This window comes from uncultured Sphingomonas sp. (genome assembly GCF_934560975.1).
Taxonomy (GTDB): domain Bacteria; phylum Pseudomonadota; class Alphaproteobacteria; order Sphingomonadales; family Sphingomonadaceae; genus Sphingomonas_I.
In genome coordinates this window covers 1-45,520 of sequence record NZ_CAKTFO010000022.1, presented here as the reverse complement: position 1 = coordinate 45,520, position 45,520 = coordinate 1, and the positions used below count along the sequence as shown (strand labels likewise).

Here is a 45,520-nt window from a genome sequence, read left to right as displayed (position 1 = left end):
GGTCAGGCGAGTCGGTGAAGGCGCGCCGCAGCGCCCCGCAGATGGTGGCGGTGCGGCCCATGATGCCGTCCATCACCACCGCCGGGCTGATGCCGCTGGCAAAGATCTCGCGCCCGATCCGCCCGTTCAGCGCGATCCAGTGCTCGTTGACCGGCGTCACGAACTGCGCGCGCATGTGGGCGCCGATCCGGCTGCCCAAATGATCGGCCGGCAGGTTCGATTCGGCAATCACCGTGCCGAATGGCGTGCCGCTGGTGGCCAGGCCGGCGCAATAGTCGGCCACGGTCGCGACGATGATCTCGCCCGCTTTGTCCCACACGAACGCCAGGTCGCGTGCAAAGCCGCCGTCGGGATTGTAGATGGACAGGCGATGCGCGACGTCCGTCGCCGGGAAGGGGATGCGCGCCGCGGCGGGAAGCTCGATCACATGGAAGTCGTCGGTCATCAGGCGCGGCTCTCTCCGGTTCCTCAGCTGTCGCGGCCGACCTAGCGCGGGCAAGGTAAACAGTCGGTTAGTCCGCGGTCCCCGGCGGTTTTGCCGCGTCCAGCGCGTTGCAACGCGGCGTTTCTCGGCTAAAGGGTTCTCCATTCTTTCGATTTGCTTGGGGACAGGCCAGAAACATGGCGCGCAATCCCGGTCGGCCGCTGTCGCCGCACCTGACCATCTGGAAATGGGGCCCGCACATGCTGGTCTCCATCCTCCATCGTGCCACCGGCTCGGCCATGGCGATCGGGGGCGGCATCCTGTTCGTGTGGTGGCTGTCCGCCCTCGCCAGCGGGCAGGAAGCCTATGGCCGCTTCGTGGACATGATGACGTCCGATCGCACCGGCATGCTCAACTGGCTGCCGTTGCTGGTCCTGGTCGGCTTGACCTGGGCCTTCTTCCAGCACCTCTGCTCGGGCGTGCGCCACCTGTTCCTCGACGCGGGCGCCAATTTCGAGCTGAAGCGCAACAAGACCAGCGCCATGGCAACCATGGTCGTGTCGGTCCTCCTCACGCTGGCCGTGTGGGGCAGCATCCTCGGGAACAGTTTCTGATGGGTACGGGAACCAGCATCGGCCGCGTCCGCGGTCTCGGCTCGGCCAAGCACGGCACGCACCATTGGTGGCACCAGCGGCTGACCGCGGGGTCCAACCTGCTGTTGATGACCTGGCTGGTGGTGTCGCTCTTCCGCCTGCCCTTGTGGAACTACAAGGCGCTTGCCATCTGGTTGCAGAGCCCGTGGGCCAGCGTGCCGCTGATCCTGGCGGTGGTGTCGGTCTTCTACCACCTCCGCCTCGGCCTGCAGGTCGTGATCGAGGATTATCAGCATGATTTCAGCCGCGTGGTCGCGCTGGTCCTGCTCAACTTCTATGCGATCGGAGGGGCGGCGATCGCCATCTTCTCCATCCTCAAGGTCGCCTTTGCCGGAGCCCAGCCGTAATGCCCGCCTATCAGATCATCGACCATGTCTATGACGCGGTGGTCGTCGGCGCGGGCGGATCGGGCCTGCGCGCGACCATGGGCTGCGCCGAAAAGGGGCTCAAGACCGCCTGCATCACCAAGGTGTTCCCGACGCGCAGCCACACCGTGGCGGCACAGGGCGGGATCGCGGCGTCCCTGGGCAACAACACGCCCGATCACTGGACCTGGCACATGTACGACACCGTGAAGGGGTCGGACTGGCTGGGCGACCAGGACGCGATCGAATATATGGTGCGCGAGGCGCCGGCGGCGGTGATCGAGCTGGAACATGCCGGCGTGCCGTTCAGCCGCAACCAGGACGGCACCATCTACCAGCGTCCGTTCGGCGGCCACATGCAGAATATGGGCGCGGGCCCGCCCGTGCAGCGCACCTGCGCCGCCGCCGACCGCACCGGCCACGCCATGCTTCACGCGCTGTACCAGCAGAGCCTGAAGTATGACGCCGACTTCTACGTCGAATATTTCGCGCTCGACCTCATCATGGAGAACGGCGAGTGCAAGGGCGTGATCGCGCTCTGCATGGAGGACGGCACCATTCACCGCTTCCGCAGCCATGCGGTGGTGCTGGCGACGGGCGGCTATGGCCGCTGCTATTTCTCCGCGACCTCGGCCCACACCTGCACCGGCGATGGCGGCGGCATGGTGCTGCGCGCCGGTCTGCCGCTCCAGGACATGGAGTTCGTGCAGTTCCACCCGACCGGCATCTACGGCGCGGGCGTGCTGATCACGGAGGGCGCGCGCGGCGAGGGTGGTTACCTCACCAATGCCGAGGGCGAACGCTTCATGGAGCGTTATGCCCCGTCGGCCAAGGATCTCGCCAGCCGCGACGTCGTCTCGCGCTCCATGGCGATGGAGATCCGCGAAGGGCGCGGCGTCGGCGAGCACAAGGACCACATCTTCCTGCACTTGGATCATATCGATCCCAAGGTGCTGGCGGAGCGGCTGCCAGGCATCACCGAAACCGGCAAGATCTTTGCTGGCGTCGACCTGACCCGCAACGCTCTGCCGGTGGTGCCGACCGTTCACTATAATATGGGCGGTATCCCGACCAATTACTGGGGCGAGGTCGTCCACCTCAGGGACGGCAACCCCGATGCGGTCGTCCCCGGCCTGTTCGCGGTGGGCGAGGCGGCGTGCGTCTCGGTGCATGGCGCCAACCGCCTCGGCTCCAACTCGCTGATCGACCTGGTCGTGTTCGGCCGCGCCACCGGCATCCGCATCGGTGAGACGATCAAGCCGCACACCGCGCACGGCGTCATCAACAAGGAAGCGGACGACGCGGCGCTGACCCGCCTCGACCGCTACCGCAACGCCTCCGGCGGCACGTCCACGGCGAAGATCCGGCTCGACATGCAGCGCACGATGCAGTCCGACTGCGCCGTGTTCCGCAATTCGGAAACGCTGCGTGAAGGCATGGGCAAGATCGACACGGTCTATGCCTCCATGCAGGACGTGGCGATCACCGACCATTCGCTGATCTGGAACACCGACCTGATCGAGACGCTGGAGCTGGACAACATGCTGCCGCAGGCGGTGGTGACGATGCACTCGGCCGCCAACCGCAAGGAAAGCCGCGGTGCGCACATGCACGAGGACTTCCCCGAGCGGAACGATGCCGAGTGGATGAAGCACACCCTCGTCTCGTTCGACAAGGGCGCGGTCAGCCTCGATTACCGCCCGGTGCACGATTACACGCTCACCGACGAGGTCGATTATATCAAGCCCAAGGCGCGCGTTTACTGATCGACGGGGAAAGCCGGGCCGCCTGGTCGTACCCGGCTTTCCCGTATGTCACCGGCTCAGCTGAACATCGCGATCAGGATGCGCTGCACGTCTGCCAGTGCGTCCTCATGGATCGTGCCGAGCTGTTTCACGAAACGCCGGCGATCCAGCGTGCGAAGCTGATCGGGCAGGATCAGCCCGTCCTTGCCGCGAAAGGTGACATTTACCCGAAATCGCGCGGGCTGACTGCCGCTGGTCAAGGGCGCGACGATCAGGGTGGACAGGCGCTGGTTGAGATCGTCGGGCGAGACGATCAGGCAGGGCCGCGCCTTGCGAATCTCGTGCCCGACCGTCGGGTCGAGCGTGCACAGCCACACCTCGCCACGCTTCACCAGCGCAACTCGTCATCGCCGTCATTGCCGAAGCCCATCCAGTCGGCCTCTTCCTCGCTCACCGGTAGAGCGGCGACGCGCACGGCATCCTCCGCCCACCCTTCGCGCAAGGTGCGGACGGGATCGCCGACCAGCCGTCCATTCTCCACCCGCAGCTCGATCGCAGTCCCGGCGCTCGCCCCCATTTCGGTGAGCAGGGCCTTGGGCACGATCATGCCGGTCGAATTTCCCATTTTGCGCAATGCCGTCCGCATGGTTCGCCTCCTACTGCGAAGTTACTACATTGTTGCAACATCGGGCAAGCGGGTTGCCGGTGACTTTCCCGTGCCGAGCGCCTAAGCGCGCGACCATGACCATCCATATTCTCGCGACCGGCACCAGCCGGGGCATTGGCCGGGCCATTGCCGATGCGCTGTCCGGGGCCGACGTGCGCGTCGTCGGCCAGGCGACGTCCGCCGCCGACGCCCACACCCTTGCCGCCGATCTCGACCAGCCCGGTGCCGCGAGCGTGCTATGGAACGAGGCGCTGGAGCGGCTGGATGGCCGCATCGACGTGCTCGTCAACAATGCCGGCATCTTTGAGGCCTCCCCGCTCGACAGCCCGGACGACGAATGGCTGGCCGCATGGGAACGCACCATGCGCGTCAACCTGACCGCCTCGGCCGAACTGTGCCGCCATGCCGTGCGGCACTTCCAGCAGCGCGGAGGCGGCGGCCGCATCGTCAACGTCGCGAGTCGCGCGGCCTATCGCGGCGATTCGCCCGCGCATTGGCATTATGCCGCGGCCAAGGCGGGCATGGTCGCCATGACCAAGACGATCGCGCGCGGCTATGCGGCGCAGGAGATCCTCGCCTTTGCCGTCTGCCCGGGCTTCACCATGACCGGCATGGCGGAGGAGTATCTCGCCAGTCGCGGCGGCGACAAGCTGCTGGCCGACATTCCGCTCGGCCGGGTGGCGCAGCCGGAGGAGGTGGCCGCCGCCGTCCGCTTCCTGGCGCTGGAGGCCCCCGCCTCCATGACCGGCGCGGTGATCGACATCAATGGAGCAAGCTATGTCCGCTGAATGGCAAATGCAGTCCGCCGAAAGCTGGAAAGTGACGCTGCCATGTAACCGCGCGGAGGGCGAATTGCTGGCGGTGATCGAGCCGGAACTGGGCATCGACCCCGCACCCGTCCTGATGACGAGCGAGCCGGACCCGTCCCGCCCCGACAATTGGCAGTTCGATGTCTATCTGCCCGCCGAGCCCGGCCCGGATCTGGTCGCGGCGATCCGAGCCCTGGTGCCGAGCGCGGGCGATACGCAGCCGGTGATCGAGCGGCTGGAGGACCAGGATTGGGTCACGGTCAGCCAGCGTTGGCTGCAGCCGATCCGCGCCGGCCGCTTCTATGTCCACACCGCCGCTTTTGCCGAAAACATCCCGGCGGACATGGTCGCCTTCCATATCGAGGCGGGCCGCGCCTTCGGCACCGGGCATCACGAAACCACCGCCGGCTGCCTGGAGATGCTGGACCGCATGGCCGGGGAGGGGCTGCGGTTCGGCGACGTGGCCGACATCGGCACCGGCACCGGCCTGCTCGCCTTCGCCGCGCGGATCTTGTGGCCCGACGCGCGGGTGATCGCGTCGGACATCGATCCGGTCGCAATCGACGTCACCGCCGCCAACATGGCCGCCAACGGCGTGCCCGGCGATGCGATCGCGCTGGTCGCCGCCGATGGAATGGACGGTCCGGCGTTGCGGGCGGCGGCACCCTTTGACCTGCTGATCGCAAACATCCTGGCCGGGCCGCTGATCGCGCTCGCGCCCGGCTTCGGCGCTGCGATTCGGCCCGGCGCGTCGATACTCCTTGCAGGGCTGCTGGCGAGCCAGGCGGACGATGTGCTATCGGCCTATGCCCGGCACGGCATCACGCTCCACGGTCGGATCGACAAGGGCGACTGGTCGATCCTGTGGCTTCGTTCAGCACCGGTAAAGGGCGCTTGAGCCAGGTGAGGTAGTATAGTAATACAGCCGTGCGGTCGGCGTGCCATGGGGTTGGCGCACGCGGACCGCGAGGGGATGGGACGGCGATGAACATGGAAACGAGCATCAGCGGCGATCCGGCGACCCACGGGGCGCTGGATCACGGCCGCCGCAGAAGGCGCGCGCTGATCGTCGGCGGCGTGTTTCTGGTGGTGGCGCTCGCTTTGGCCGCCTTCTTCATGCGCGGTGGGGACAAGCTCGCCGCCCCCGTCGATACGTCGCCGCGCGTCACCGTGATCGTGCCAGGCCGCCAGGCCGTCACCGCCCGGATTTCGGCGGTCGGCAATATCGCCGCGCGGCGCGACATGCCGGTCGGCATTCCCGGTGAAGGGGGCATCGTGCGCCAGGTGCTGGTGGACGCCGGCACCTGGGTCAAGGCGGGGCAGACGCTGGCGGTGGTGGATCGCTCGGTCCAGACGCAGCAGGCGGCCGCCATCTCCGCCCAGATCGACCAGGCTCGCGCCGATGCCCAGCTTGCGCGCCAGAACCTCAATCGCGCCAAGCAGCTGGTTGCCAACGGTTTCGTCTCGCGCGCGGATATCGACACACGGCAGGCCGCGCTGGACGGCGCCAATGCCCGCGTCGCGCTGGCGCAGGCGCAACTTGCGCAGCAGCGCGCGCTGATCGGCCGGCTCGACGTGCGCGCGCCCACCAGCGGCCTGGTGCTGACCCGCGCGGTGGAGGCGGGGCAGGTGGTCGGTCCCGGCAGCACCAGCCTGTTTCGCGTGGCGCAGGACGGCAAGATGGAGCTGCAGGCCCGTCTGGCCGATTCGGAACTGGCGCGGCTGCACGTCGGGTCGCCGGCGACGGTGACGCCGGTCGGCAGCGCGCTCAGGATACCGGGCCAGATCTGGCAGATCTCGCCGGTGATTGATCCCAACACGCGCCAGGGAACGGTGCGGATCGCCTTGCCCTACAATGCGGCGCTGCGCCCCGGCGGCTTCGGCTCGGCGGAGATCGGCGGCGCGGCCGGCAACTTGCCCCTGCTGCCCGAAAGCGCGGTGCTGAGCGACGCCCAGGGCAATTTCGTCTACATCGTCGGGCCCGGCAATGTGATCGCGCGCCGCGACGTGAAGACCGGCGAGGTGGGCGAGCGCGGCGTGACCATCGCCTCCGGTTTGTCCGGCACGGAGCGCGTGGTCGCGTCGGCCGGCGCCTTTCTGAATGCCGGTGACAAGGTGCATCCCGAGCTGCAAGCCGCTTCGCGCTGAGGACGACGTGCGATGAACTTCCGCAACATCTCTGCCTGGGCGATCCGCAATCCGGTGCCGCCGATCGTGCTGTTCATCGCGCTGACGCTGGCGGGACTCGTGTCCTTCATGCGGATGGACGTGAACGCGCAGCCGGAAATCACCTTCCCCGGCGTGATCGTCTATATCGGTCAGCCGGGCGCGGCCCCGACCGAGCTGGAAACGCAGATCACCCAGCGGGTCGAGGCGGCCGTGCGCAACCTGGAAGGGGTGGAGGAAATCACCTCCACCGTGGAGGAAGGCAGTTCGCAGACGGTGGTGCTGTTCACCATCGAGACGCCGGTGGATCGCGCCACCACCGACGTGCGCGACGCCATTTCCCAGATCCGCGGGCAATTGCCGGAAGGCATTCTGGAACCGCAGATCATCCGGGTGAAGGTGAACGGCGGCGCGCTCGCCAACTGGTCGGTGGAAGCGACCGACATGACCATGGAGCAGCTCTCCTGGTATGTGAAGAACATCGTGTCGCGTCGCCTGCTCGCCATTCCCGGCATGCAGAGCGTGGAAACACGCGGCGCGGTGGAGCGCGAGATCCGCGTCATCCTCGATCCCGCCAAGATGCAGGCGCAGGGCGTCACCGCCAGCCAGGTCAATGCGCAGCTGACCGCCATGAACATGAACGCGGCCGGCGGCCGGGCGGAGATTGCCGGCACCGAACAGTCGGTCCGCGTGCTCGGCAACGCGCAGGACGCTTATGCGCTCAGCCAGACGCAGATCCGGCTCGGCATGGGCCGCTCGGTCCGCTTGGCCGACATCGCCACCGTGCGCGACGCCTATGGCGAGCAGCGCAACCTGGCGATCATGAACGGCAAGTCGGTGGTCAGCTTCGGCATCCTGCGCGCGCGCGGCGCGTCCGACGTCACCATCTACGACCAGGCGGTGAAGGTGCTGGCGGAGCTGGAAAAGGACAATCCCAAGATCCACTTCATCCAGCGGTTCAATTCCACCAAGCAGACCAAGGAGGATTACAAGGGCGCGCTCCACGCCATGGTGGAAGGCGCGGTGCTGGCGGTCGCGGTGGTGTTCCTGTTCCTCCGCGACAAGCGAGCCACCGTGATCTCCGCGCTTGCCATTCCGCTGTCGGCCATTCCGACTTTCTGGGTGTTGAGCCTGCTCGGCTTCACGCTCAACTTCATGACCCTGCTCGCGCTCAGCCTGGTGGCGGGCGTGCTGGTCGACGATGCCATCGTGGAGATCGAGAATATCGTCCGCCACATGCGCATGGGCAAGACCGCGTTCCAGGCGTCGATCGACGCGGCGGACGAGATCGGGCTGGCGGTGGTCGGCACCACTTTCTCCATCGTCGCCGTGTTTCTGCCGGTCGCGCTGATGCCGGGCGTCGCCGGCCAGTTCTTCAAGAATTTCGGCCTGACCGTGGTGGTCGCGGTGCTGATGAGCCTGCTGGTCGCACGCCTGATCACGCCGATGATCGCGGCCTATTTCCTGAAAGCGCACGGCGCCGCGTCGCATGGCGAAGGCCCGCTGATGGACCGCTACATGGGCGTGCTGCGCTGGACTTTGGACGACAGCCGGGCGCAGGCAGCGCGTGCGCGGGGTGGCGCGGGTCGCTGGTTCGCCTGGACCCGCGACCATCGCTGGTGGACGATGGGGATCGGCATCGCCGCGTTCCTGGCCACCCTGGTCATGTTCGGAATCCTGCCCAAGACGTTCATGCCGCCGCAGGACAGCGACATGAGCCGCATCAACGTCACCATGCCCCCCGGCACCACGCTGGAGCAGACGCGCGACGTGGCGGAACGCGTCGTCACCCTGGTCAAGAAGCAGCCGGAGGTGCGCACGGCGGTCGACTATGTGGATGTCGGCAGCGCCTATATCGTGATCAACCTGAAGGATGACCGCGCGCGCAAGTCGACCGAGTTCGAACGCGCGCTGACGCCTGCCTTGCAGAGCATCCCCGACGGCCGCATCAATTTCGAAAGCCAGGGCGGCAATGGCGGTCGCGACATTCAGATCATGCTGGCAGGCGACGATCCCGTCCTGCTCAACAGCGCCGCGCTGAAGGTCGTGGACGACATGAAGCGGCTGCACGGCGTTCGCGGCCCCCGTATCGAAGGGGATTTGCCGCGGCCGGAAATCGTGATCAAGCCACGGCTCGACCTTGCCGCCGACGTGGGCGTGACCACCCAGGCGCTGAGCCAGGCGATCCGCATCGCCACCATCGGCGACATCGATCAGAATGCCGCGAAGTTCTCGCTCAGCGATCGCCAGGTGCCGATCCGCGTGATGCTGAACGAAAACAGCCGCCGCGACCTCGGCACGATCCAGAACCTGCCGGTGCCGACCTCGGCCGGCGGCAGCGTGCCGTTGCGGGTGGTGGCGGATATCGGCTTCGGCGCCGGGCCGTCCAAGATCGAACGCTACAACCAGGAACGCCGCACCATCATCAGCGCAGATCTCGCCCCCGGCGCGATCTCGGGGGAGGAGCGAGCCAAGATCATGGAACTGCCCGCGATGAAGGCGCTGCCGGTCGGCGTGCATTATGCCGCCGCCGGCGACGCCAAGTGGCAGGCGGAAATGGTCACCAACTTCCTGATCGCGGTGGTGGCGGGCGTGCTGCTGGTGTTCGCCGTGCTGGTGCTGCTCTACCGCCGGGTGATGCCGCCGTTCGTCAACATGGGCTCGCTGCTGCTGGCGCCGCTAGGCGGGCTGATCGCGCTCAAGGTGGCGGGAATGCCGATCTCCCTGCCGGTCTTCATCGGCCTGCTGATGCTGTTCGGCATCGTCGCCAAGAATTCCATCCTGCTGATCGACTTCGCGATCGAGGAGATGCGGCACGGGCGCACGCTCTACGACGCCATCCTCGATGCCGGGCACAAGCGCGCGCAGCCGATCATCATGACCACCGTCGCGATGGTCGCGGGCATGATGCCGACCGCTCTGTCGATCGGCGCGGACGGATCGTTCAACCAGCCGATGGCGGTGGCGGTGATCGGCGGCCTTATCCTGTCGACCCTGCTCACCCTGCTGATCGTGCCCGCCGGCTTCAGCCTTGCCGACGGCCTGGAAAAGTGGCTCGGCCGGAAGCTTGCGCCGGCCTTGACCAGCAGTGCGTCGCACGCCCCGCCCGGCGAGGCGCAACCGGCCGAGTGAACCATCCGCCGCGCCGTCCATTGTCGGGGCATGATGCCCGGAAAGACAGGATGACGATCACGCAACGGATGGACCCTCGGCGCGGCGGGGTGCGGGGCATGCGGATAGTGGCGGGCGCTTTGCTGGTCGCGATGGCGCTGCTGTTCTTCGTCGCGCGCGCGCTGCAACCGCACCATCCCGGCTGGGGCTTCGTCCGCGCCTTCGCCGAGGCGGCGATGGTCGGCGGGCTGGCCGACTGGTTCGCGGTGACGGCCCTGTTCCGCCACCCGCTCGGCCTGCCCATCCCGCACACCGCGATCATCCCGCGCAACAAGGACCGGATCGGCAACAGCCTGGCGGGTTTCCTGCGCGCCAATTTCCTGGTGCCGGGCGTGATCGCGCGGCGCATGGCGCGGCTGGACGTGGCCGCCGCCGCCGGGCGGGTGCTCGCCGCCCCGCCGCGTGAGGGTCCGCTGAAGGGCGGGGCGGGCAAGATGGCCGCCACCCTGCTGGAAAGCCTGGGCGACGAGCAGCTCGGCAATCTGGTCAAGGGTGCCGCCGCCCAGCGCCTCCGCACGCTGGAGGTGGCGCCGCTCGCCGGTCAGCTGCTCGCCGCCGCCCTGCGCGAGGGGCGGCACCGCCCGGTCATCAACGCCGCCATCCTGTGGGTCGGCAAGACGCTGGACGCCAACGAAAAGATCTTTCGCGACATGATCCACGAACGTGCGGGATCGATCCTGCGCTGGACCGGCCTCGACGAAACCCTCTCCACCAAGATCCTGGACGGCCTGTTCAAGCTGCTGGGCGACATTGCCGAGGATCCCCAGCATCCCCTGCGCCTCAAGGCGGAGGAGGCGCTCGCCGGCCTGGCCGACCGCCTCCAGCATGATCCAGAAATGCAGGCCAAGGTGGCGCAATGGCGCGACTCAGCCATCGCCAATCCCGCCGTCGCCGCCTGGCTCGACGGACTGTGGCAGAGTGCCCGCGCCGCGATGCTGCGCGCCGCGCGGGATCCCGGCTCCGCCCGCGCCGGCAAGCTGGGGGATGTGCTGCGCCAGATGGGCCAGCGCCTGCAGCAGGATGACAAGGTGCGGTTCGCGGTCAACCGCTTCGCCCGTCGCGCCACTGCCGGCTTCGTCAGCGCCTATGGTGACGGCATCGTCACCCTGGTGTCCGAAACCATCCGCGGCTGGGATGCCAAGACCATTACCGGCCGGCTGGAAAATGCGGTCGGCCGCGACCTGCAATATATCCGCGTCAACGGCACCGTGGTGGGCGGGCTGGTCGGCGTGCTGATCCACCTGGTCGACGTGCTCGGCTGAGCGGGGCGGCCGGCGGGCACCGCCTCACGTGCGTTCGATCACGCTGATCTCGCCGTCGCCTTCCATCACCGCCAGCTTCACCTTGGCGATCCCGTCCACGCCCTGCTCGCGCAATTGCTGCTCCAGCTCTTCCCTCGTCATCAGCGCGCGGCGCATGTTGGCGCGGCACATCATGCCGTCCTTCACCAAGGTCGTCGGCGGCGCGGCGGTGAGGAACTTCAGCGCGGGCACGTGGTAGCTCACCCAGTTCAGCGCATAGGCCCAGGCCACCACCGTCAGCACGAAGATCGCGCTTTCCGTGATCGATTGCGCGTCGCCGCTGAACGCCGGCTGCGCCCCATCCACGATCGCCACCACCACCAGCAGGTCGGCGATGTTCACCGTCCCCCCTTCGCGTTTCAGCAGCAGGCGCATGGTCGCGAACAGGAATAGGTACATGATGCTCGCCCGCAGCATGACCTCCCCGATCGAGATGGTTGGGCTGAACATGTTCTGCCAGTCCGGCATGGTCGCTCTCCGTGCTCGCGTCCCGACGGCGGAGTTGCGCGTCCGGAGATGGGTGATCGACATGCGAACGCCCCGGCCGGCTATTCGGATCGGGGTGGCGCGTCCGTACATGCTTCTTGACAAAGCGGAACATAACGAGTACACGTCCGATCGTTCCGTGGCATCGGCCGAGTTGCGGGACGAAGCCTGCCTCATGGCCCCGTGCCATGGGGAACGACCGACGCGGAGCCTGTCCGGCGTGAATCGTCGAAGTGCTTCGCTACAAGACTCCGTCTCTTCCGCAGGCTTCGCGCTGCGGTGAAGAACCTGTCGGATGCCGACCTGGGCCAGCGGGTAGCATCCACGATCCTTGCGATCAGGCAGATAAAGCCCGCGGGTCCACCGTACACCGGGCAGGTGGCGGAACGCGTCGGTCGCAAAGCTTCCTCTTGGGCAAGCCACGTCCTTGCACGTCCTCGCGCCATGCGGGGGCGGCGCGTGGCGTGCCGCCTCTCGACATTCCTTGGCCGGCACGCCATCTCGCGCGGCATGGCGCTCGCCCCCTATGCCGCCGATCCCGCGCACAGCCGCGGCCGGCTCCACCCGCTCTCTTCCGGATCCGCGCGCGGTCAGCGTGACGAATATCAGCGCGACCGCGACCGCATCGTCCACTCGATCGCCTTCCGCCGCCTGCGCCACAAGACGCAGGTGTTCGTGGCGCCCGACGGCGACCATTTCCGCGTCCGCCTGACCCATTCGATCGAGGTGGCGCAGATCGGCCGCACCATCGCCCGCGCGCTCGGCCTGAACGAGGATCTGACGGAGGCTTTGTGCCTCGCCCACGACATCGGCCATCCCCCCTTCGGCCATGCCGGGGAGGATGCGCTGGAGGCGGCGATGGCCGATGCCGGCGGGTTCGATCACAATGCCCATACTTTGCGCACGCTGACCCGGCTGGACTCGCCTTACCCGCATCACCCCGGCCTGAACCTCAGCTGGGAGATGCTGGAGGGGTTGGCCAAGCATAACGGCCCGGTGCTCGATCCGCCCTGGGCCCTGGCGGAGATCGACGCCGAATGGCCGCTCGATCTGGCCGGTCAGCCCAGCCTGGAGGCGCAGGTGGCCGCGCTGGCGGACGACATCGCCTATGACAATCACGATATTGACGACGGCATCCGCGCCGGCCTGCTCGCGATCGACCAGGCGCTGGAGGTGCCGCTGATCGCCGAGGGGTGGGGCATCGCCCGCGCCAAATGGCCGGACAGTCCGCCGCACCTGCTCGCCCGCGAACTGGTCCGCGACCAGATCGGCCGCATGGTGGCGGACCTGCTGGCTGAAAGCCGCCGCCGGCTGGACGGCGTCACCTCAATCGACCAGGTCCGCGCCGCCGGCCGTCCGCTGATCGCCTTCTCGGACGCGATGGCCGAGCAGGAACGCACGCTGAAGCGGTTCATGTACCGCACCCTCTACCACCATCCGCAGCAGATGGCGGTGGCGGAGCAGGCGCGGCGGATCGTCGCCGGCCTGACCGACGCCTATCTGGCCGATCCCGCCCGGCTGCCGCCGTCCTGGGCGGACACGCTGCCCGCCGCCGAGCCGCAGCGCACCCGGCACGTCGGCGACTTCATCGCCGGCATGACCGATCGCTACGCCGTCGCCCGCTATCGCGAAGTGGTCGGCCCCGTGGAGATGCCGGAAGGGGTCTGACGCGCACCGGTGGATCGTGATGGACCTTGGGTGGAGGCATTCCGCACGGGATGGATGTGCGCGACAACGGGACATCCGCACCGCTGATGGACGCACCGCCCCAACAGCCGATCGGCGGCGTCGGGGCGATGGCAGATGATGGATATATCCATTACATGCCACGCCCGATCCGCTAAGGCGCGCGCCTGCCGTCAACATCAGGACCAGACATTGCCCACGCTCCATGCCCGCTTCGCCGCCGACCTGTCCGCCATCCTCGACACGCTTGAGCGCGCGGGATCGCTGCCGGCCGGTCTCGATCGGCGCAACGTCACGGTGGAGCCACCGCGCGACGCGAGCCACGGCGATCTTGCCACCAACGCCGCGATGGTGCTGGCCAAGCCCGCCGGCACCAACCCGCGCGCACTGGCGGGGCTGATCCAGCCCGAACTCGCCGCTCTGCCTTATGTCACCGCCGCCGAGATGGCCGGACCCGGCTTCCTCAACGTCCGCCTGTCCGACGACACCTGGCGGCAGGAATTGTCCAACATCATCATGGGCGCGGGCGATTATGGCCGCTCGACGACGGGGCAGGGGACGACGGTGAACGTCGAATATGTCTCGGCCAACCCGACCGGGCCGATGCACATGGGCCATGCCCGTGGCGCGGTGGTGGGCGATGCGCTGGCCAGCCTGCTGGATTATGCCGGCTATTCGGTCGTCCGCGAATATTACATCAACGATGCCGGCGCGCAGGTGCAGACGCTCGGCCGCTCCGCCCACCTGCGCTACCGCGAGGCGCTGGGCGAGACGATCACGATCCCGGAAGGCCTCTATCCCGGCGACTACCTCGTGCCGGTCGGCCAGGCGCTCGCCGCCGAATTTGGCGATGCCTATGTCGGTCAGCCGGAAGGCGAATGGCTCGACCTGTTCCGCACCAGGGCGGTCGCCGCGATGATGGACATGATCCGCGCCGATCTGGCCATGCTCGGCATCCATCATGACGTGTTCGCGTCGGAGGCGGCGGTGCAGCAGGCCGGCCGCGTCGATGCCGCGTTCGACCGGCTGCGCGCCGACGGCCTGATCTACCAGGGCGTGCTGGAAGCCCCCAAGGGCGAGCTGCCCGACGATTGGGAGCCGACGGAGATGACCCTGTTCCGCTCCACCGCATTCGGCGACGATCAGGATCGCTCGGTGCGCAAGGCGGATGGCGGCCTCACCTATTTCGGCACCGACCTCGCCTATCACGCGCAGAAGGCCGAGGCGGCCGACATGCTGATCGACATCTGGGGCGCGGACCATGCCGGCACGGTGAAGCGCATCCAGGCGGCGGTGAAGGCGCTGACCGCCGGTGAAACCGGGGCCGGCAAGCCGTTCGACATCAAGCTGGTCCAGATGGTCCGCCTGATGCGCGCGGGCGAGCCGGTGAAGATGTCCAAGCGGTCCGGCAAGTTCATCACCATCGCCGACATGGTGGAGGAGGTGGGCAAGGACGTGGTCCGCTTCACCATGCTGGCGCGCAAGGCCGATGCGCAGATGGACTTCGACTTCGCCAAGGTGGTGGAGGCGTCCAAGGACAATCCGGTCTTCTACGTGCAATATGCGCATGCCCGCATCCGCTCGCTCCATCGCCGGCTGGCGGAGGCGGGGCTGGACCTGCCCGCCGCCGACCTCGCGCTGCTCGACGGGGAGGAGCTGGCGCTGGTGAAGCTTGCCGCGCAGTTCCCGCGGATCGTCGAAGCGGCGGCGAACGCGCACGAGCCGCATCGCATCGCTTTCTATCTCTATGATCTTGCGGCCGCTTTCCACGCGCTGTGGCATCGCGGCAATGACGATCCCGAACGCCGTTTCCTGGTCCCTCACAATGCTCCGGTCACCGCTGCCCGTCTGGCGCTGGCGGATGCGATCGGGCAGATCATCCGCAACGGGCTGGGCGTCATGGGTGTCGCCGCAGCCGAGGAGATGTGATCGTCCATGGCGGAAATCCGACGCGGGGTAAGCAACGACGGTCAGGGCAGCCAGCGGCTTCCCTGGCTTGAGCCGGTCGAGGACGAGGATGACTATCCCGAGCCCCGGCGCGGCGGCGACTGGCGCAAGTGGGGGCTGGTGCTGGCGGCGGTCGCCGTCGCGGCGGTCATCCTGGTGCTGATGCTCGGCGGGCGCGGCGAACAGAAGGACGTCGGCACGCTTATCAAGGCCGATTCCGCGCCCTACAAGGTGCGCCCGGCCGATCCCGGCGGGCTGAAGGTCGACAATAATGACCGCATCGCCCAGCGCACCGGCGTCGGCAGCGACATCAACAGTCCGCTCGACCTCGCGGCCCTGCCCGAACAGCCGATCGTCGGGGCGGGCGCGCCCAGGTCCGCCTCCCCGGCCGAGCCCCGGCGCGTGCCCGTCGCCAAGGCACCGGCGGCAAATTCCGCCGCGACCCCGGCCAGCAAGACCGGTCAGCCCGCGCCCAAGCAGACGGTCGCTCCACCGCCGCCCCCACCTCCGCCGCCGCCGCCCGAACCCGTGTCGGTGCCCGGCGGCCACACCGTACAGCTCGGCGCCTTCTCCAGCGAGGGCAAGGCCAAGTCGGCGTGGAAGACCTTGTCCAAGCGGTTCGCCTATCTCGCCCCGCTGACGCCGGTGATCCTGCCGGTGAAGAGCGGCGACTCCACCCTGTACCGCCTGCGCGCGACCGGTGGAGCCGCCGACACGATCTGCGCCAAGATGAAGGTTGCGGGCGAAGCCTGCGCCGTGACGAACTGATCGCATGACCCCGCTCATCCTCGGGCTGGCCGGGCCGGCACTGACGGCGGACGAACGCGCCTTCTTCCGCGACACCGATCCGGCCGGCTACATCCTGTTTCGCCGCAACGTGGTGGATCGCGCGCAGATGAAGGCGTTGACCGACGACCTCCGCGCGCTGGCGGGTCGTGACGATCTGCCGATCCTGATCGACCAGGAAGGCGGGCGGGTCGCGCGGATGCAGCCGCCGGAATGGCCGGCGTTCCCGCCCGGCGCGGCGTTCGACGCGCTGTATGACGTGGCGCCCGTCTCCGCGATCGAGGCGATCCGCGCCAATGCCCATGCGCTGGCACTGATGCTGCGCGAAGTCGGTGTGACCGTGGACTGCCTGCCCCTGCTCGACGTGCGCCAGCCGGGCGCGCACGATATCATCGGCGACCGCGCCTTGGGGGCGGAGCCGATGCGGGTGGCGGCGCTCGGCCGCGCCACGCTGGAGGGATTGAAGGCCGCCGGGGTGGTCGGCGTGGTCAAGCATATGCCCGGCCATGGCCGCGCGCTGGCGGACAGCCATGTCGAACTGCCGGTGGTGGACGTGCCCGCCGACGCTCTCGAGTCCGATCTGCGCTCGTTCACGCAGCTCAACTGGGCGCCGATGGCGATGACCGCGCATGTCGTCTACACCGCCTGGGATGCCGAACGCTGCGCCAGCCTGTCGCCGCATGTGATCGGTAGGGTCATTCGCGACCGGATCGGGTTCGACGGGCTGCTGATGTCGGACGATCTCGGCATGCATGCCCTGACCGGCAGCTTTCGCGAACGCACCGCGAAGGTGATCGCCGCCGGCTGCGACCTGGGCCTGCATTGCTCGGGCGACATGGCGGAGATGCGGTCCTGCGTCGAAGGGCTCGGCGCGATCACGCCCGGCGCGCGCGACCGCCTCGACCGCGCAATGGCGACGATCGCCGGATCGGCCCCGGCCGCCTCGTTCGACCAACTCATCGCCACGCGCGATGCTTTGCTGGCCGAGGGGCGGTCGGCTTAGGCTCCGTCCAGCCGACACCGACCCGCTCTTGTGCTCCTGCGTGCGCAGGAGCACGGTATGAGTCCTCGGCAGGACAGAGGCTAGCACCAACCTGCCCGATGCCGCAACCCGCGCCGGCTTCGGCCGTTGGCGGATCATGGCAGGACGCAAGATGGTCACCGGCTGGCTGCTCGACCGCCAGGATCGCGAACGGTTGCTGGCACAGCTCGCGCCCGCTTACCCCCAGGTGGTGGCGCACCACGTCACCCTCCGCTTCGGCACGGATGACGGCACCCCGCTGCCCGCCGCCATGGCAGGCGAAATAGTGGGCGAAGGCGACGATGGTGCGGGCGTGCAGGCGCTGGTGGTCCGCATCGGCGGCACCACCGATCGCGGCGACGACAGCCATTTCCATATCACGTGGTCGCTGGCTGAGGGCCGTCGCGCCAAGGAGAGCAACGACGTGATCGCCGCTTATGGCTGGCGTGCGATCGCCCCGTCGCTTGCCATCACCCTCACGCCGGCGCGGTTCTGACGATGCAGCTATATCTCGATTGCGACGGCGTCCTGGCCGATTTCGAGCGAGCGGCGTTCGACCTGCTTGGCGCATCCCCGCACGATTATCAGCAAAGGCGTGGGGCCGGCGCCTTCTGGCGGGAGCTTGCGCGCCATCCCGATTTCTACGGCAGCCTGCCCCTGATGCCCGACGCGATGGAATTGTTCGCCGGCGTCCGCCACCTCCATCCCGTGATCCTCACCGGATTGCCGCGTGGGGCATGGGCCGCGCCGCAAAAGGTGCGCTGGGCGGCCGAGCATTTCCCCGGCACCCGCATCATCACCTGCATGGCGGTGGACAAGAGGCGGCACGCGCAGGCGGGCGACATCCTGGTCGACGACACGCTCCGCTACCAGCATCTGTGGGAGGAAGCGGGTGGCACCTTCGTCCACCACCGCACCGCCGCCGAAACTCTGGCCGAACTGCGCCGGATCGCGCCGGATGCGCTGGCGGGCCATTGAACGTGGCTGCCAAGCTCAAGGTCTTTCGCACGCCGATCGGCTTCCACGACGCTTATGTCGCGGGCCCCAGCCAGAAGGCGGCACTGGCGGCATGGGGATCGGATCATGACCTGTTCGCACGCCACGAAGCGGAGCTGGTCACGGATCCGGCCCTGACGGAGCAGCCGCTGGCCGAGCCCGGCGCCGTGATCAGGCGGCTGCGCGGATCGGAGGCGGAGCAGATAGCCGCCCTCGGTGACGGCAAGGTTCCGCCCAAGGCCAAGCCGAACCGCGCGCCCGCCCCCAAACCCAGACCCCGCCCCAAGCGCACCGCTCTTGACCAGGCCGAGCAACGGCTGAGCGCGGCACGGGATCGCCAGCGCGAGGAACAACAGGCACTCGCCGCGCGCGAGGCCGTGCTGGCGGCGGAACGGCGCGCGATGGAAGCACGACAACGCGCCGAAACGCGCGATCTGGAGGCAAAGGTCGATAGCGAACAGGCGAGCTATGACGCCGCCCTGCGCCGCTGGCACGGCTGACCGACGCGCGCTATTCCCGCGGATCAACCCGGATCGGGCTTGGCGAACAATGTGTCCCAGAATGGCGCTTGGAGCAGGAAGTTCAGCGTCGCTGCGTCGCGGCGGTCGTCCGGGCACCCTTCCTCATACGCGACAGTGCGGGCGTAGATTTCATTGTGGACGTCGCGCGCGAAGCCGCCGCCGAGCCGGCGGGTCAGCACCACCAGCATGGCCCGCGCACCTTCCGCGGCCCACAAGGACTGCGGATCGGACACATAGCCTGTTTCTTCATCGGAATCGGAGTCGGCGGGATCTTCGATATCGTCCATCGGGGGGTCGGCGTCGGCCATGGCATGGCTCCTTGGTTGCCGATCCGGTTCAACGCGCGATCGTGCCACAAGGTCCGCTCCGGTCTTATCTCCGCCCGCGATATGCCGGCAGCGAGAGATGGAGGTGGATTGCGGCGGCGCGCAGCAGGAAACCGGCCGTGGCCGCGATCACCGCCGCCGGCATCGTCTCCAGCCCGATCTCCCGCAACGCGATGTAGCTCGCCGAAGCCAGCGCCGCCGCCGTGACATAGAGTTCGGGGCGCATGATGATCGACGGCTCGCCCGCCAGCATGTCGCGGATGATGCCGCCGACGCAGGCGCTCAGCACCCCGATCACCGCCGCCGGCACGGGCGGCACGCCATAGCTGCTCGCCTTGAAGGCGCCGAACACGGCATAGGCGGCCAGCCCAACCGCGTCGATCCAGTCCAGCGCCGCGCCCCGCCACCAGCGTTCGGGCGTGATCCAGATCACCACCGCCATGGCCAGGCACACTGCCGCCGCCCGCGAGTCATGGAGCCAGAAGACCGGCGCGCCGATCAGCAGGTCGCGCACCGTGCCGCCCCCGACGCCGGTTATCAGCGCAAAGAAGCAGAGCGTCACCATGGTCTGCGCGCGCTTGGCCGCCGCCAGCGCGCCGGACGCGGCGAACACCGCAAGCCCGACCAGGTCGAGCCAGGAGGAGGCGGCGGGCAGCATGGGTAATGGGTGGAGCATTGCCGCCCGCCATATCCGCTCGGCCGCGCCAACGCTAACTGCTCGACATCGCGGTTCGCCGGGCTAGGGTCCGCGCGATGGAGGACGAGTTCGATCCCCGGCCGCGCGAGCCGGAGGCGCTGACGATCGCGATCGACGGATGGGAAGGGCCGCTCGATCTGCTGCTCACGCTTGCGCGCACGCAGAAGGTCAATCTCAAGCAGATATCGATCCTGGCTTTGGTCGAACAATATCTCGGCTTCATCAATCAGGCGCGTGCGCTGAAGCTGGAACTCGCGGCGGACTATCTGGTGATGGCGGCGTGGCTGGCCTACCTCAAATCCGGCCTGCTGCTGCCGCGCGATCCGGAGGTGGAGCCGAGCCCGGAGGAACTGGCGCTCCGCCTGCAACTCCGCCTGCAACGGCTGGATGCGATGCGGGAGGCAGGGGCGCGGCTGATGGCGCGCGACCGGATCGGGCGCGACGTGTTCCGCCGCGGCGCCCCCGAAGGCTTGCGGGTGGTGCGCAAGCCGCGCTGGGAAGCGACCCTCTACGACGTGATCGCGGGCTATGGCGGGGTCAAGGCGCGCGCGGTGCCGCCGGTCCACATCGTCTCGCGGCGCAAGGTGATGACGCTGGAGGAGGCGATCGCGCTTCTGTCGCGCATGATCGGCCAGCATCTGCACTGGTCCAGCCTGGAAAGCTTTCTGCCGCGCGGGCTGGAGCCCGACCATCACCGCTCCGCCATCGCCTCCAGCTTCGTCGCCGCGCTGGAACTCGCGCGCCAGGGCCGGCTCCAGCTGACGCAGGAGGACGCTTTCGCGCCGCTGATGGTGCGCGCCGCATGATACCGATGCGGGACGAACTGCGCGCGCTGGAGGCGGCCCTGTTCGCGTCCGAAACCTCCCTGACCCCGGCCGATCTGACCGCCGCCACCGGCATCGCCACCACCCGCGCCCTGCTGGCGGAGTTGCAGGCTTTCTATCGCGGGCGCGGGATCGAACTGGTGGAGCGGGGCGGGCGCTGGCTGTTGCAGACCGCGCCCGACCTTGCCCACATCATCCGCCGCACGCGGGAGGAGCCGCGCAAGCTCAGCCGGGCGGGCACCGAGACGCTGGCGATCATCGCCTACCATGAGCCGGTCAGCCGCGCGGAGATCGAGGCGATTCGCGGCGTGCAGATCAGCAAGGGCACGCTGGACGCGCTGATCGAGGCGGGGTGGATCAGGCCGGCCGGCCGGCGCGAGGTGCCGGGACGCCCGCTCACCTATGCCACGACGCCCACGTTCCTGGAGCATTTCGGGCTGGGCTCGCGTCGCGATCTGCCTGGAATCGAAGACCTTCGTGCCGCGGGGCTGCTCGACCCGCTCGATCTGGCGATGGAGCAGCAGCTATCGGTGGAAAAGAAAGAGGATGACGCCTAGATAGGCCCCATCCTCTTTCCGGAGACCGACCATGGGCCTGTCGCTGCCGCATATCCTGATCCTCGCCGTCGTGGCGGTGCTGCTGCTCGGCGGCGGACGTTTCTCGGCCATGATGGGCGACGTCGCCAAGGGCGTGAAGAACTTCAAGAAGGGCATGTCTGAAGAGGAGGAAGCCTCTTCCACCGCGCGCACCACCCGGCTGCAGAACCAGGCGTCGCTGGACCCCAATCCGGATCGCGACCTGCAACCCGCCAAGGATGATCGTCCGGCCGCCTGACCCATACGATGTTCGACGTCGCGCCCACCGAATTGCTGGTCATCGCCGCCGTCGCGGTGGCCGTGATCCCGTCCAAGGACCTGCCCAAGGCGATGCGCTTTGCCGGCCATTGGATGGGCAAGGCGCGCGGCATGGCGCGTCACTTCCGCTCGGGCGTGGACGAGATGATCCGCCAGTCCGAGCTTGAGGAAATGGAGAAGAAGTGGCGGGAAGAGAATGAGCGGATCATGCGCGAACATCCGCTGCACGACGCCATCGAACATCCCGTGGAGCCGGTGATGACGCCTTTGCCGGCACCGGTGGCCGGAATGGAGCCGCGGGGCGCGGTTCCCGGCCACGCCGTTGCCGATCCGGCAATTGCGGCGCATTCCGCATCGGCCGACGCCGCATCGGTCCCGCCCGCACCGGTGGAGCTTGCCACCTTGCCGCAGCCCGGCACGCCGGACGGGGAGGCCGGTCGCGAACTGCCGCTCGATCCGCCGCCTGCCGAGAAGTCGCACGCATGACCGAAGAACCGGACGAACTCGACGACAGCCGTGCGCCGTTGCTGGAACATCTGGCCGAGCTGCGCAGGCGGCTGATCTGGTCGTTCGCGGCCTTGTTCGCCGCGTTCCTAGTCTGCCTGTATTTCTCGCGCGATATCCTGGCCTTCCTGGTCCACCCGCTGAAGGTCGCGGGGCAGGGGCGGATCATCTACACGGAAATCTTCGAGGCCTTCTTTGTCGAGCTGAAGGTCGCGTTCTTCGCCGGGCTGATGATCTCCTTCCCGGTGATCGCCAACCAATTGTGGCAGTTCGTGGCGCCGGGCCTGTACCGCAAGGAAAAGCGCGCTTTGCTGCCGTTCCTGCTCGCCACGCCGATCCTTTTTCTGATGGGCGCCAGCCTGGCCTATTTCGTCGCCATCCCGCTGGCGCTGCATTATCTGCTCAGCTTTTCCGGCGACCTCGGCGGTCTCAACCAGGAAGCTCTGCCCGCGATCGGCAGCTATCTCAGCTTCGTGATGCAGTTCCTGTTCGGCTTCGGCGCGGCGTTCCTGCTGCCGGTGCTGCTGATGCTGATGGAGCGCGCCGGCATCGTGACGCGCCCGCAGCTGGTCTCGTTCCGCCGCTATGCCATCGTGGTGAATACCGGCATCGCGGCGGTGCTGAGCCCGCCGGACGTCGGCTCCATGCTGCTGATGGCGGTGCCGCTGGTCATCCTCTACGAATTTGCGCTGATCGGCATCTGGTTCACCGAACGCCGCCGCGCCAAGATCGGCGATCCTGCCCAGGCAATCATCCCGCAGGGCTGACGCACGTCGCCCACCGGCCAGCAGCGTGCGAATTTGCCTGCCACCAACCGAACAGGCCGACAGCGCGTCCGCACATGCGGGAGCTCAGGAGGTGGAGCGGCGCTCCCCTGTCGCTTGGGCTCACGCCTTTGCGGAAGCACGCCGGGGTTTGACGCGCAGGGCGAAAGCCAGCGGGTGGGCGGCATGGTGGTGACAGCAAAACACGGAGCCGTGAGGATCAGGCTCGTCACCAGCGAAATCGCCATCAGCCACAGTGCAAACGGCAGCCCGCTCCCCCTTTACCGCGCCAATCCGGCACGCAAACGAAAACGGGCGCCGCTCCGTTGAGGAGGGCGCCCGCTTCCACGTCGATCGAAGTGGGTATTACTTCGACTTTTCAGCCGTGTTGCTGACTGCGTCACCGGCCGACGAGACGTCCTTGCCGGCGCCCGCGACGGTGTTGCACGCGGCCAGCATCAGCGTGCCGGCGATCAGCGTGACGTTCAAGACCTTGCGAACCATGTGAATGCTCCCGTTCCATATCGACGCTTCAGCGCCGACATCGCAGGCTCAATCCCGCATGGTCGGAATGGTTCCGCAAGTGAAGCGATCTGCCCCAGATACGACTAGGGCCCAGAGCGCCACCGGGGGGGGAGGATTGACGCGTCTGGGCCCATTCGTGTTCGGACAGCGAGAGCGGGGGGGCAAAAGGTCGCTATCCGAATGGCATAACGGGCTGTGTTGCGGTCGGTTCCGCCAACCCGTTAAATTATTTGCCGCGGGCCTTCGTCTTCGCGGCGCAGGTCCGGCACGATGCCGATCGTGATGCTGTAGCGGCCCCGTTCGGCATCGAATTCCAGCGACGTGCGCAACTGGCGCGCCAGGCCGGTCACGATCCGCTCGAACCGTTCGCGGTGGCGGTACGTGCTGCACGCATCCCCGGTCAGTCCCCGTGCCTCGACCGACAGCAACGCCCGGTCGGGGGTGGGGCCGCCGACCAGGATCACGGCGACGTGCCCACGGGGATCGCATGCCATGATCAGCTCCACGATCTCCGTCACCAGAAAGGCCACGGGCACCGCCACGTCCTGGCTGACGAAAGCCGGGACCATGTCGAGTGTGATGGTGAGGTGCGCAGCCGCCGGATCGGCCCCGCCACGCAGATTCGCCGCCAGTTCCGCGATGATCGAGCGGAGCGCGACACCGCGATTTTCCTCCAGCTCGGCATAATGGTTGCGGTGAACCACCGCGAGTGCGTCCACCCGCCGCTGGATGGAAGCGTAGGCGCCCGCCACGTCGCCCTGGGTGCCGCGCGAATGCAGGTTGATCAGGCTGGCGACCACCTGGAGGTTGTTCTTCACCCGATGGTGCACTTCGCGAGTCAGGCGCACCTGATGGCTCAGTCCCTGTTCCAGCGCCTCTTCCCGCTGCACCAGTTGCGCCGTGGTTTCGCGGAACGACTCGCCCAGTGCCCTGATCTCCTCGGACGGGGTGGAGATGCGGGGCAGGACCAATGCCTCATGCGCGCCGCCCCAGGCAGCGACGGCGCCCTGCAACCGCGCCAGCGGGCGGAGCAGCAGTTGGTCCACCACCACCCACGCGCTCGCCGCGGCCGCGGCCCACATCAGCAGGGGCAGCAGCACCAGCAGGATCTCGGTCGCGCTGACGGGGTTGGCGACCAGCTCCAGCATCAGCTGCGTCTGCCCGCCGGCGACGGGCACGTCGACCGTGACATGGCGGTCGAACAGACCGGGGCGCGGCGCCTCGGTGATGGTCAACGCCGCTTCTCCGCTGCCGACCTGGATCCCCGGCCGGGTGCCACCGATTGCCAAGACCCGCTGCAACAGATCAAGCGGCAGTTCGGCCACGCCATAGGTACCATCAACGCCGGGCACGGCGAAGCGCAGCCCATGCGGATTGTCTCGCGTGCGCAGTTCCAGCCCTGCATCCTGCGCCGGAGCGGGCTCGTCCGCGACGTCGAAGCCGGGCGTGTTGCACAGCAAGCGGCCGTCCGGGCCGATCAGCGCGACCTGCATGCCACCGTGCAACATGGATTGGGCGCGATCGGCCAGCGCGGAACAGCGCCTGCCATCGGGGATGCGCGCGGTCAGCCCGTTGCGGACCAGGGTTGCGCCGCGCAGCAGCAGGATGTCCACCTGCCGCGCCTCCGCCGTCGCGATGACGCGGGCGTCGGTCTCACGCTGCATCTGCTTGGATCGGGCGGACTGGACGGAGGCGAAGAACGCGATCAGCCCGAGCGGCAGCAACGCCACCGTCAGGATCAGGAGCATCTTCGTGCCGGTCGAAAGTCGGTCCGGAACCAGTCGGGCCAGTCGCGCTGGCGTCCAGGGGCTGTCGGTCATGCCGGTCGCTCGCCGTCAGGCGAGCTTGCCAAGCAGGTCCAGGAATTCCTGGGGAACATTCTCGCTTACAGCTTCCTGATAGGCGCTACGCAGGGCATCGGACACATGCGGATCGTTGCCGCGCGCGCCTCGCTTGCTCGTCCCGGCCTTGGTTCGATCACGCCCAAGCGTCTTGCTTTCCTTATCCGACGTCAACCCGTCGCCCCCCGCAAATGATCATCTTCAATGTCGCACCATGGTCGTGGTCAGAACGCGGATGCGGCGCGGCACACCCTTTTGGGGACGTTCGCGCCGACGATGAAACCAAAACGGGCGTCGATTGTTCCGCCTCCGGGCAAAGAAACATGATGGCCCCGCCTGTGACGTTTGGCGATCGCGGGTTGGACAGGTTGTCGCAATGCCATCAGAATGCGTCTCTCATTCAGGAGCTACCCACGAACATGTCGCTCGGTCAGGATCTCGCACCGCATCTTCCCTTTCTGCGGCGCTACGCCCGCGCGCTCACCGGAACCCAGCAGCATGGCGATGCCTATGTCCGCGCGACGCTGGAGGCAATCGTCGCGGCGCCCGAGGATTTCCCGCGCGACGTGGACGTGCGGCTGGGCCTGTATCGCACCTTTCAGGGCATCTGGTCGTCGGCCAACAGCGACGACGGGGACCGCGACGTGGAGCTGGGCGGCGAGACCAACGTGGCGGACGCCCGGCTGGCGCAGATCACCCCGCGCTCGCGCCAGGCGCTGTTGCTGACTCAGCTGGAGGGCTTCACCACCGACGACACCGGCTACCTGATGGAGCTGGGCACGAGCGAGGTGGAGTCGCTGGTGCAGGAGGCGATTGCCGAGATCGAGCGACAGACGCGCGCCGACGTGCTGATCATCGAGGATGAGCCGATCATCGCGATGGACCTGGAAACCATCGTCCGCGACCTGGGCCACAACGTCACCGGCGTGGCGGTGACCCGCGACGAGGCGGTGGCGCAGGCGCTGGCGCAGCGCCCGGGCCTGGTGCTGGCCGACATCCAGCTGGCGGACGACAGCTCCGGCATCGACGCGGTCAAGGACATCCTGGCCGAGTTCAGCGTGCCGGTGATCTTCATCACCGCCTTCCCCGAGCGCCTGCTGACCGGCGAACGGCCGGAACCGACCTTCCTGATTACCAAGCCATTCCAGCGGTCCACGGTGAAGGCGGCGATCAGCCAGGCCCTGTTCTTCGACGCGGCCACCGTTCCCGCCTGAACCTCATACCCGCCGCCCGCGTGGAACCCGCGCGGGCGGCAACCGTTGGCTGCCTGCAACGATGTGGGCAGGCCAATGGCGGACGATGAACCCCAACTTTCCCGAACCGAGGCACGGGCCGGGTCTTCCACCCATGTCACGCGCTATGTGCTGCCGATCAGCCTTGCGTTGGTGGTAATCCTGTTTGCCGTCATCCTGTTCATCTGGCGCTAATTAATCCAATGCTGGTTGTAGTTTGGGCAGCAAGCGCCCATTTCGACGTGCGGGCCAAAGGCGGCACGCCGCCCACGGAGAATGATATCCGCGATGAGTGATGTGACACAGGAAGCGGATAATGATGTCCCCGCGGAAGAGCATGTTCCGCTGACGGACGAGGCGTTCCGGGAAGAGCTTGCGCGCGTCATCCCGCATCTGCGCGCCTTTGGGCGTTCGCTTTCGGGCAATCGCGACCTGGCCGACGATCTGGTGCAGGAAACGCTGCTGAAGGCGTGGGCCGCGCGCAAGCGTTTCCAGGCCGGCACCAACATGCGTGCCTGGACCTTTATCATCCTGCGCAACCTGTTCCTCAGCCAGATGCGCCGCGCGCGCTTCAAAGGGGAATGGGACGACATCACCGCCAGCAAGATCCTGGCCGCCCCGGCCAGCCAGGAACGGCATGTCGACCTCGGCGATCTCCAGCGCGCGCTGATGCACCTGCCCCAGCCGCAGCGCGAGGCGCTGATCCTGGTCGGCGCGGGCGGCTTCGCTTACGAGGAAGCGGCGGACATTTGCGGTTGTGCGGTGGGCACGATTAAGAGCCGCGTGGCGCGTGGCCGCGTCGCGCTGGAGCAGTTGATGAACACCGGCAAGCTGCCGTCGCGCCGCGATGACGATCCGGTCAGCGAAAGCCCCCTCAACAGCATCATGGGCGAAGTGGACGAACTCAGCCGCGGGCGTTGATCGGTGGCTGGTGCGTCGTGCGGCGGGTGTTCGCAATCGCACCAGCGCCACGTAGGGCAGGGCGCATGGCGGCCTTGCCCGAAGCCATTACGGCTGAATCCTATCCGTCAGCGCAGGCGGTCGAGCAGCCGCGTCAACTCCGTGGGCATGGCGGGGGTGGAGCCGAAACTGCCCAGCAGCGCGCGCTGCACGCCTTCGTACGGCGCGGGCGAGTAGACCAACTGGGCCTCCCGCTTTTCGTCCTGCCACGGCAGGCACTGCGATTGATGCACCGACTCCATGCGCTCGAAACGCCGAATGGCCGCTGGGGTTGCAGGAAATCGCCGGGGGATCTGTCAATAACCTGGATGATCTTGCGGGAATGAGGATGCGATGATCGACCTGCACCGCGCGATCGCACTGGCCGACGCGGAATCGCCGTTCCTGCGCGGGCTGATGCGCAAGCGACCGGAGGTGGTTGAGGCGCTGCACGCACGGGGGTTGGCCGCCACGCTGGCGGCGCTTCCGCCCGCGGACCCTGCCAACCCGGACTTCATGGCGGCGCTGCGCCGGGAGCGGCAGAGCGTGGCGCTCGCCATCGCGCTGGCGGATCTCGGCGGGTTGCCGTTCGAGGCGGCGACGCGCGCGCTCAGCGACTTTGCCGACCACGCGCTCGATCGCGCGATTCGGGCGGCGATGCTGGAACGGATGCCGGACGAGCCGCCGCGCGGCATGGTCGCGCTGGCACTCGGCAAGCAGGGCAGCCATGAGCTGAATTATTCGTCCGATATCGATCCGATCCTGCTGTTCGATCCCGCCACCTTGCCGCACCGCGCGCGCGAGGAGCCGGTGGAGGCCGCCGTCCGCATCGCCCGCCGGGTGGTGGCGCTGCTGCAGGAGCCAACCGCCGACGGCTATGTCCTGCGCGTCGACCTGCGCCTGCGTCCCGCATCCGAGGCGACGCCGCTCGCCGTGCCGATCGACGCGGCGATCCAGCATTATGAATCGAGCGCCCTGCCATGGGAGCGGGCCGCCTTTATCCGGGCGCGCGCGGCGGCCGGCGACCTGCCGCTCGGCCGCCAGTTCCTGGACCATATCCGTCCGTTCGTGTGGCGGCGCGCGCTGGATTACGGCACCATCGCGGAGATACGCGGCCTGTCGCGCCGGATCCGCAGCCATCACACACAGGGGCAGAGGCCTGGGCCCGGTTTCGACGTCAAGCGCGGTCGGGGCGGTATTCGCGAGATCGAATTCTTTGCCCAGATCCACCAGCTGATCCATGGCGGCCGCATGCCCGCGCTGCGCGCACCGGCCACTTTGGATGCGTTGCAGGCGCTGGCGGCGGCGGGGCTGATCCCGCCCGACGAAGCGGAGCGGCTGGGCAACGCCTATCGCTTCCTTCGCACGATCGAGCATCGGTTGCAGATGGTCGGCGATCAGCAGACCCATCGCCTGCCGGTGGAGCCCGCCGCGCGGGATGCCGCCGCCCGGCTGGCAGGCTATGCCGACGGCGACGCGCTGATCGCGGCGATCGCGCCGGTGGTGGAACATGTCGGCGCCCTCTACGACAGCCTCGATCCCGATCCGGCCCCGTCCGGACAGGTGGGAGAGGACCTGTTCGCGGGCTTTGCCGAACCAGCGCGCGCGCGGGCACGGATCGCCGCCTGGCGCGAGGGGCGGGTGCGCACCACCCGCAGTGAGGCGGCGCGCACCGCATTGGAGGCGGTGCTGCCGGCCTTGCTGCGCGCGCTGGCCGTCGCCCCCGCGCCGGACGCAGCGCTGGCCCGGTTCGACGATCTGGTGGAACGCCTGCCCAGCGCCGTGAACCTGTTCCGCCTGCTGGAGGCGCGGCCCGGTTTGCTCGACCAGCTCGCCGCCATCCTCAGCCATGCTCCGGCGCTGGCGGGTGAATTGTCGCGTCGCGCAATGCTGCTCGACGGGTTGATCGACGCCAGCGCGCTGGACCCCGCACCATCGGTCGAGGCGCTATGCCACGCATTCGCGGCGGGCGAGCAGGGGGACGATTATCAGGCGCTGCTGGACCGGGTGCGCGCCCGCGTCAGCGAACGCCGGTTCCAGCTAGGCGTGCAACTGGTCACCGGCTCCGCCGCGCCGCTGGCGGTGGGCGCGGGCTATGGCCGGGTGGCGCAGGCAGCGGTCGAGGTGATGGCCGGGGCCGCCATCGCGGAGTTCGCGGCCGCGCACGGCCGGGTTCCCGGTGGCGAGCTGGTGATCCTGGCTTTGGGGCGGATGGGGGGCGGGGTGCTGACCCACGCCTCCGATCTCGACCTGGTCTATCTGTTCACCGGCGACTTCCTGGCCGAGTCGGATGGGGCGAGGCCGCTCGGCGCGACCACCTATTTCAACCGCCTCGGCCAGCGGGTGACGGCGGCCTTATCGGTGCAGACGGCGTCCGGGCCGCTTTACCCCGTGGACACGCGGCTGCGGCCATCGGGCGGGCAGGGGCTGCTGGCCGTTTCGGTCGACAGTTTCGCGCGCTACCAGGCGGAAAGCGCATGGACGTGGGAGCATATGGCGCTTGCCCGCGCCCGGCCGATCTTCGGCTCGCCCGTGGCACGCGGGGCGGTTCAGGCGGTGATCGACGACGTGCTCGCCCGGCCGCGCGATCACACCGTGCTGGTGGCGGACGCGGTCAAGATGCGGGGCGAGGTCGCGCTTCACAAGCCGCCGGCCGGGCCGCTCGACGTCAAGCTGATCGAAGGCGGGCTGGTGGATGCGGAGTTCGCCATCCACCTGCTGCAACTGGCCCACACGGTCGGCCTGGACCCACGGCTCGACCATGCCGCCACCGCGTTGGAGCAGGCGGGCCTGGTGCGCCCCGGCTTCGGCGCGGCGGTGGACCTGCTCACCGCCATGCTGATCGCGCTGCGGCTGGTTGCACCCGATTCGGCCGAGCCGCCTGTCGCGTCGCAGTCCTTGCTCGCCGAACTGTGCGGTACGGACGGATGGGCGGACCTTCTCGCCCGCTACCAGGCCGCGCGTTCGCTGATCGTGTCGGAGTGGCGCCGGGTCGCCGGCTTGGGCTAAGCGCCGCCGCATCAGCTTGGAGACGATGATGGTGAAGGAAGGCGATCTTGCGCCCGACGTGCAGGTGCAGATGGGCGACGACAGCATGCGGGCCTTGTCCGCATTCGGGCCCGCGTCCGGCCGGCCGCTGGTGCTGTATTTCTACCCCAAGGACGACACGTCCGGCTGCACGGTGGAGGCCAGGGACTTTTCCGAACTGGCGCCCGCATTCGAGGCGGCGGGCGTTGCCGTGCTCGGCCTGTCCAAGAACAGCCCCAAGGATCATGCCAAGTTCACCGCCAAGCACCAGCTGACCGTGCCGCTGGCGACCGATGCCGACGGCAGCGTCTGCGACGCGTTCGGTACCTGGATCGAAAAGAGCATGTATGGCCGCAAATATATGGGCATCGAACGCGCGACCTTTCTGATCGACAGCGAGGGGCGCATCGCCCAGGCGTGGCGCAAGGTGTCGGTGCCGGGCCATGCGGCGGCGGTCTTGGCCGCGGCCCGCGCGCTGACGGAGCCCGTGGCATCCTGACCCTCTCCGCCGCATGCCGGAAGGTGCTGGAGACCGCCGACCCGATGGCCAAGGTCCGGGTCGCGCGGGCGGTAGCGCGCGACTGGCGGCTGGGCCGGCTTGCCTGGGATTTCGACACAGCCATGCCCGATCGGCCGGCGCGGCCCGACCGGCCCGAACTGCTGCCGCCCAACCGCATGACCCGGCGCGGCAAGGGCGGATCGGACGCCAACCGCATCGCCTTGCTCCACGCGCTCGCCCATATCGAGTTCGTGGCGATCGACCTGGCCTTCGATCTGGTCGGCCGCTTTGCCGGGCATTTCCCGCGCGCCTTTTCCGATGACTGGCTGAAGGTCGGTGCCGAGGAGGCGATGCACTTCGCGCTGCTCGCCCGCAGGCTGCGCACCCTGGGCAGCTTCTATGGCGACCTGCCGGCGCATGACGGCCTGTGGGAAGCGGCGGAGGCCACCGCCCGCGACCCGCTGGCGCGGCTGGCGGTGGTGCCGATGGTGCTGGAGGCACGCGGCCTGGACGTGACGCCGCAGACGATCGCGCGGTTCCAGGGCGCGGGCGACGTCCCCTCGGCCCGCATCCTCGCCCGAATTGGGACGGACGAAATACGGCACGTCGCCGCCGGTGTCCGCTGGTTCCATCATGCATGTGCCGCAAGCAGCGAATCGCCGGATGCAGTCTGGCAGCGTTTGGTGGCCGAGCATTTTCGGGGGACGCTGAAACCGCCGTTCAACGACTCGGCGCGCGCCGCTGCCGGTCTGACGATGGATTTTTACAATCCGGTTGCGCCTCACAACGCTTAGCGGCCAACAGGGTTCCTGTCGTCGCGGGAGGGGCATTCTCCAAGGCGACCAGTATTTCGACAGGGTTGGAGCGGGGGCTCCGATGCCGACACAACGCCGGAGAGACGATGTCTGTTCTGACTGCTGCCCGCAATGTTGCGCTGTTCATCGTCTCGGTCAGCCTGCCTCTGGTGTCGGCGCATGCCGGTAGCCTTGCCGCTCCCCAGCGCGGCGACCGGATCGAGGCGGTCGGCGGCCCGGTGGTGGAAGCAAGCAGCGAGACGCCGTTCCACTCCCTGTTCACGTCGTGGAAGAAGCTGGACAGCATTTCGTCGCAAGGCGTGATGTCGGTCCCCTCGGCCAAGCCGGTGGCGGAGGCGACCTATACGTCGGGCTACGGCGTCCGGTCAGACCCGTTCCGGGGCAGCGCCGCGATGCATGCCGGCATCGACCTGGCCGCGCCGATCGGCACGCCGGTCTATGCGACCGCTGACGGCATCGTCTCGCGCTCGGAATGGTCGGGCGGCTACGGCAACCTGGTCGAGATCAACCATGGCAAGGGTTTGCAGACGCGCTTTGGTCACCTGTCACGCGCGCTGGTCCATGCCGGCGACCGGGTGAAGCGCGGCCAGATGATCGCGATGATGGGCTCCACCGGCCGCTCCACCGGCAGCCATCTTCATTACGAGGTGCGGATCGACGGCTATGCCGTCAATCCCGTGCCGTTCCTGCAGTCGGCGGACTATGTCACGGCGATGCAGGCGCGGACCAAGGTGGCGCTCGGCGGGCCCGAGGACGCCAACAACGATCCGGACTGATGCGCGGATCGGCTGACGCGTTGCCGCGCCGCCGCTTCCTTCCTATCTTGCGCGCATGAGCGACTCCGTGATCGACCTTACCAGCCCCGCCGCCGCGCGCGTGGCGGCCATTGCCCAGCGCCAGGGCAAGCCGCCGATCCTGCGGCTGGCGGTCGACGGCGGCGGATGCGCGGGCTTCCAGTACAAGTTCGGCCTGGCCGACGCGGTGGAAGCGGACGACGTCGTTGCCGTGCGCGACGGCGTGTCGCTGGTGGTCGATCCGGTCAGCCTCGACCTCGTCCGCGGCAGTGCGGTGGATTATGTCGAGAATCTCGGCGGCGCGGCCTTTCGCGTGACCAATCCCAACGCCGCGTCGGGCTGCGGCTGCGGGACCAGCTTCTCCATCTGATCCGCCTCGGCTAAGCCGGCGCCATGAAGATCGCCACCTACAATGTGAACGGCATCGGCGCGCGCCTGCCGCGCCTGCTCGAATGGCTGGATGAAACGCAACCGGACGTGGTCTGCCTGCAGGAGCTGAAGGCGCCGGACGAACGCTTCCCGGAGGCGGAGATCGCGGCGCTCGGCTACAATGCGGTGTGGCATGGGCAGAAGAGCTGGAATGGCGTCGCCATCCTCAGCCGCAGCGACGACCTGCACCTCACCCGCAAGGGCCTGCCGGACGATCCCGATCCGGCGCACAGCCGCTATATCGAGGCGGCGGTCGGCGGCGTGATCGTGGGCGGCCTGTACCTGCCCAACGGCAATCCGGTGCCGGGCCCCAAGTTCGACTACAAGATCGCCTGGTTCGAGGCGCTGCTGGACCATGCCCGCACCCTGTTCCTGACGGAGGCGCCGGTGGTGCTGGCGGGCGACTGGAACGTCATTCCGACCGACGGCACCGACGATGTCTTTTCGGCCAAGCGCATGGCCGGGGACGCGCTGACCCAGCCGGAAAGCCGCGCCTGCTTTGCCCGCCTGCTGCATGCCGGCTGGACCGACGCGATCCGCGCGATCCATCCGACCGGACCGGTCTATACCTTTTGGGATTACACCATGAATGCCTGGCCGCGGGACGCCGGGTTTCGCATCGACCATCTGCTGCTCAGCCCCGCCGCCGCCGACCGCCTGCGCGACGCCAATGTCGACAAAACCTATCGCGGGCGGGAGAAGGCCAGCGATCATGCGCCGACCTGGGTAAAGCTGGACGTGTAGATCACGAAATCGTGTCCGTTCAGGAGATGGATTGATATTGCGGGCGGCAGCGCGGATGGAGACGGTTGCGGCAAGGCGTGATCCGGACAGATGCTGGTATATCTTCAAAACGTTATCCTGGAGATGATCGCCCGTGGCGCGGAGCTGCGGGACACGGCCGATCGCCTCTGCCGCGAGATCGAGGCGATCCTGCCGGGCGTGATCTGCTCCATCCTTGGCGTCGACGATCATGGCGTGCTGAACACCATCGCCGCACCCAGCCTGTCCGCCGCATTCTGCGACGCGATCGATGGCGTGCGGATCGGCCCTGCGGTGGGGTCGTGCGGAACCGCGGCCTATCGCCGGCAGCAGGTGTCGGTCGAGGACATCGCGACCAGCCCGCTTTGGACCGGCTACAAGGATGCCGCACTGGCGGAAGGGCTGAACGGCTGCTGGTCGAGCCCGGTGATCGGATCGTCCGGCAACGCCATCGCTACTTTCGCCTTTTATTTCCACGAGGCGCGCGGGCCGACCGCGTTCGAGTGCGAGATCGTGGACAATTGCCTCAAGCTCTGCACCATTGCCTTCGAGCGGGATGCGCGGCTGCGGCTCAACCAGCGGCTGCTGTTTCGCGATCCCCTGACCGGCCTGTCCAACCGCGCCGCGTTCGAGGCGGCGTTCGTCGATCCGGCCGCGATCACCGGCGCGGCGCTGCTGCTGATCGACATCGACGACCTCAAGATCGTCAACGACACGTTCGGCCATCATACCGGCGACAGCCTGATCCGTCAGATTTCGCAGCGCCTCGCCGCTCTGGTCGGGGAAAAACGCGCTTTCCGCATCGGCGGCGACGAACTGGCGGTGCTGGTGCCGGAGGGGGAGGCGGACGGGCTCGCCCGCGATCTGCTGGCCCGCCTGCAACAGCCGGCGGACATTGACGGGCAGACGATCCTGCCAAGCGTCACCGTCGGCATGGCGTTGCGCCGCACCGCCGACGAGGATGGCCGCATCCTGCGGCAGGATGCCGACCTGGCGCTGTATCATGGCAAGGATGGCGGCGGCGGCCGGGTGGTGGTGTATGCGCCCGAGCTGCGGTTGCGGATGAATCAGCGCCGGCAGGCGGTGGCCGCGCTCCGCGCCGCTCTGGCCGACGGGCGGCTGGAGGCGCATTACCAGCCGATCTTTCGCCTCGACACGGGCGCGATCGAACGCGCGGAGGCGCTGGTCCGCATCCGCGACCGCGACGGATGCCTATTGTCCGCCGGCAATTTCCACGAAGGCTTCGACGATGCCCGCAACGCGGTGGAGACGACCGGCTACATGCTGCGGCGGGTGGCGGCCGACCTGCAGGCGTGGCGCGCGGCCGACATTCCCGTGCGGCCGGTCGCGGTCAATCTCACCACCGCCGACTTTGCGCACGGCAGGCTGGTGGAGGAGGTTGCCGCAATCTTCGCCGGGCATGACGTGCCGCTCGCCTTCCTGACGCTGGAAATCACCGAAACCGTCTATCTGGGCCGGCGCGATCGCGGGTTGCAGGACCAGTTGGACGCATTGCGGGCGCTGGGCGTGAAGCTGGCGCTGGATGATTTCGGCACCGGCTATGCGTCGCTCACCCATCTCCTTTCCACACCCGTCGACGTGCTGAAGATCGACAAGTCGTTCGTGGATCACCTGGCGAGCGCACAGGCGCAGGGCGGCGCGGCCGTGATCAACGGGCTGATGCGCATGTCGGAAAAGCTCGCCATCGATGTGGTGGCGGAGGGCGTGGAGACGGAAACCCAACGCCAGCAGCTGATGACGCTGGGGTGCCAGCTCGGCCAGGGGCACCTGTTCGGCAAGGCGGTGCCGGCGGACGAACTGTCGCGTCTGCTGCTCGCCCATGGCGGGCCGGTAGAGCAGGTGGTAAAACTGCGCGAACGCCCGCACTGGCTGACGCCCCGCCAGCTGCGCCGGCCGGGACGCGGGGGCAAGCCGCAGCCGTCCTGAACCGGCGCAGGCGGGTGCCGGAGCGCGGACCACGGCCGGCCGCTCCGATCAGATCGCCTTCTGGTAGATGCGGTAGGTCTTGTTGATCCGGCTGTTGATCGTCTCCGCGATCGAATTCATCCCCTGATTGTCCTCCAGGATCCAGCCGATCTCGCTGCGGGTCGAGCCATAATGGGCAACCGACGCGGTGCGGATATATTCGATCATCATGAAGGCGAGCTGGCTGGCGAGGCGGCTGGCCTGGAGCCGCTTGACCACGCCCATCAGCGGCACGCGCATCGTGTTCACCGTCGGTCGGCCGCTGAACCCGCCATTCAACCGCCACAGCAGCTTGATGAAGTTGAACGGGAACAGGTTGCCGTTCAGGTCCATCTGCAATTCGTTGAGGTTGGGCAGCGTCATCATGAACGCCACCGGCTCGCCGTCATATTCAGCGATGCGGATCAGGTCGTTGAACACGATCGGCTTCATCTTCTTGCCGGCAAAGTCGATCTCGCTTTCCGTGAACGGCACGAACCCCCAATTATCGCTCCACGCATCGTTGAGGATGCCGAGGATAATCGCGGCCTCCGCATCGAAATGCTTCTTGTTGACCTCGCGGATGCGGATGCGCGGGTTCTTCTGGCCCGATTGCACGATCCGCTCGATCAAGGGTGGGAACGGCTTGGTGATGTCCAGGTCCCAGGTATGCAGGTCCTTGGCCTTGGCATAGCCCCAGCTTTCCACCCATGCTTCGTAGCGCGGATCGTCATGGCCCATCATCACCGTGGGCGCATGGTCGTGCCCCCTGATGAGCAGGCCCGGCTCCTCCCAGATCGACATGGAAACGGGACCCAGCGCGCGGCGCACGCCCTGTTCGCGCAGCCAGCCTTCGGCCGCGGCGATCAGCTGGTCGGCGATGCCCTTGTCCTCGGCGTCGAGATAGCCCCAATTGCCGCTATCCTCGCCGCCGCCCTTGTTCGCCGGCATGGCCGTCCACAGCCGGTCGATCGAGGCGGAGATGCGGCCGACCACCGTGCCGCCGCGCTCGGCCAAGAACAGTTGCGCGATCGCATGTTCGAAGAAGGGGTTCTTGCCCGGCGTGATCAGGCCATAGGCCTCGTCCCTGAGCGGCGGGACCCAGGCGGGATCGTTGCGGTAGAGGCGGAAGGGCAGGTCCACGAACGCCTTGCGGTCCGCCTTGGTCGTAACCGCCCGAATAACAACGCCGCTCATATATCCCTCCGCTCTGAAGGAGCGCCTCTGCGTGAGGCGGGGCGGCAGGTAAAGGCAAGAAAAAGGGGCCGCGATCCCTCGCGACCCCCCGATCTGGTGCCGGATCCGCCGCCGGTCGCTTACTTCTGGCGAATACGGCTGGAGGGATGGCCCGTGGCGACGCCGCCGGACAGCTTGGACACCCAGGGATACCGTTCCGCCACTTCCGGCGTGTAGCCCAGGTTGAACACGGTCGCGCTCTTCTTGCGCTGGCTCACCTTTTCGTAGCTGGTGCCGAACAGGCGATCCCAGAAGAAGTTGGTGATGCCGAAATTGCCGGTTTCGTCATGAAAGTGATGCGCCATGTGCCGTTGCTTCATCTTCACCAGCAAAGGATGCCTGGGCGTGTAGGCCAGATGCTGGATGCAATGGCAGAATTCGTAGAAGCAGGTCATCAGCAGCCCCGCCGCGAAGCCCGAAGCCGCACCGCCGACGCCGCCGAACAGATAGCCGATCGGCGCGGTCGCCAGCGCGATGGTCGGCACCGTCGTGTGGAGCGCGCCGAACAGGATCTCCAGCCGGTTGGGGTCCTGATGATGGTCGTAGTGGATCCGCTTCCAGGTGGCGGCGAGCAGGGGCATCTTGTACATCCACTGGCTGTGCAGCACCCAGCGATGCAGCGCATACCAGACCAACGGATACAGGACGATCGCCACCCCGACCGAGGCGATCGTCGCCAATGCGCCAGCCGGGAATGCGAACCACACAGCCGTCGAGAGAGCGGCGAGCAGCAGGTAGGCGATCACCGCCGGATACTGGAAATAAGCGACCACCAGCTGCTTCAGGTTCATCCGGTCGAGATAATGTTCCCGCCGCCAGAAACTGGGCTTGACCGTCATTCCGCTCACACACTGTTCCTTTACCCACCGGCGCGATCCGCGCGCCTGCCAATATGGGGTGCGTCGATGCCCGTGCAATGCGGCCCTTTTCGGGCGATCAGTGGGCAGCCGAGGTATCGACCGCCTTGCGCGGTTTCGGCACCAGCCACACGATCGCGGCGGCGAAGAGCAGCAACACCGTGCCCACCTCGAACAGGTGGGTGGTGGCGATCACCACCGCTTGCTCCTCCACCAACCGTTCCAGCAAGCCGCGCTGCTGATCCGCGCCCATTCCCTGCATCGCCAGGTTGTTGGCGGCGGTGGAGGTGGTGTGGATCAGCCCGCTCAGGTTGGCACGGCTCGCCTGCTCCTGATCGGCCCACATGGTGGTGGCGATCGAGGTGCCCACCGCGCCGGCCAGCGTGCGCACGAAGCTGGACAGACCGGCGGCCGACGCGGTTTCCTTGGGCAGCACGGCGGACAGGGACAGGATGGTGATCGGCACGAAGAAGAATGGCAGGCCCAGGCCGTTCAGCATGTGCGGGATGGCCAGGGTCCAGTAATCGGCCTCGGCGGTCCAGTTGGTCCGCTGGAACAGGGCGAAGGCGAGCCAGATCATGCCCCCGCTGACCAGCAGGCGGGGATCGAACTTGCCCGTCAGCTTGCCGACGATGGGCGACATCACCACCGCGAACGCGCCCTGCCACGCCAGCACATAGCCCGCCCATTGCGCGGTATAGCCCATGAACCCCTGCAACCATTGCGGCGTCACCACCACGCTGGAGAAGAAGGTGCCATAGCAGACCGCCAGCGCCACCACCGCCGCGCTGAAGCCGCGATGCCGGAACACGCGCACGTCCACGATCGGATGGGCATCGGTCAGTTCCCAGATCACGAAGGCGACGAAGCCGATCGCGGCGATCACAGCCTCCGCGACGATCGCGGCCGATCCGAACCAGTCGGCATCGCGACCGGTGTCCAGCATGATCTGGAGCGCGCCGACCCATACCACCAGCAGGACCAGGCCGACCACGTCGACCGGCTGCTTCTCGGTGGGCGTATGGATGTGGCGCAGGAACACCCACACGCCGGCCAGGCAGGCGATGGCGACCGGGATGTTGATGAAGAAAATCCAGTGCCACGACCAATTGTCGCTGATCGTGCCGCCCAGAACGGGGCCGGCAACCGGCGCGACGACGGTCGTCATCGCCCACATCCCCATGGCGGTGCCGCGCTTGTCCGGCGGAAAGATGCGGACCAGCAGGGTCTGCGTCAGCGGGATCAGCGGACCGCCGCAAATGCCCTGGCCGATCCGGGCCGCGACCAGGATGCCGAGGTTGGGCGACAGGCCGCACAGGATCGAGAACAGGGCGAAGCCGATCATGGACGCCACGAACACCCGCACCGCGCCGAAGCGCAGCGCCAGCCAGCCGGTCAGCGGCACGCAGATCGCCTCCGCCACCGAATAACTGGTCACCACCCACGTGCCCTGTTCGGGCGAGATGGCGAGGCTGCCGGCGATGTGCGGCACCGATACGTTGGCGATCGACGTATCGAGCACCACCATGAAGTTGCTGAGCGCCAGCACGACGCCGGCCAGCCACATGCTGGTGCCGGTCAGGGCCTTGGGCTGATCCTCTGCCATCGGATCAATCGTCTAGGTCAATCGTGGCTTCCATCGACAGACCGACGCGCAAGGGGTGCGCGCGCAGCTCCGCCGGATCGAGCAGGATGCGGACGGGCACGCGCTGCACCACCTTGATCCAGTTGCCGGTGGCATTCTGGGCCGGAATGAGTGCGAAGGCCGAGCCGGTGCCGCCCGAAAGCCCGCTCACCGTGCCGTGATAGACCACATCGCCGCCATACAGGTCGGACACCAGCCGGGCCTTCTGGCCGATGCTGACGCGGCGCAGCTGGCCTTCCTTGTAGTTCGCATCGACATACATGCGGTCGATCGGGACGACCGTCATGACGGCGGTGCCGGGTGCTACGCGCTGGCCGACCTGCACGTTGCGCTGGGCGACGACGCCGTCGAACGGCGCCCGGATCACGGTGCGCTGGACATCGAGCCGTGCCGCCTCAAGCCGGGCGCGGGCCGCCGCCACTTCCGGATTGGCGGAAAGCGAGCCGCGCACCAGTTCCTGGTTGGCGTTGTAATTTTCGCGGGCGGCGCTGCGATTGGCTTCGGCCTGCGCGATGGCCGCGCGGGCGACCGCCAGCTGCGCCTGCGCATCGGAGAAGGCCGTGCGCGCCGACGTCAGCTCGTCGCCCGATACCGCGCCCGAGCGGGCGAGCGACTGACGACGCTGAAGGTCCACGCGCGCCTTGTCGAAGCGGGCCTGCGTGGCCTCCGCCTCGGCGCGTGCGCGGGCGATGTCGGTCTGACGCGCCGTCACCTCCGCCTGCAACGCCCCACCGGTCGAGCTGGCGTTGCGGAACTGGCGCTCCGCCTGGAGATAATCGGCCTGCGCGCGGTCGAGCGCGATCCGCGCATCGGCCGGGTCGATCGTGACCAGGATGTCGCCCTTGCGCACGGTCTGCGTGTTGGACACGCGCACGCTCTGCACCGCGCCCGCGACGAGCGGGGTGACCTGCGCCGTGTCCGCGCCGACATAGGCATTGTCGGTGGACACATGCCGTGCGCCGATCAGGAAATGGTAGAGGGTGGCCAGCAGGCCGATCGCCACCACCACCACCACCAGGATGGTCAGCCAGCGGCGGCGGCGCGCGGCCAAAGTGGGGCGGGCGGCAGGCGTGTCGGTCGTCGCCGTCCCCGCCAATTCGTCTGCCTCGGTCCGCAAGTCCGGCTGGTCCGCCATGGGTCGCTCCTGAAGGGTCATGCGACGAACCCGCCGCCAAGCGCACGCACCAGTGTCACGTCCAGCGTGAAGGCGCGCGCGGAAAGATCTGATTCGCGCCGGCGGGCGGCGATCACGCTCTGCTCCGCCGACAGCACGTCGAGAAAGGTGGACAATCCCGCTTTGTAGCGCAGCCGTGCGATTTCATAGGCTTGGCGGCTGTCGGCCAGCGAGGCGCGCGCATCGCTCAACTGCTGGCCCAGCGCGTTGCGGCTGGCGACCGCGTCGGCAACCTCGCGCAGGGCCTGGATCAGCGTGCCGTCATAATCGGCCACCGCCGCATCATAATCGGCGCGCGCGACGCGGTAGTCGCCCGAACGCTGCCCCTGGTCGAAGATCGGCAGCGAGATGGCCGGGCCGACATTGCCGTAGAGCGAGCCCTGCTTTAGCACATTGCCGAAGCCGAGCGCCTGGAAGCCGACCAGCCCCTGCAGGCTGATGTCGGGATAGAAAGCCGCATGGGCGACCTTGATCCGTTCGCCGGCCGCCTCCACCCGGGCGCGGGCGGCGGCGATGTCGGGCCGGCGCGCGACCAGGTCGATCCCGGCGGAGGCCGGCAGGGCGGCGGGGGCCAGCGCGGACAGAAGCGGCCGGGCGATGGCGAGCCCGCGATCGGGACCGGCGCCGATCAGCGCGGCGATGCGATTGCGGGTGGTGGTGATCTGTTCGTCCACCGCGCCAAGGTCGGCGCGGGCGGCGGGCACCTGGCTCTGCGCCTGGCGACGCTGCCCTTCGGTGTCGAGCCCGTTGCGCACCCGCTGCGCCACCAGTTCGGCGGTGTCGCCCTGGATCCGCACCGCTTCCTCGGTCACGTCGCGGGTGCTGTAAAGCCGCGCCAGTTCGGCATACGCCTCGGCGATGGACGCGGCGAGAGTGATACGCGCCTGCTGCGCCTCGATCCGGGCGGCGTCGCGGTCCGCCACGGCGGCGCGCAGGCTGGCGCGATTGCGGCCCCACAGGTCAAGATCGAACCCGCCCTGCACGTTGAGCGTGCCGGTGTCCCTCCACCCCTGCGGCAGGAATTCGCGGGGGAAGCCGTTATTGTAGCTCTGCTTGACCTTGCCGGCGCTGCCCTCCGCAACCAGGCTGGGGCCGAGCCGCCCGCCGGCACTGCGCACCACGCCTTCCGCCCGGGCCAGCCGCGCGGCGGCGGCGGACAGGTCCGGCGCGCCGGCGAGGCCTTCCTCGATCAGTTGGCTGAGTTGCGGATCGCCATAACGCTGCCACCAGCCGTCGCCCGGCCACGCGCCCGCCTCGTTCGGCAGGCTGCGCGTGGCGGCAAGGCTGGCGGCGGAACGTGGCTGCGGTGTGTCGCCGAGATTCGGCGCGCAGGCCGCCAGCGGCAGCACTGCACCGATCACCAGAAGGCGAGCCGAGCGAGAGAACATGTTGTGCGAAAAGCCTGTACCGTTGCGTACGCGAACACAGATGCGCGCTGGCTTTCACCTTGTCAATATCGAACCGTACAGTATAGTATTGCTTGTGGATGTGATCGACGCCATTGACCGCCGCGCCGCGCGCAAGGCGGACCGCCGCCGTGCGATCCTGGAAGTGGCGGAACGGTCCTTTACCGAGCGGGGCTTCGCCAACACCTCCATGTCGACCATCGCGGCCGAGCTGGGCGGGTCCAAGACGACGTTGTGGACCTATTTCCCGTCCAAGGAAGACCTGTTCGCCGCCGTTCTGGACAGCAAGATTGCGGCCTTTCAACAGGCGCTGGACGAGGCGCTGATCCCGGAGGGGGGCACGGCGGCGGCGCTGACCCGGTTCGGGCGGGTGGTGTTGCGCAAGATCCTGTCGCGCGATTCGATGGCGTTGCACCGCCTGATCGTGGCGGAGGTGGAACGGTTTCCGGCGCTGGGCGAGACGTTCGCCGCCCGTGGGCCCGATCGTTCGCGGGCGCGCCTGGCCCGCTACCTGGAGGAGGAGATGGCGGCGGGACGCCTGCGGCAGGGCGATTCGCACCTGGCCGCGCGCCAGTTCTTCGCCTTGTGCCAGTCGGGCTGCTATCTTGATCGTTTGTGGCGGCCGAGAATGGTCGAGGCCGCCGATCCTGATGCGGAGGTAGCGGAGGCGGTGGATATCTTCATGCGCGCATGGGGCCCCGCGCGGGCATGAGCCGGGACTGGACGGCCATATTGCTGGCGGGGCAGCGGCCCGGCACCGATCCGCTCGCCGCCGCCTTCGGGCAGGAGTGGAAGGCGCTTGTGCCGATCGCAGGGGAGGCGATGCTGGCCCGCGTGGCGCGCACCCTGCTGGCGTCCCCCTCTGTGGCGCGGGTGCTGATCCTCGCGCAACAGCCCGAGCAGTTGCTGGTCGGCGATTGCGCCTGGCTCGGCGCCAACCCGCGCGTGGCCACCGCATGTTCGACACGGGGCATCGCCAGCAGCATCGCGGCGGTAGCCGGGACGCAGGCGGCGCCCTGGCCGGTGCTGGCCACGACCGCCGATCATCCGCTGCTCACCGTGGAGATGGTGGAACATTTCATCGCGGGCGCCGATGGGTACGCTGGGGCGGGCGCGGGCGATGTGGCGGTAGGCATGGTCAACAGCGCGGTGCTGCTCGCCGCCTACCCCGACAATCGCCGCACCTGGCTGTCCTTTTCGGACGGCAGGTGGACCGGCGCCAACCTGTTCGCGCTGCGCACCGACCGCGCCGCCATCGCGCTCAAGGCGTGGAGCGGGGTGGAACAGGACCGCAAGAAAGCGATCAAGCTGGTGTGGCATTTCGGTGCCTGGCTGGCGATTCGCGCGCTCACCCGCACCATCACGCTGCGGGGGGCGATGCGCCGTGCCGCGCGCCGGCTCGGCTTCCATGCCGTGCCGGTGGCGCTGCCCTTTGCGGAGGCGGGCATCGATGTGGACAAGCCCAGCGACCATGCGTTGGCGACCGCAATCCTGGACCGGCGCGGCTAGACCGGCAGCTTGTCGGCGCGGCCGGCGGCGATGCGTCGGCCATAATGATGCCAGGCAAAGATCGCCGCCGCGCCCCGATGCGGACGCCACGCCTCGGCCAGGTCGCGCACCTGCTTTTCGGACGGGCGCGCATCATGGCCGAGCAACTGCCCCACCTCCTCCTGCACTGCCAGATCGCCGGCCGGCCACATGTCGCCGCGCCCTTCCGCGAACAGCAGGTAGATTTCCGCCGACCAGCGGCCGACGCCCTTGATCCTGACCAGTTCGGCCACCGCCTGCTCATCGTCCTCCGGCAAGGCGTGGAGGTCCAGCGCGTCGCTCGCCACCAGTTCGGCCAGGCTCTTCACGTAAGAGATCTTCTGCCGCGACAGGCCGGCTTCGCGTAGCAGGACGTCGGGCGCGGCGGCCAGCACCACCGGATCCAGGCCGGGGCCGACCGCTGCCTCCATCCGGTTCCAGATGGCGGATGCGGCGGATACGCTGACCTGCTGGCCGATGATGGTCCGCAGCAATGTCTCATGCCCGCGCGGGCGGATGCGCGGTTCGGGATAGCCATGCCGCTCCAGCCCGCGCGCAAAGGCGGGCTCGATCGCCGCCAATGCATCCAGACTGTGTTTCAGCTGTTCAGCCGTGAGCCCCATCCGTCCTCCCGATTGCGTTGGGCTGCCAGCCGCGACATACGGCGCCCGCTTCTGAATTTAGGAAAGGTCCTTGCAATGCCCAAGCTTATCGTCGTCACCCGCCAAGGCGAGGAGCGCGAGATCGAGGGCGAAGCCGGCCTGTCGGTGATGGAGGTCGTGCGCGACGCGGGCATCGACGAACTGCTGGCCCTGTGCGGCGGCTGCTGCTCCTGCGCGACCTGCCACGTCCATATCGACCCGGCCTTTGTCGGCAAGCTGCCGGCGATGAGCGAGGACGAGGACGACCTGCTCGCCATTTCCGACGACCGCGACGAAACCTCGCGCCTGTCGTGCCAAGTGACGTTCGACGCCGCCCTGGACGGCCTGCGCATCCGCATCGCGGCGGAGGACTGACCCGGCGCCCGGTCTCTCCCGAACGTCAGCCGCGTGTCGCCACCGCGTAGAGGGCGATGGCGGCGGCGTTGGAGATGTTGAGGCTTTCGACCTTGGGGCTGATCGGCAGCTTCGCCAGTTCGTCGCAATGCGCCTCCGTATTCTGGCGCATGCCTTCGCCCTCGGCACCCAGCACCAGGGCGACGCGGGCGGTGCCGATCGCCTGGTCCAGCGTCTGGTTGGCCGCGCCGGTCAGGCCGATGCGCCAGAAACCCGCCTCGCCGATTTCGTCGAGGGCGCGGGCCAGGTTGACGACGCGGGTCCAGGGCACGAGTTCGAGCGCACCCGAGGCGGCGCGGGCTAGCGCACCCGATTCGGGCGGCGCGTGCCGGTCCTGCGTGACGATCCCCAGCGCGTCGAACGCCGCTGCCGAACGCAGCACCGCGCCGACATTGTGCGGGTCCGTCACCTGATCCAGCACCAGCAGCGGACGACGATCATTCGCCCCACGATCCAGCAGGTCGCCCAGCCAGATGTCCTCCAGCGACTCCACCTCGATCACCACGCCCTGGTGGGGCGCGTCGGCCGGCACCAGCCGGCCGAGGTCCGCCACTTCGGCAAAGGTTACCGGCAGGTCCGATGGAAAGGTCCCGAACGAGGCCAGCGCCTCGCGCGTGCCCCACACCCGGCGCACAGTTCGCTCCGGATTGGCAAGCGCCGCCGAAACGGCGTGACGCCCCCAGAAACGGGGGCGACTGGATGGGGCGACTGAAGGACGATGACCGCGACGCATGATCCGCGCTGCTTGTGGAGGATCGCGCCGGAAAGCAAGCCCGCGTGATCGATCCACAACGGACGCGATCGGGGTCGGGCGTTTAGGATTCCCTGTCTCCTTCCCATGCAAGGACCATGACACAGTCTTGGGGAGGACCTGTGTGCGTAAAGTATCTGCTTTCTACCGAAGGGCATGGCGACGGTCGCTGCTCCGCGACACCAAGGGCACGGCGTTGCTGGAATTCGCGATGGTGCTGCCCCCGTTCCTGACCATGTTGACCGGGATCGTCAGCTATGGCGGCTATTTCTGGCGTGCGCATGTGATCCAGCAGGTCGCCAACGATGCCGCCCGTGCGACCCTGCCG

The 45,520-nt window shown here is 68.0% G+C and carries 51 protein-coding genes; 34 read left to right on the top strand and 17 right to left on the bottom strand.

The window, feature by feature from the left end; genetic code table 11:
• A partial coding sequence (locus Q0D93_RS12605; RefSeq protein ID WP_294394933.1) for a hypothetical protein occupies window positions 1–445 on the bottom strand: 445 nt, incomplete at its 3' end.
• A gap of 176 nt (window positions 446–621) precedes the next feature.
• On the opposite strand from Q0D93_RS12605, the gene sdhC reads away from it, so the two are divergent.
• The 3 genes from sdhC to sdhA are packed head-to-tail and all read left to right on the top strand — an operon-like array spanning window position 622 to window position 3,208.
• Window positions 622–1,038: a succinate dehydrogenase, cytochrome b556 subunit gene (sdhC, locus tag Q0D93_RS12600; RefSeq protein WP_294394931.1), complete on the top strand. Its 417-nt coding sequence runs from the start codon at window positions 622–624 to the stop codon at window positions 1,036–1,038.
• The gene (gene sdhD, locus Q0D93_RS12595) at window positions 1,038–1,424 is read left to right on the top strand and encodes a succinate dehydrogenase, hydrophobic membrane anchor protein (protein WP_294394929.1); all 387 of its coding nucleotides are present in this window, start codon (window positions 1,038–1,040) and stop codon (window positions 1,422–1,424) included. The genes sdhC and sdhD overlap by 1 nt, the downstream gene beginning before the upstream one ends.
• Window positions 1,424–3,208 carry a succinate dehydrogenase flavoprotein subunit gene (gene sdhA, locus Q0D93_RS12590; protein ID WP_294394926.1) on the top strand — a complete coding sequence of 595 codons (1,785 nt, stop codon included), beginning with the start codon at window positions 1,424–1,426 and terminating at the stop codon, window positions 3,206–3,208. The genes sdhD and sdhA overlap by 1 nt, the downstream gene beginning before the upstream one ends.
• Before the next feature lie 56 nt (window positions 3,209–3,264).
• Here sdhA and Q0D93_RS12585 read toward each other — a convergent pair whose 3' ends face one another.
• On the bottom strand, window positions 3,265–3,579 hold the full coding sequence (locus Q0D93_RS12585) for a type II toxin-antitoxin system PemK/MazF family toxin (protein ID WP_294394924.1): 315 nt from the start codon (window positions 3,577–3,579) through the stop codon (window positions 3,265–3,267).
• Window positions 3,576–3,833 (bottom strand): hypothetical protein, encoded by a 258-nt coding sequence (locus Q0D93_RS12580; RefSeq protein ID WP_294394922.1) that lies wholly within the window; start codon window positions 3,831–3,833, stop codon window positions 3,576–3,578. The genes Q0D93_RS12585 and Q0D93_RS12580 overlap by 4 nt, the downstream gene beginning before the upstream one ends.
• A gap of 95 nt (window positions 3,834–3,928) precedes the next feature.
• Here Q0D93_RS12580 and Q0D93_RS12575 point away from each other — a divergent pair, with 95 nt between their 5' ends.
• The 5 genes from Q0D93_RS12575 (at window position 3,929) to Q0D93_RS12555 (ending at window position 11,262) form a co-directional block, all read left to right on the top strand.
• Entirely contained in the window at window positions 3,929–4,642 is a 714-nt protein-coding gene (locus Q0D93_RS12575; protein ID WP_294394920.1) for an SDR family oxidoreductase, read from the top strand.
• Window positions 4,632–5,561: a 50S ribosomal protein L11 methyltransferase gene (locus tag Q0D93_RS12570; RefSeq protein WP_294394918.1), complete on the top strand. Its 930-nt coding sequence runs from the start codon at window positions 4,632–4,634 to the stop codon at window positions 5,559–5,561. Before Q0D93_RS12575 ends, Q0D93_RS12570 begins: the two co-directional genes overlap by 11 nt.
• A 92-nt stretch (window positions 5,562–5,653) precedes the next feature.
• The gene (locus Q0D93_RS12565; protein WP_294394916.1) at window positions 5,654–6,811 is read left to right on the top strand and encodes an efflux RND transporter periplasmic adaptor subunit; all 1,158 of its coding nucleotides are present in this window, start codon (window positions 5,654–5,656) and stop codon (window positions 6,809–6,811) included.
• Window positions 6,812–6,823: 12 nt separating this feature from the next.
• Entirely contained in the window at window positions 6,824–9,961 is a 3,138-nt protein-coding gene (locus Q0D93_RS12560; protein ID WP_294394914.1) for an efflux RND transporter permease subunit, read from the top strand.
• A 50-nt stretch (window positions 9,962–10,011) separates the two neighbouring features.
• Window positions 10,012–11,262, top strand: coding sequence for a DUF445 domain-containing protein (locus Q0D93_RS12555; RefSeq protein WP_294394911.1), 1,251 nt, complete (start codon window positions 10,012–10,014; stop codon window positions 11,260–11,262).
• Window positions 11,263–11,286: 24 nt separating this feature from the next.
• Here the strand turns inward: Q0D93_RS12555 and Q0D93_RS12550 are convergent, their stop codons facing one another.
• Window positions 11,287–11,769, bottom strand: a complete 483-nt coding sequence (locus Q0D93_RS12550; RefSeq protein WP_294394908.1) for a YetF domain-containing protein — start codon at window positions 11,767–11,769, stop codon at window positions 11,287–11,289.
• 528 nt (window positions 11,770–12,297) lie between these two features.
• Here Q0D93_RS12550 and Q0D93_RS12545 point away from each other — a divergent pair.
• The 7 genes from Q0D93_RS12545 to Q0D93_RS12515 all read left to right on the top strand — a co-directional run bounded on the left by Q0D93_RS12545 (window position 12,298) and on the right by Q0D93_RS12515 (window position 18,723).
• Window positions 12,298–13,455 (top strand): deoxyguanosinetriphosphate triphosphohydrolase, encoded by a 1,158-nt coding sequence (locus tag Q0D93_RS12545; protein ID WP_294394938.1) that lies wholly within the window; start codon window positions 12,298–12,300, stop codon window positions 13,453–13,455.
• A 210-nt stretch (window positions 13,456–13,665) separates the two neighbouring features.
• On the top strand, window positions 13,666–15,402 hold the full coding sequence (gene argS, locus Q0D93_RS12540) for an arginine--tRNA ligase (protein WP_294394906.1): 1,737 nt from the start codon (window positions 13,666–13,668) through the stop codon (window positions 15,400–15,402).
• A gap of 6 nt (window positions 15,403–15,408) precedes the next feature.
• Complete coding sequence (locus Q0D93_RS12535) at window positions 15,409–16,188, top strand: SPOR domain-containing protein (RefSeq protein WP_294394903.1); 780 nt, start codon at window positions 15,409–15,411, stop codon at window positions 16,186–16,188.
• A gap of 4 nt (window positions 16,189–16,192) precedes the next feature.
• On the top strand, window positions 16,193–17,209 hold the full coding sequence (gene nagZ, locus Q0D93_RS12530) for a beta-N-acetylhexosaminidase (RefSeq protein WP_294394901.1): 1,017 nt from the start codon (window positions 16,193–16,195) through the stop codon (window positions 17,207–17,209).
• Between the two features lie 136 nt (window positions 17,210–17,345).
• Window positions 17,346–17,723 (top strand): hypothetical protein, encoded by a 378-nt coding sequence (locus Q0D93_RS12525; protein ID WP_294394898.1) that lies wholly within the window; start codon window positions 17,346–17,348, stop codon window positions 17,721–17,723.
• A 2-nt stretch (window positions 17,724–17,725) separates the two neighbouring features.
• Window positions 17,726–18,205, top strand: a complete 480-nt coding sequence (locus Q0D93_RS12520) for a hypothetical protein (protein ID WP_294394895.1) — start codon at window positions 17,726–17,728, stop codon at window positions 18,203–18,205.
• A 2-nt stretch (window positions 18,206–18,207) separates the two neighbouring features.
• Window positions 18,208–18,723, top strand: a complete 516-nt coding sequence (locus Q0D93_RS12515; RefSeq protein ID WP_294394892.1) for a hypothetical protein — start codon at window positions 18,208–18,210, stop codon at window positions 18,721–18,723.
• 23 nt (window positions 18,724–18,746) lie between these two features.
• Here Q0D93_RS12515 and Q0D93_RS12510 read toward each other — a convergent pair whose 3' ends face one another.
• Window positions 18,747–19,052: a hypothetical protein gene (locus tag Q0D93_RS12510; protein WP_294394889.1), complete on the bottom strand. Its 306-nt coding sequence runs from the start codon at window positions 19,050–19,052 to the stop codon at window positions 18,747–18,749.
• 64 nt (window positions 19,053–19,116) lie between these two features.
• The gene (locus tag Q0D93_RS12505; protein WP_294394887.1) at window positions 19,117–19,746 is read right to left on the bottom strand and encodes a trimeric intracellular cation channel family protein; all 630 of its coding nucleotides are present in this window, start codon (window positions 19,744–19,746) and stop codon (window positions 19,117–19,119) included.
• Between the two features lie 77 nt (window positions 19,747–19,823).
• On the opposite strand from Q0D93_RS12505, the gene Q0D93_RS12500 reads away from it, so the two are divergent.
• From Q0D93_RS12500 to tatC, 5 genes are read left to right on the top strand one after another with little or no spacing between them, the layout of a single operon-like run.
• Window positions 19,824–20,573, top strand: coding sequence for a ScpA family protein (locus Q0D93_RS12500; protein WP_294394884.1), 750 nt, complete (start codon window positions 19,824–19,826; stop codon window positions 20,571–20,573).
• On the top strand, window positions 20,570–21,148 hold the full coding sequence (gene scpB / locus Q0D93_RS12495) for an SMC-Scp complex subunit ScpB (RefSeq protein ID WP_294394882.1): 579 nt from the start codon (window positions 20,570–20,572) through the stop codon (window positions 21,146–21,148). The genes Q0D93_RS12500 and scpB overlap by 4 nt, the downstream gene beginning before the upstream one ends.
• A 31-nt stretch (window positions 21,149–21,179) precedes the next feature.
• Window positions 21,180–21,425, top strand: a complete 246-nt coding sequence (locus Q0D93_RS12490; protein WP_294394879.1) for a twin-arginine translocase TatA/TatE family subunit — start codon at window positions 21,180–21,182, stop codon at window positions 21,423–21,425.
• Between the two features lie 8 nt (window positions 21,426–21,433).
• On the top strand, window positions 21,434–21,931 hold the full coding sequence (locus Q0D93_RS12485) for a twin-arginine translocase subunit TatB (protein ID WP_294394876.1): 498 nt from the start codon (window positions 21,434–21,436) through the stop codon (window positions 21,929–21,931).
• Window positions 21,928–22,716 carry a twin-arginine translocase subunit TatC gene (gene tatC, locus Q0D93_RS12480; protein WP_294394875.1) on the top strand — a complete coding sequence of 263 codons (789 nt, stop codon included), beginning with the start codon at window positions 21,928–21,930 and terminating at the stop codon, window positions 22,714–22,716. Before Q0D93_RS12485 ends, tatC begins: the two co-directional genes overlap by 4 nt.
• 363 nt (window positions 22,717–23,079) lie before the next feature.
• Here tatC and Q0D93_RS12475 read toward each other — a convergent pair whose 3' ends face one another.
• From Q0D93_RS12475 to Q0D93_RS12465, 3 genes are all read right to left on the bottom strand, one after another.
• Complete coding sequence (locus Q0D93_RS12475) at window positions 23,080–23,217, bottom strand: entericidin A/B family lipoprotein (protein ID WP_294394872.1); 138 nt, start codon at window positions 23,215–23,217, stop codon at window positions 23,080–23,082.
• A gap of 242 nt (window positions 23,218–23,459) precedes the next feature.
• On the bottom strand, window positions 23,460–25,058 hold the full coding sequence (locus Q0D93_RS12470; protein WP_294394869.1) for a sensor histidine kinase: 1,599 nt from the start codon (window positions 25,056–25,058) through the stop codon (window positions 23,460–23,462).
• Between the two features lie 15 nt (window positions 25,059–25,073).
• Window positions 25,074–25,163: a NepR family anti-sigma factor gene (locus tag Q0D93_RS12465; RefSeq protein WP_294394866.1), complete on the bottom strand. Its 90-nt coding sequence runs from the start codon at window positions 25,161–25,163 to the stop codon at window positions 25,074–25,076.
• A gap of 335 nt (window positions 25,164–25,498) precedes the next feature.
• Between Q0D93_RS12465 and Q0D93_RS12460 the strand changes: the two genes are divergently transcribed.
• The 3 genes from Q0D93_RS12460 to Q0D93_RS12450 all read left to right on the top strand — a co-directional run bounded on the left by Q0D93_RS12460 (window position 25,499) and on the right by Q0D93_RS12450 (window position 27,232).
• On the top strand, window positions 25,499–26,293 hold the full coding sequence (locus Q0D93_RS12460; RefSeq protein WP_294394860.1) for a response regulator: 795 nt from the start codon (window positions 25,499–25,501) through the stop codon (window positions 26,291–26,293).
• Between the two features lie 75 nt (window positions 26,294–26,368).
• Window positions 26,369–26,506 (top strand): hypothetical protein, encoded by a 138-nt coding sequence (locus tag Q0D93_RS12455; protein ID WP_294394857.1) that lies wholly within the window; start codon window positions 26,369–26,371, stop codon window positions 26,504–26,506.
• Window positions 26,507–26,599: 93 nt separating this feature from the next.
• Window positions 26,600–27,232, top strand: a complete 633-nt coding sequence (locus Q0D93_RS12450; RefSeq protein ID WP_294394854.1) for a sigma-70 family RNA polymerase sigma factor — start codon at window positions 26,600–26,602, stop codon at window positions 27,230–27,232.
• 107 nt (window positions 27,233–27,339) lie between these two features.
• Here Q0D93_RS12450 and Q0D93_RS12445 read toward each other — a convergent pair whose 3' ends face one another.
• Window positions 27,340–27,504, bottom strand: a complete 165-nt coding sequence (locus Q0D93_RS12445) for a hypothetical protein (protein WP_294394852.1) — start codon at window positions 27,502–27,504, stop codon at window positions 27,340–27,342.
• A 100-nt stretch (window positions 27,505–27,604) separates the two neighbouring features.
• Here Q0D93_RS12445 and Q0D93_RS12440 point away from each other — a divergent pair, with 100 nt between their 5' ends.
• The 7 genes from Q0D93_RS12440 (at window position 27,605) to Q0D93_RS12410 (ending at window position 35,523) form a co-directional block, all read left to right on the top strand.
• A complete protein-coding gene (locus tag Q0D93_RS12440; protein WP_294394849.1) occupies window positions 27,605–30,259 on the top strand; it encodes a bifunctional [glutamine synthetase] adenylyltransferase/[glutamine synthetase]-adenylyl-L-tyrosine phosphorylase in 2,655 nt (884 codons plus the stop codon).
• A gap of 28 nt (window positions 30,260–30,287) precedes the next feature.
• Entirely contained in the window at window positions 30,288–30,776 is a 489-nt protein-coding gene (locus tag Q0D93_RS12435; RefSeq protein ID WP_294394937.1) for a peroxiredoxin, read from the top strand.
• Between the two features lie 44 nt (window positions 30,777–30,820).
• Window positions 30,821–31,570, top strand: coding sequence for a ferritin-like domain-containing protein (locus Q0D93_RS12430; protein ID WP_294394846.1), 750 nt, complete (start codon window positions 30,821–30,823; stop codon window positions 31,568–31,570).
• 107 nt (window positions 31,571–31,677) lie between these two features.
• Window positions 31,678–32,367, top strand: coding sequence for a M23 family metallopeptidase (locus tag Q0D93_RS12425; protein WP_294394844.1), 690 nt, complete (start codon window positions 31,678–31,680; stop codon window positions 32,365–32,367).
• A 55-nt stretch (window positions 32,368–32,422) separates the two neighbouring features.
• The gene (erpA, locus tag Q0D93_RS12420) at window positions 32,423–32,755 is read left to right on the top strand and encodes an iron-sulfur cluster insertion protein ErpA (RefSeq protein WP_294394841.1); all 333 of its coding nucleotides are present in this window, start codon (window positions 32,423–32,425) and stop codon (window positions 32,753–32,755) included.
• A 23-nt stretch (window positions 32,756–32,778) separates the two neighbouring features.
• A complete protein-coding gene (locus tag Q0D93_RS12415) occupies window positions 32,779–33,558 on the top strand; it encodes an exodeoxyribonuclease III (protein ID WP_294394838.1) in 780 nt (259 codons plus the stop codon).
• A gap of 90 nt (window positions 33,559–33,648) precedes the next feature.
• Window positions 33,649–35,523: an EAL domain-containing protein gene (locus tag Q0D93_RS12410; protein WP_294394835.1), complete on the top strand. Its 1,875-nt coding sequence runs from the start codon at window positions 33,649–33,651 to the stop codon at window positions 35,521–35,523.
• 48 nt (window positions 35,524–35,571) lie between these two features.
• Here Q0D93_RS12410 and Q0D93_RS12405 read toward each other — a convergent pair whose 3' ends face one another.
• From Q0D93_RS12405 to Q0D93_RS12385, 5 genes are all read right to left on the bottom strand, one after another.
• Window positions 35,572–36,738 carry an N-acetyltransferase gene (locus Q0D93_RS12405; RefSeq protein ID WP_294394833.1) on the bottom strand — a complete coding sequence of 389 codons (1,167 nt, stop codon included), beginning with the start codon at window positions 36,736–36,738 and terminating at the stop codon, window positions 35,572–35,574.
• Window positions 36,739–36,857: 119 nt separating this feature from the next.
• Window positions 36,858–37,616: a sterol desaturase family protein gene (locus Q0D93_RS12400; protein ID WP_294394934.1), complete on the bottom strand. Its 759-nt coding sequence runs from the start codon at window positions 37,614–37,616 to the stop codon at window positions 36,858–36,860.
• A gap of 97 nt (window positions 37,617–37,713) precedes the next feature.
• A complete protein-coding gene (locus tag Q0D93_RS12395; RefSeq protein ID WP_294394830.1) occupies window positions 37,714–39,240 on the bottom strand; it encodes a DHA2 family efflux MFS transporter permease subunit in 1,527 nt (508 codons plus the stop codon).
• Window positions 39,241–39,244: 4 nt separating this feature from the next.
• Window positions 39,245–40,414 carry an HlyD family efflux transporter periplasmic adaptor subunit gene (locus tag Q0D93_RS12390; RefSeq protein ID WP_294394827.1) on the bottom strand — a complete coding sequence of 390 codons (1,170 nt, stop codon included), beginning with the start codon at window positions 40,412–40,414 and terminating at the stop codon, window positions 39,245–39,247.
• A 17-nt stretch (window positions 40,415–40,431) separates the two neighbouring features.
• Entirely contained in the window at window positions 40,432–41,814 is a 1,383-nt protein-coding gene (locus Q0D93_RS12385) for an efflux transporter outer membrane subunit (RefSeq protein WP_294394822.1), read from the bottom strand.
• Window positions 41,815–41,941: 127 nt separating this feature from the next.
• On the opposite strand from Q0D93_RS12385, the gene Q0D93_RS12380 reads away from it, so the two are divergent.
• Complete coding sequence (locus Q0D93_RS12380) at window positions 41,942–42,571, top strand: TetR/AcrR family transcriptional regulator (protein ID WP_294394821.1); 630 nt, start codon at window positions 41,942–41,944, stop codon at window positions 42,569–42,571.
• Complete coding sequence (locus Q0D93_RS12375) at window positions 42,568–43,368, top strand: NTP transferase domain-containing protein (RefSeq protein WP_294394815.1); 801 nt, start codon at window positions 42,568–42,570, stop codon at window positions 43,366–43,368. Before Q0D93_RS12380 ends, Q0D93_RS12375 begins: the two co-directional genes overlap by 4 nt.
• Here Q0D93_RS12375 and Q0D93_RS12370 read toward each other — a convergent pair.
• Complete coding sequence (locus tag Q0D93_RS12370) at window positions 43,365–44,009, bottom strand: DNA-3-methyladenine glycosylase 2 family protein (protein ID WP_294394813.1); 645 nt, start codon at window positions 44,007–44,009, stop codon at window positions 43,365–43,367. The two genes, Q0D93_RS12375 and Q0D93_RS12370, sit on opposite strands and share 4 nt — an antisense overlap.
• Before the next feature lie 75 nt (window positions 44,010–44,084).
• On the opposite strand from Q0D93_RS12370, the gene Q0D93_RS12365 reads away from it, so the two are divergent.
• Complete coding sequence (locus tag Q0D93_RS12365; RefSeq protein ID WP_294394810.1) at window positions 44,085–44,402, top strand: 2Fe-2S iron-sulfur cluster-binding protein; 318 nt, start codon at window positions 44,085–44,087, stop codon at window positions 44,400–44,402.
• A gap of 25 nt (window positions 44,403–44,427) precedes the next feature.
• Here the strand turns inward: Q0D93_RS12365 and rlmB are convergent, their stop codons facing one another.
• Window positions 44,428–45,174, bottom strand: a complete 747-nt coding sequence (gene rlmB, locus Q0D93_RS12360; RefSeq protein ID WP_294394806.1) for a 23S rRNA (guanosine(2251)-2'-O)-methyltransferase RlmB — start codon at window positions 45,172–45,174, stop codon at window positions 44,428–44,430.
• Window positions 45,175–45,316: 142 nt separating this feature from the next.
• Between rlmB and Q0D93_RS12355 the strand changes: the two genes are divergently transcribed.
• The coding region (locus Q0D93_RS12355) for a TadE family protein (protein ID WP_294394804.1) at window positions 45,317–45,520 on the top strand (204 nt) is incomplete at its 3' end.

Excerpts from the sequence above, each read along its gene's own strand:
- sdhC (WP_294394931.1), top strand. The coding sequence starts at position 622 with ATGGCGCGCAATCCCGGTCGGCCGCTGTCGCCGCACCTGACCATCTGG.
- sdhD (WP_294394929.1), top strand. The coding sequence starts at position 1,038 with ATGGGTACGGGAACCAGCATCGGCCGCGTCCGCGGTCTCGGCTCGGCC.
- sdhA (WP_294394926.1), top strand. The coding sequence starts at position 1,424 with ATGCCCGCCTATCAGATCATCGACCATGTCTATGACGCGGTGGTCGTC.
- Q0D93_RS12580 (WP_294394922.1), bottom strand. The coding sequence starts at position 3,833 with ATGCGGACGGCATTGCGCAAAATGGGAAATTCGACCGGCATGATCGTG.
- Q0D93_RS12575 (WP_294394920.1), top strand. The coding sequence starts at position 3,929 with ATGACCATCCATATTCTCGCGACCGGCACCAGCCGGGGCATTGGCCGG.
- Q0D93_RS12570 (WP_294394918.1), top strand. The coding sequence starts at position 4,632 with ATGTCCGCTGAATGGCAAATGCAGTCCGCCGAAAGCTGGAAAGTGACG.
- Q0D93_RS12565 (WP_294394916.1), top strand. The coding sequence starts at position 5,654 with ATGGAAACGAGCATCAGCGGCGATCCGGCGACCCACGGGGCGCTGGAT.
- Q0D93_RS12560 (WP_294394914.1), top strand. The coding sequence starts at position 6,824 with ATGAACTTCCGCAACATCTCTGCCTGGGCGATCCGCAATCCGGTGCCG.
- Q0D93_RS12555 (WP_294394911.1), top strand. The coding sequence starts at position 10,012 with ATGACGATCACGCAACGGATGGACCCTCGGCGCGGCGGGGTGCGGGGC.
- Q0D93_RS12550 (WP_294394908.1), bottom strand. The coding sequence starts at position 11,769 with ATGCCGGACTGGCAGAACATGTTCAGCCCAACCATCTCGATCGGGGAG.
- Q0D93_RS12545 (WP_294394938.1), top strand. The coding sequence starts at position 12,298 with ATGGCGCTCGCCCCCTATGCCGCCGATCCCGCGCACAGCCGCGGCCGG.
- Q0D93_RS12535 (WP_294394903.1), top strand. The coding sequence starts at position 15,409 with ATGGCGGAAATCCGACGCGGGGTAAGCAACGACGGTCAGGGCAGCCAG.
- nagZ (WP_294394901.1), top strand. The coding sequence starts at position 16,193 with ATGACCCCGCTCATCCTCGGGCTGGCCGGGCCGGCACTGACGGCGGAC.
- Q0D93_RS12525 (WP_294394898.1), top strand. The coding sequence starts at position 17,346 with ATGGCAGGACGCAAGATGGTCACCGGCTGGCTGCTCGACCGCCAGGAT.
- Q0D93_RS12520 (WP_294394895.1), top strand. The coding sequence starts at position 17,726 with ATGCAGCTATATCTCGATTGCGACGGCGTCCTGGCCGATTTCGAGCGA.
- Q0D93_RS12510 (WP_294394889.1), bottom strand. The coding sequence starts at position 19,052 with ATGGCCGACGCCGACCCCCCGATGGACGATATCGAAGATCCCGCCGAC.
- Q0D93_RS12505 (WP_294394887.1), bottom strand. The coding sequence starts at position 19,746 with ATGCTCCACCCATTACCCATGCTGCCCGCCGCCTCCTCCTGGCTCGAC.
- Q0D93_RS12500 (WP_294394884.1), top strand. The coding sequence starts at position 19,824 with ATGGAGGACGAGTTCGATCCCCGGCCGCGCGAGCCGGAGGCGCTGACG.
- scpB (WP_294394882.1), top strand. The coding sequence starts at position 20,570 with ATGATACCGATGCGGGACGAACTGCGCGCGCTGGAGGCGGCCCTGTTC.
- Q0D93_RS12490 (WP_294394879.1), top strand. The coding sequence starts at position 21,180 with ATGGGCCTGTCGCTGCCGCATATCCTGATCCTCGCCGTCGTGGCGGTG.
- Q0D93_RS12485 (WP_294394876.1), top strand. The coding sequence starts at position 21,434 with ATGTTCGACGTCGCGCCCACCGAATTGCTGGTCATCGCCGCCGTCGCG.
- tatC (WP_294394875.1), top strand. The coding sequence starts at position 21,928 with ATGACCGAAGAACCGGACGAACTCGACGACAGCCGTGCGCCGTTGCTG.
- Q0D93_RS12475 (WP_294394872.1), bottom strand. The coding sequence starts at position 23,217 with ATGGTTCGCAAGGTCTTGAACGTCACGCTGATCGCCGGCACGCTGATG.
- Q0D93_RS12470 (WP_294394869.1), bottom strand. The coding sequence starts at position 25,058 with ATGACCGACAGCCCCTGGACGCCAGCGCGACTGGCCCGACTGGTTCCG.
- Q0D93_RS12460 (WP_294394860.1), top strand. The coding sequence starts at position 25,499 with ATGTCGCTCGGTCAGGATCTCGCACCGCATCTTCCCTTTCTGCGGCGC.
- Q0D93_RS12455 (WP_294394857.1), top strand. The coding sequence starts at position 26,369 with ATGGCGGACGATGAACCCCAACTTTCCCGAACCGAGGCACGGGCCGGG.
- Q0D93_RS12450 (WP_294394854.1), top strand. The coding sequence starts at position 26,600 with ATGAGTGATGTGACACAGGAAGCGGATAATGATGTCCCCGCGGAAGAG.
- Q0D93_RS12440 (WP_294394849.1), top strand. The coding sequence starts at position 27,605 with ATGATCGACCTGCACCGCGCGATCGCACTGGCCGACGCGGAATCGCCG.
- Q0D93_RS12435 (WP_294394937.1), top strand. The coding sequence starts at position 30,288 with ATGGTGAAGGAAGGCGATCTTGCGCCCGACGTGCAGGTGCAGATGGGC.
- Q0D93_RS12430 (WP_294394846.1), top strand. The coding sequence starts at position 30,821 with ATGGCCAAGGTCCGGGTCGCGCGGGCGGTAGCGCGCGACTGGCGGCTG.
- Q0D93_RS12425 (WP_294394844.1), top strand. The coding sequence starts at position 31,678 with ATGTCTGTTCTGACTGCTGCCCGCAATGTTGCGCTGTTCATCGTCTCG.
- erpA (WP_294394841.1), top strand. The coding sequence starts at position 32,423 with ATGAGCGACTCCGTGATCGACCTTACCAGCCCCGCCGCCGCGCGCGTG.
- Q0D93_RS12415 (WP_294394838.1), top strand. The coding sequence starts at position 32,779 with ATGAAGATCGCCACCTACAATGTGAACGGCATCGGCGCGCGCCTGCCG.
- Q0D93_RS12410 (WP_294394835.1), top strand. The coding sequence starts at position 33,649 with ATGCTGGTATATCTTCAAAACGTTATCCTGGAGATGATCGCCCGTGGC.
- Q0D93_RS12405 (WP_294394833.1), bottom strand. The coding sequence starts at position 36,738 with ATGAGCGGCGTTGTTATTCGGGCGGTTACGACCAAGGCGGACCGCAAG.
- Q0D93_RS12400 (WP_294394934.1), bottom strand. The coding sequence starts at position 37,616 with ATGACGGTCAAGCCCAGTTTCTGGCGGCGGGAACATTATCTCGACCGG.
- Q0D93_RS12395 (WP_294394830.1), bottom strand. The coding sequence starts at position 39,240 with ATGGCAGAGGATCAGCCCAAGGCCCTGACCGGCACCAGCATGTGGCTG.
- Q0D93_RS12390 (WP_294394827.1), bottom strand. The coding sequence starts at position 40,414 with ATGGCGGACCAGCCGGACTTGCGGACCGAGGCAGACGAATTGGCGGGG.
- Q0D93_RS12375 (WP_294394815.1), top strand. The coding sequence starts at position 42,568 with ATGAGCCGGGACTGGACGGCCATATTGCTGGCGGGGCAGCGGCCCGGC.
- Q0D93_RS12370 (WP_294394813.1), bottom strand. The coding sequence starts at position 44,009 with ATGGGGCTCACGGCTGAACAGCTGAAACACAGTCTGGATGCATTGGCG.
- Q0D93_RS12365 (WP_294394810.1), top strand. The coding sequence starts at position 44,085 with ATGCCCAAGCTTATCGTCGTCACCCGCCAAGGCGAGGAGCGCGAGATC.
- rlmB (WP_294394806.1), bottom strand. The coding sequence starts at position 45,174 with ATGCGTCGCGGTCATCGTCCTTCAGTCGCCCCATCCAGTCGCCCCCGT.